The sequence below is a fragment of the Variovorax sp. Root434 genome, from assembly GCF_001426595.1.
Taxonomy (GTDB): domain Bacteria; phylum Pseudomonadota; class Gammaproteobacteria; order Burkholderiales; family Burkholderiaceae_C; genus Variovorax.
The window spans coordinates 511464-567792 of record NZ_LMEK01000025.1; the positions used below are offsets into that span (position 1 = coordinate 511464).

Below are 56329 nucleotides of genomic sequence, written 5' to 3' on the forward strand. Positions count from 1 at the left end.
GTCGGCTTCAGCGGCGCCGTCACAACCGACCTGACCGTCGCGCCCGTCAAGCTGGCCGAGGAAGGCAAGGGCCGGCTCGACTGGCAAGGCGCGCAGGCCCGCGTGGAAGTGAACGCCGCACGCACCCAGGCGCGCTACGACCTCACCGTGCCCGGCCTGGACTTCAGCGACGCGCGCAGCGGCGTCACCATGAAGATGGGCAAGCTCACCGCCAAGGCCGACATGGACAGCAGCGCCGGCTGGTTCCTTGCCACCGGCAAGAGCGAAGGCCGGCTCGACACCCTCGAATTCGCCATCAAGAAGAAGGCAGCCGCCGACGGCGCGGCCGCGGCCGAAACACCGAAGGCGCTGCCGACCGTCGTGCTCCAGGGCCTCGACCTGCTAGGCGAGGCGAGCATCAAGGAGGGCCTCTACACATCGAGCGGCACGCTCAAGGGCACCGGCAAGATCGGCGAGACGAAGATCGACAAGTTCGAGCTGACCAGCAGTGCGCGCCGCATCCATGCCGCCGGCTACAAGAAGCTGGCCGACGCCTGGATGCAGTCCGGCGCCGTCAACGGCTGCGGCAAGGGCGGCAGCAAGGCCTCCCAGGCCGCGATGCAGGCGCTGGCCGAGCAGCTCGCGCCCGACCTCAAGGCCATGGCCAAGTACGCCCCCGAGGCCGGCCTCGACAGGATGCTGGTCGAGATCGACGGCAAGCGCGCCGAACTCGGCTACACGGTCAGCATGGCCGGCGTGACGGACGAAGACCTGCAACTGCCGGGCACCGCGCTGATGATGAAGCGCGGCGCACTCAAGGCCCATGCGCGCCTGCCCATGAAGTGGCTGGAGAAGCTGGCCGAAACCGGCGCCGAGAGCGGCCAGACGCCCCCGCCCGAAATGGTGGCGGGCCTGGTCGAGCAAGGCGAGGCCATGGGCTTCGTGAAGCGCGACGGCGACGACGTGACCGGCGAGGTCGAGTTCAGCGACGGCAGCCTGAAGGTCAACGGCAAGCCGCTGGGGGCGATGGGCGGCGCGGGCAAGTAAGCCCTGATTGGTCGGGGAACACCGCGGAACGGGCTTTGCCCGGCCGCTGGTGTTGCCCCCTGCAAGGGGGTTGGCGCAGCGACACGAAGTGCGCGAAGCCTGGGGGTTAGCCTAGGTCAGACCAGGCACTGCTCCAGGCCCTGCTCGAGAATTTCGCGCGGCAGCTCGATGCCGATGAACACCATGCGGCTCTGGCGCGCCTCGTCCTTGCCCCACTCGGGCCCCAGGTCGCTGCCCATCAGCTGGTGCACTCCCTGGAAGATCACCTTGCGCTCGGTGCCCTTCATGTTCAGCACGCCCTTGTAGCGCAGCATGCGCGGGCCGTAGATATTGACGATCGCGCCCAGGAAGTCTTCCAGCTTGGCCGGGTCGAAGGCGCGGTCGGCCTTGTAGACGAAGCTCTTGACGTCGTCGTCGGTGTGGTGATGGTGGCCGTGGCCGCCTTCGTGCTTGTGCGAGGGGTGGTCGCATGCCTCGCCATGCGCGTGGTCATGGTCGTGGTGATCGTGATCGTCTTCCTTGAGGAAGTCGGGGTCGATGTCCAGCTTGGCGTTCAGGTTGAAGCCGCGCAGGTCGAAGATGTCTTTCAGCGGCACATCGCCGAAGTGCGCCTTCTGCTGCGGCGCGCGCGGGTTCATGTGCTTCAGGCGGTGGATCAGCGCATCGGTCTCCTCGACCGACACCAGCTCGCTCTTGCTGATGAAGATCTGGTCGGCAAAGCCCACCTGGCGGCGCGCTTCCTGGCGGTCGTTGAGCTGCTGCGGCGCATGCTTGGCATCGACCAGCGTGAGGATGGAGTCGAGCAGGTAGCTCTCGGCGATCTCGTCGTCCATGAAGAAGGTCTGCGCCACCGGGCCGGGATCGGCCAGGCCGGTGGTCTCGATCACCACGCGGTCGAAGTCCAGCAGGCCCTGGCGCTTCTTGGCGGCCAGCAGCTGCAGCGCCTCGCGCAGGTCTTCGCGAATGGTGCAGCAGACGCAGCCGTTGCTCATCTGCACGATCTGCTCCTTCGACTCGGTCACGAGGATGTCGCTATCGATGTTCTCTTCGCCGAACTCGTTCTCGATGACCGCGATCTTCTGGCCGTGGGCTTCGGTCAGGATGCGTTTGAGCAGCGTGGTCTTGCCCGAGCCGAGAAAGCCGGTGAGGATGGTCGCGGGAATGAGGGCCATGAAGGGAGTGCTCCGGAAGCGGAAAACAGGAAAAAGGGGGCGAAAAAGGCGTGGCCGGCAGTTTAGCCAGTGCCACTGAGTTGCGTTGTTGGCAGGGTCAAGCCGGCTTCAGGCTGGCTTTCGAACCACCACCAGGCCCTTCAGGTACTCCCCTTCCGGGAATTCGATGGTCATCGGATGGTCCGGCGCTGCGCCCAGGCGCTCGGCGATGTAGCCGTCCACGCCCGCATCGAGCCCCGCCGAGGCCACGATTTTGTGGAACAGGTCGGCGCTGATGCCGCCCGAGCACGAGAAGGTCAGCAGCACGCCGCCCGGCTCCAGCAGCTTGAGCGCCAGGCGGTTGATGTCCTTGTAGGCCCGCGCGGCGCGCTCGGCGTGCGCCACCGTGGGCGCGAATTTGGGCGGGTCGAGCACGATGGCGTCGAAGGTGCGCCCCTGGTCGATGAACTCGCGCAGCACGGTGTTCACGTTGGCGTCGAGAAACTCCGCCTGGATGCCCTGGCCTTCGAAGCCATTGAGCGCGAGATGGCCGCGTGCGCGTTCGAGCGCGGGTTGCGACGAATCGACCGACACCAGCTCCGCGCCTTCGAGCGCGCCCGCGGCCTTCAGCCCCGCCAGCGCCGCAACGGTGAACCCGCCCGTGTAGCAGAAGCAGTTCAGCACGCGCCGGAAGCGCCGGTGCTGCGCCAGCTCGGCAAAGCGCTGGCGGCTGTCGCGCTGGTCGAGGTAGAAGCCGGTCTTGTGGCCGGTGGCGATGTCGAGCGACAGCTTCCAGCCATGCTCGCGGATCGTGATTTCGGTGGCGCCCTCCCCGCGCAGCCAGCCCGTGACCGGCTTCAGGCCTTCGCGCTCGCGGCCGCTGGCGTCGGAGCGTTCGTAGAGCTTCGTCAGGCCCGTGGCCTTGAGCAGCGCATCGGCCAGCACATCCTTCCAGCGCTCGACGCCGGCCGAAAGAAATTGCGCCACCAGCGTGTCGCCGTAGCGGTCGACGATCAGCCCCGGCAGGCCATCGGCCTCGCCGTGCACCAGCCGCACACCGTCGCTCTGCAGGTCGAACAGGCCGCGCGCGGCCACGGCGCGGGCGCACACCGCGGCGAAGAACGCGGCGTCGATGCGCTGCGTTTCGACGAAGCTCCAGGCCCGCGCACGGATCTTGGACGTGGGGCTGAACGCCGCCCAGGCGAGGAAGGCGCCGTCGTGCGACTCCACGCGCACCGTTTCGCCGGAGTCGGCGCCGCCTCGTGCGATGGCGGATTCGAAGACCCAGGGATGGCGGCGCTGCATCGAGCGCTCTTTGCCGGGTTTGAGGCGAAGGGTTTTCATTGTTCGTTGCTTGCTTACTTGTCGTTCTCGGGCCTGGCCTTGGCACGCGGATGTGCCGCGTCGTAGACCTTGGCCAGGTGCTGGAAATCCAGCCGTGTATAGACCTGCGTGGTCGCGATGTTGGCGTGGCCCAGCAGCTCCTGCACCGCGCGCAGGTCGCTGCTCGACTGCAGCACATGGCTCGCGAAGGAGTGCCGCAGCATGTGCGGATGCACCGGCGCTGCAAGGCCGGCCTTGAAGCTGCGCTCGCGCAGCAGCTTCCACACCGCCTGCGACGACATCCGCAGGCCCTTGGCGCTGATGAAGAGCGCGGCCGCGGCCTGCGGGTCGCGCAGCCGGGCGGTGGCCAGCCCGGCGCAGTCGCCGCGCACCGCGAGCCAGTCGCGCACCGCCTCGGCCGCCTTGCTGCCCATCGGCACGATGCGGCGCTTGCTGCCCTTGCCGAGCACATTGGCTTCGCCCGCATCGAGATCGAGCCAGCCGCGCGCCGTGCCGCTCGCCTGCGCGTCGAGCCCCGTGAGCTCGCTCACGCGCAGGCCGCAGCCGTAGAGCACCTCGACGATGGCGCCGTCGCGCGCCTCGGTCCAGGGGTCGGCCTCGGGGTCGTACAGCTCGGCGAGGCGCACCGCGTCGTCCACGCCCAGCGCCTTGGGCAAGGGCTTGCCGGCCTTGGGCGCATGCACATCCTGCACGGGGTTGAAGCCGATCAGGCCTTCGTGGCCCAGCCAGCGGTAGAAGCTGCGCCAGCACGACAGCACCAGCGCAATGCCGCGCGGCTCGCGCCCGGCGCTGTGCAGCTGCGCCATCCAGCGGCGGACGTGGGCGGTCTGCACGCGGTCCAGCGGCAGCCTGGCCTCGGCCGCGTGGTCGCGCAGGGCCTGCAGGTGAAAGGCATAGAGCTCGACCGTGCGCGCGGCGAGCCGGCGCTCGACGCGCACGTGCTCCAGGTATTTCTCGATCCAGTCCGGCGGAGTGGATGCGACCGGCTCAGAAGAGGTAGCCATGGCCGGCATTGTTGATGATGGCCGCCGGCTCGCGCAATGCGCCCTTGGAGAACGGCCCGAGCGCCCGCCAGCATGACGTGGGCGCCGCCGCGTACTGCACGTCGAAGCTCTGGTCGAAACCGCTCATCTTCACGAGCCGCTCGACGCGCCACAGGTGATACGGCTCCGACACGATCACCACGCTGCGCACGCCGGCCGCCAGCAGCAGCGGGCGCGACAGCGAAAGATTCAACCGTGTGGACGTCGACGCCGGCTCCAGCAACATCGGCCCGGCAAAGCCCGCCGCCACGGCGTGCTCCTGCATCGCCATGGCCTCCGTGCGGCCGTCTTCTGAATCGACGCCGCCCGAAAAAACCAGCTGCCTGACCACGCCGGCATGCGCCATCGCCAATGCCGTATCGACCCGGCCGGCGAGGCACGGGTGCGGCTTTCCGTCGAGATAGGCGCGACTGCCGAGCACCAGTGCCGCGTCGGCCGGCCGCTGCGGCGGATGCGCCAGCAGCTCTTCGGCCTGCGACCAGATGAACGCTCCGATGGCCGCATACGCCAGCGCCACGGCCAGCAACGCGCCGGCCAGCGCGACCTGCCAGGGCCGCCGCAACCAGCGCGGGCGTTTCAAGGACGCAGCCGCGAAAGCCCGCCCGACGCCAGCTCGGCGATGCGCTCGAGAAAGTCGGTGCCCATCTCGGCGTTGAAGCGCTGCGCGTCGGGCGACGCCAGCACCAGCAGGCCGAAGGCCGGCGATTCGGCGTCGGGGCGCAGCGGAATCAGCGCAATCGACATCGCCGCCTGCGGCTCGGGCAGCCAGTTGGCCGCCTCGAAGCCCGAATTGAGCCCGCAGTAAGGCGAGGTCAGCGAAGTGGCCAACGCCTTCACGTCGTCGCTCACCCACTGGGCATAGGCCTCGTTGAGGTATTCGCTGCCGCAATCCCACACCTTGATGGCCGTCTGCGGCACCAGGAACAGCGACTGCAGGTCGACCGCGATGCTGTACGGCAGGCTGCGCGGGTCGCGCGTGGTCAGCAGGCCCTTGGTCCAGCGCTGCAGGCGATCGGCGATGACCACGTTCTCGGTGCCGTGGCGCACCATGTCCATCAGGCGGTGCTCCAACGCCTTTATCTTCTCGCGCAGCATCTCGGCCTGGCGCTCCTGCAGGCTCACGGCACGGTTGCCGTGCGGGCTGGTGAGCTGCACCTGCGCCAGCAACTGCGCATGGCGCTCGAAGAAGTCGGGCGTGTTCGCCAGGTAGTTCGCGATGTCGTCTTCGGTGATCGGATTCATGGCGTTTTTGGCGTCGTTGTTGTTCGTGAAATGAGTCATGGCAGCTCAGGCACCTCGATATCGCCTTCAAAGACCGTGGTGGCCGGTCCGGTCATCAGCACCGGCTGGCCTTCTCCCTGCCACTCGATCGTGAGGATGCCGCCGTGCGTCTGCACGTCGACCCGGCGCTCCAGCAGGCCGAGGCGGATGCCCGCCACCACCGCCGCGCAAGCGCCCGTGCCGCAGGCCAGCGTTTCGCCGGCGCCGCGCTCGAACACCCGCAGCTTGATGTTGGAGCGGTCGACCACCTGCATGAAGCCCGCGTTCACCCGCTGCGGAAAGCGCGGGTGGTGCTCGATCTGCGGGCCCTGCTCGGCCACAGGGGCGGTGTCGACGTTGTCGACCACCTGCACCGCGTGCGGATTGCCCATCGACAGCACCGCTACCGAAACGATAGCGCTGCCCGCACGCGTGCCGAGCGCAAGATGCCACTTCTGCCATGCACCGTCATGCTGCGGGTCGAGCCCGGCGGTGTCGAAGGGAATGCGTTCGGGCTCGAAGACGGGAGCGCCCATGTCGACCATCACGCGGCCGTCCGCGCCCATGCGCGGCTCGATGACGCCGGCCAGCGTCTGCACGCGCACCTCGGTCTTCTCGGTCAGTTTGTGTTCGCTCACGAAGCGCATGAAGCAGCGCGCGCCGTTGCCGCACTGCTCCACCTCGCCGCCGTCGGCGTTGTGAATGACGTATTGAAAATCGATGCCTTCCGCGGGCGAGGGCCGCACGGTGAGGATCTGGTCGGCGCCGACGCCGAAGTGGCGGTCGGCCAGGAAGCGGTACTGCGCGGCGCTGAGGCCCAGCGTGCCGCGCGTTTCGTCCAGCACGACGAAATCGTTGCCGGCTCCCTGCATCTTGGTAAAGCGGATTCGCATCCCCGGATTATCCGCCGCTGGCTTGGCGCAGCTTGTCCAATGCCCGATCGAGAAACGCCAGCCGGTCCTGCCCCCAGAAGCGCTCGCCGTTCAGGATGAAGGTCGGTGCGCCGAACACGCCCGCCTCCACCGCCTCCGCGCTGTTGGCACGATAGGCCGCCAGCGTCTCGGCCGCCTGCTCCAGCGCCTGCAGCGAGGCGCCGTCGTAGCCGCTTTCGTCGGCCACCGCGATGCGCACTTCCGCCTGCGAGGTGTCGCGCTCCTCGGCCCACAGCGCGCGCAGCAGCGCGTGCGACAGCGGCTGCGCGTCGAGCCCCTGCAGCTGCGCGGCAATCACCATCCAGCCCGGGTACTTGTTCCAGTTCGGGTCGCTCGGCGCGCCCTTGGGGTAGTGCGCAGGCGCCAGGTTCAGCGGCATGCCGAGGTAGTCGCTCCAGCGCGCCAGCTCGAGCGCGTGATACGTGCGGCGCGGCTCCGGCCGGGTCTTCAGCGGAATGCCGCCGGTCTGCGGCACCACGGCCTGGAAGTCGTAAGGCTTGAGTGTGAGCCGCACGTGGTGGCGGCGCACGATATCCTGCAGTTGCGGGCCGCCGAGGTAGGCCCAGGGGGAGGAGAGGCTGTAGTAGCAGTCGAGCGCGATCATGTCTGGATTATCTGCAGCGCATGGGCGGTGCCGTCGCGCGCTCTACCCTTTTCTCCTTGGGGTCGGGGCGCTTGGATGTAGTGCGCGCTGTCGCCGTGCCAGAGCCTGTGACTCCTGCCGAGCCTCGGTGCTCTGCGTGCTCTCGAACACCAGTGTGTCGCCCTCCCAGCCGAACAGGGTGGTGGCCTACGCGGAATCACCGGCTTCGGTGTACCGTAAGCGGGCAGCCTGCGCTAAGGCGCCACCGTCCCTGGACTTGAGATGACGATTGTTTAATTCATGCCTAGGGGAAAACGCAGTCTTGCAAAGGGATATAGCCAGTGCCCGATGCGAACGCAACGGTGCACGTAGCTTTGAATGCAGTACCCGATGTGAGGGCCGCCATTTTTTCTGCGGTAGCGGCATCGCGGGCAACCATACGAGCCAGTTCGTTTTCCGACCCGGCAACGCCCACTTTGAGCAAAACACCGCCATTCGCGCTATCTGACCCTCTTTTGAAGCTGTTGGTCGGGCTGCCGATCACTACGCCAGAAAATGCGACCCTCTTATTGAATTCCGGCAAATCCATGGTCGAATAACCTGCCTTTACATATCTTTGGTGTAGTTTGCCGAGATTAATTTCCCTGGATGCAGCCTCCCCAGCAAAACTGGTATTAGTTGCCAAGAGCAGTATCGTCAATATGAGTCGTTGCATTTAATTCCCTGATTTTTGATAAGTGCAGCAAGCTGAAAATTGTCGCGGCTCGAGATGCGTGGAATCTAAATATAATAATTCTTGTACCGCGAAATGCATTCAAATTAATTTGAAGATGATTTAATCCTTTGTGTTTTACTCCTAGTAGAGGCTGCGAATAAATACTCTGACCCTGAATTGATATCTTTTATTTCTGAAATCGTAGTTCTTTGGATTGCTTCTCTTTGCTTTATCCCAAAGTAATTTTCCACCACACTTCGTCGGATCGTTTCCAAACCTCCATTAACCGGCGGCTTGCTGTGAGCGAGGAATTTCCGCTAGATCTCTGGCGCTATTTAACGCTCGGCGGCGATTTCGGCATCTGGGTGTTGATGCATCGAGTTAAGAATTGAATTTATTCAACTCTCCAATAGTTCCATCCCAATTTGGCGGCGTTTTTTTTCCGCTCCTTACGTTTTTAACAAAAGTGCAGCCTATTATCCTCTGACTTTCTTCGGAGACGCAAAATCCAACCCACGCTGGCGTCCGAATTTCTTGAACATCCAAAACACTTTCCTTATCAATTTCCTCAAGTCGCTCAATTAGATCATCCAGTCCTACGGCTTGGATGTTCGCGCGCGCCGTGCTAATTTTTTTAATTGAAAATTCATTTTTCAATGAAAGGGCAGTTGCTTTGCGAGAAAAATTCGCCAGCGCATTTGAATTTTCATCAACTTCCAAGAAAATGGCATCCCACTCTTCTTTCGGTTGATTTAGAAAAAACTCTTTAAGCTCAAGCAAGTGAATCATGGTTTGTGGACTCCAAGGCCGGAACGACGGCCCTTAAGTAGGACTTCGGACTCTCCCCAGGCATCGTCAGAAAATTCCCACGACCAGCAATCCCCAGCTTTGGGGGCTCCTAGTGGGGCGCTCATTAGGACGCCGCCGGGCCCATCTTTATTTGCGTGATACCGAGCAATCTCCTTATCACGAGACCAGGAGGTGTATTGACTTTCTCCAGAATATCCACCTTCATTGTGCTGGGCAACTGATGCGCCTCCGGAAGAAAGAGCAGGAGTAGCGATACCTTTTTTTGCATCAGCCAAGGCCGGATGATTTGCAGCAACTCCGCGATACAAATGGCCGGATTTTGGACAGGGGGTGCAACATTTTTTACCCGCAGATGCACGTCTCTGTTGACGTCTTTGCGCCGAATTCCCGCTTAATCCGAGTGGATCAACCCATTCCGTTGTATTGATCGCATATGCATATACATGTGTGTTGTGACCTCCGAGCAACCCGATTGGATCGCTCGAGACGAACCGTCCGCTCTGCGGGTCGTAATACCGATACCGGTTGTAATGCAACCCAGTCTCTTCATCCCAATACTGCCCCTGGAACCGAATCGGATTCCTGAACCCTGCCTTCCTGCCCGCCTCGCTGATCGCCTGCTTGGCTTCACCCCAAGCCTTGTAGCTGGCCGACCAGGCAATGCGCCCCTCATGATCCGTCAGCTCCTGCGGCGTACCCAAGTGATCGCACTGGTAGAACGCGATCTCTTCCTTCGCGAAGGCCTCCGGCGTTCTCTGCTGCTGCCCGTTCCATAGCCGGTCCTGCTCGATGTCGTAGCGCCCGCCGTTGCCGGCCATCAGCGCCTTCACGTCCGTCGTCTCGCTCAGTTCGACAGCATGAGCCTGCCGGATCTGCTAGTCCACGCTGTCGCCTCGGTCCCGAAAGTCAGTTAAACAACCATATCAGCGCTTGAGAATGCGTATCCGAATTGCCTACGGACCTTCTTGCCATTCCTCCCATCGGATCTCCTGAGACGAACCGCCACTCTCCGAGGCGTAATACTGATTTCGGTTGTACTAGAGTCTGACATCAATGCCATTAGGGCCGATCGCATCAACCAATTGCACATCGGGGCCGAAGTCTCTGAGCGGGGGTTCATGGCCTGTTAGCTTCTTGTAGAGTTCGCGCAAGTAGCCTGGCTTGTCTTCGACCTCATCGAGTGGGACTGCGTGCGGCACTACGGCGCGCCAATACCCGTTGATATCACCCGATGACAGAATAAATTCGATTGCCTCCAGAACCCTTTGCTTGCTCTTCGGGCCATAGGTATCGAAATCGGCTTTCATTGCATTAAAAAGCTTTGTGCGACAACTCTCGTCGTTGATATAGAAATCATCGAGATCGTCGTCGCTCATAGAGAGCAGGTAGTAGTACATCTCATGGATGTAATCTAGAAAGATTTGCATAAATCAAGGCTTCCCTAGTCCTAGCTCAGGATACCCGGTGATGATTCCATTGGGTCCTTTGATCACAGTAGCTTTTTGCGTGGTGACAGGACAACCTCCGCCGGCTTTGTACCCTTCGCCAATCACCCGTCCCATGTCGACGGTCACTGCATCGCGCCCGGTAGCGTCCATCTTCTGCTTTGCTCGTTGAATCGAATCCAGTTGATCCACGTTGCTTAGAAAGCGGGTTGAGTCGGTCGGCCGCGGTCTTTTTGGGCATGGGTTATCAGGGGGAATACCGGTGATGGCCCGGTGTTCCTGCTCAGGCATCGTGGTGTGTGCTCCGTGTCGCGCGTACGTATGACCACCGCTTCGTGCATCCATGTCCTGCAAGATGTTCCCTGCGCGCCGATTAGCTCTATTGCCAGCCAAGCCAAGAGGGTCAACCCACTCTGATGGATTCGGTGCGTACTGGTGCAGATTGTTGCCCCCAGCCAGCCCGATGGGATCCTTGGAGACAAATCTGCCGCTCACCGGGTCGTAATACCGATACCGGTTGTAGTGCAGCCCCGTCTCGTCGTCAAAGTACTGCCCCTGGAATCGGATCGGATTACGGAACCCGGCCCTGCGTCCCGCCTCGCTGATCGCCTGCTTCGCCTCCCCCCACGCCTTGTAGCTCGCCGACCAGGCAATGTGCCCCTCATGGTCCGTCAATTCCTGCGGCGTGCCCAAGTGGTCGCACTGGTAGAACGCGATCTCTTCCTTCGCGAAGGCCTCCGGCGTTCTCTTCTGCTGCCCGTTCCATAGCGGGTCCTGCTCGATGTCGTAGCGCCCGCCGTTGCCGGCCATCAGCGCCTTCACGTCCGTCGTCTCGCTCAGTTCGACAGCATGAGCCTGCCGGATCTGCGCCCACTCCTGCTGCCCCTCGGTACTCTGCGTGCTCTCGAAGGCCAGCGTGTCGCCGTCCCAGCCGAACAACGTCACTGCATCGCTTGTGCGCTTGGCGATGCGCCGGCCCAGCGCGTCGTAGCTGAAGGTCGTTGTCTTGCCGTAGGTGGTCGCGCTGCGCATGCGGTTGTAGCCGTCCCACGTGAAGGCGGTCGTTTCCCCATTGCGGGCACGCTCCACCAGATTGCCGCGCTCGTCCCACGAATAGAAGGTGCCGGCGTAGCTCTTGAGCAGGTTGTCCATCAACCGCCCTGCCGTGCTGCGGCCTTGGTCGTCGAGGCGAACGGCGACGCGGGTGGTGATGCGGCCTGCTGCCTGCGCGTTGGCATCGACATCGGAAGGGTTGCCGATATTCCCCGCCGGATCGAAGGCGAAGGTCTCGCGGCCCAATCGGCTGTTGGCTTCGAGCAATCGCCCCACCGGGTCGTATCGGTAGCTCAGGTTACCGCGCCGGCTGTCGCCGATGGCCGTCAACTGTCCGGCCTTGTCGTATGCATAGCTGCGGCGAATGCCGATGGCGTCGACCGCGCCAGCCCTGGTCTGCGAGATCTGCTGTTCCAGCAGCCTGCCGGCAGGGTCGTAGTGCAGCTTCTGCGTCAGCCCGTTGCCTTGCTCGCGCCCAACCTCGCGGTGCAAGTCGTCACGCTCGAAGCCCAGGATGTCCTGTCCGTCGACCAGCAGCCCGTGCACGTGGCCCGAGCCGTAGGTGAGCCATTGGGTGATGTGGCCGTCGGGGCGGATGGTGGTCACGCGCTGGTTGAGCTCGTCGTAGCCGTGCTGCCAAACAGCCGTGTGCTTCTCGTCCAGGTAGTGCTGATGCTCGCGCACCAGGTTGCCCACACGGTCGTAGAACCATTGCAACCGGGCATCGCTGTTCGTGGCTTCGATCAGGCGTCCGTTGCCGTCGTACGCGAAGCGCTCGGACTGCTCCCCGGCCTTGCGCTCGCTCAGGCGGCCCAGCGGGTCGAACTCCAGCTCGGTGCGGTGCCCGGCTTCGACGACCTCGGCCAGCACGCCGCTGGTTTCGTCGTATCGGTACTGCGTGGACTTGCGGTCGAAGCCGGTCTCCTCGAGCAGCCTGCCGACCGGGTCGTAGCGAAAGTCGTAGCGGCTGCCGTTCTCGTTGTGCAACTCGCTCAGGCGGCCCAGCAGGTCCCAGCCGTACTTGAGCGTACGGCCCGCGGCATCGGTGCGGCCGGCAACGAGGCCCGCGCGGGTGTAGCTGTAGCTCGTGCGGCGCCCGAGCGCGTCGGTGTGCGCGAGCAGGCGGCCCTCGGCGTCGTGCACGAAGTGCTCGCTGGTGTTGTCGGGATGGACGATCTCTTCGAGTTGGCCTGGGTGGCTGGCGCTGGCCTGCGTCCCGGCCTGCGCTGCTTCGCTGTACCGGTACCGCGTCACCTGCCCGAGCGCGTCGGTGGCCTTGGTCAATCGGCTCCGGCCGTCATAGGCCCACTGGGTGGTCTTGCCCGAGCAGTCGGTGTGGCTGGCCAGTTGGCCCGCGGGCGTGTAGGCCATCGTCTTCACACCGCCCTTGGCATCGGTGACGCGCACGGGGCGCCCGGCCTTGTCGTAGGCGTATTCGGTCTTGTTCCCGAGCGGGTCGATTTCTTCGGTGAGGTGCCCTTGGTCGTCGTAGTCTCGCTTCCAGACCCCGCCCTCGGCATCGAGGATGCCCGTCACCCGGTGACGGGCGTCGTGTTCGAAGTGGATGCGACCGCCGTCGGCGCGGGTGTGGCTCTGCAGGTTGCCATGGGCGTCGTAGACGAAGCTGTCGACGCTGCCGTCCGTATGAATGTGGCGAATGATGTTCTTGTCGTCGTCGCGGAAGAACCACTCCTCCAGCTGGTCGGGATGGATGATCCGGTAGGTGTAGCCCAGGATGTCGTAGTAGTACCAGGTCTCACCGCCGAGGGCGTCGGTCACGTAGGTCAGCCGGATGCTCTTGTCCCATTCCAGCTTCAACGCGAAGCTGCCGTCGTCGCTCCACTCGCGCACGGCCTTGGCGTCGGCGCCGGTGCCGTCGTATTCGAGGTTCATGCCGCGCCCCGTGCGGTCGGTGTAGCGGGTCACGAGGTGATGGCTGTAGGTGTAGTGCCAGGCTGCGCCGTCTTCGTCCCGGGCCGAGACGAGATCGTCTTGCGCATCGTGGACATAGGCCGCGAGTTGGCGCACGACCTGGCCTTCCTTGATCTCCCACAGGCTTTCGATGAGTCCGCTTTGGGCATGGGGACGGGTGCCGACATGGGCGAGCGTGGTGTCGCCCTGCTTGCTGACGATGTCGCTCAGTACCTGCTCGCCGGTGGCTGCAATCACGTGGTCGTAACGCAGGCCGATGCCGGTTCCATCGCTTGCATGCTGCGCCACGAGGCGGAAGTGCTGCTTGCCCTGCGCCCCTGCCTTGGCGGCGACGGTGTCGACGAGTTCGTAGGCCTCGCGCCAGTCGCTCGGCGCGCCGGCCGGCATGGGCTTGCCGAAGTCCAGCGCCAGGAGCGTGTCGCTCAGCCGGGTGAGCGTCACTTCCTCGATGGGGTCGCGGTGGCTCTCCCCTACGGCGAGCAAGGGGTACGCGTGGCTGCGGCCGTCGGCGCCGTGATGGATCAGGCTCTTTTCCCCGCGGCGCTTGCCGTGCTTGGCAACGGCGATGTCCACGCGGGTGCTGTAGGGCGTGAGCCAGCGCGCGCCGAGGCTGCCTTGATCGAACGCACCGAGATTGCTGCGGTAGGTGCGCGCCCAGGTGATGGGCAGCGGCGCGGCCAGCACGAAGTCGACGTGCGTGAAAGTCTCGCAGCCCATGGCGAAGCTGATGGCGTGGGGCGTTGCCGCCGAAACAGGGCAGTTCTTGCAGCCGGGGTCGCCGCCAGGGCCGGCCTGTGCCGCGGACAACCCCACCTCGCCGCCCGCCCTGTCGCTGTCCACCCGGCCACCCGTGGACGGGTTCACGAGTCCGCCCTTCCGGTTCTTGCGCCTGAGCAGGGCCTTCTTCAGAGCCTTGAGCAGCGACTTGATGCTGTTTCTTTCGGCTTCGCTGGCCATCGCCTGCAGCTTGCTGCGGGCAACCTGCTTGATGTCGACCAGGCTGGCCATGTGCTCCCTGACCTTCGCGACCGCCCACTCGGGAATGAGGCCGGATGCCTTCTTGCTGGCGTAGTTGATTCCGGTCTTTGCGGCATTGCCTGCCGAGGTGCCCCACGAGCTCAGCGTGGCCAGCAGGCTGCCCATGGTGGTCTGGGTGTGGGGGTCGTAGGTCTTCCTCTCCATCTGTGGCGTGAGCGTCAGCAGCGGCTTCTCCCCAAGCCCGCGCTGCATGATGTCGATCAGGGCATTCACGATCGCATCCACCATGTCGGCACAGTCCTTCAGCATGCTGTCGAGGAGCGCCATCGCCTCGTCGACGAACTTGTCGATCTCTCCAGCGATGGTGTCGTTCAGGTGGCCGACTGCGACCGTGACCATGGCCTCGCCCGCGTTGGCGAAGGCGCGTCCGGCCTGGTCCTTGATCACGCGCCCGATGTTCTGCTTGATCAGCGCCAGCATGGGCCGCAAGCTCATGCGGGCGGCTGCCATGGTCGGCGGAAAGGGAATGACGCCGATCACGTTGATGACCAGCGAGACCCATTCCAGGAACTGGTTCCAGGTCTTCTTCTGGATCATGCGAACCACGTCCATGATCGCGTCGGCGAGCGCCATGATGTTGCCGACCACCGGAATGGTGCCCGCCACGGTCGACAGGCGCTCCAGCGTGATCCAGCCGTCGCTGATGCTTCGCAGCCATGCGTCCAGCTTGGCTGCGCCCTTGCCGATGTCCTCCTGCGCGATGGTGTTCAGCGGGGCGACGGCCACTTGAGGCTCGCGCTCCTCTTCGGCCAGTCGATCCTGTTGCGGCGTCTCGCCTGCCATTTTTCCTTCTCCCCGAAATTGCTTGTCTTGTTGTCGATGCGATGCTGCGTTCAGCCGGCGAAGCCCGGTGTACGGCCCGGCGTTCGATCCGATGCGCCCGGCAGCCTCTGCACGATGCCCGGGGCGGCCTGTGCGGCCTGGCCCAGGAGCGCCTTGGCACCACCCTGCCGGATCGCCTGCACCGCGCCGAGCGCCTGCCGCGCCGTGCCGGCCGCCTGGCCGATCTGCGCGGCGAGGCCGGCAGCCCCACCTGGAGCGCCCGCGGCACCGGCGGCATCGGCGCCCACCGCAGCCTTTGCAGACCACCGATCGGCCTGACCAAAGTAGCTGCCCTTCTCCCACGGGTCGCTCGGGTCCTTGCCGAAGGTCACTTTGGCCTGCCCCACAGGAAGACCGGACACCGTGGCGAAGCCATTCCTGTCGAGCTGGCCGCTGTGCGTCGCGCCCTCGGAGTCCACCACCGTGTAGTCGCCCTGCTTGACGCCCATGCGCTTGGCGCCGTCGCCCTTCACGTACTGGTGGTACAGGTCGAGCTGCCCCCGCGGCAGCTGCGTCGGCTGGGGCAACCGGGGCTGCCCGTCGCTCTTCGGCCCCACCAGCGAGTGCGACGCGGCATGCGCGCGCCACAGGCCGTTGGTGCCGCTCTCGATGCCACCGGAGTTCCAGCGCGTGTAGCTGGAGCCGCCGTTGATAAGAACCTCTTCCTTCGCCGTGATGGTGATCCGGTTGGCCTCCATCTTGACGTTGAGCTTGGCCAGCACGTTGATGCTGTCCTTCAGCGCCGTGATGTCGATGTCGGCCGCCGCGGCGGCCATGCGGATGCCGTTGTTGAAGGCGACCATGCGCACCGCGTCCTTGGCGCTCACCAGGAAGCTGTTGCCGGTGGCGAAGCTGGCATGTGCCCCGCTGGTGATGGCCGTGTGCTCGACGCTCACGATGTGCGTGGAGCCCTGTGCCGTGGCCTGGATGCCGGCCGGACTCGCCAGCGTCAGGTGCGGCTCCTGGAACTCGGGGAATTCGCCCTGGGCCGCGTTGCCGCCGCTGCCCCTGATTGCGTCGTTCTGCTCCTTGAGGCCCTTGGCGACTTCGTCCTGATCGCCCGCTTCGTGTGCCTTGGCACCCTTGGCCGCCTCCGCCAGGCTCTCGTGAAGGTCACGGCCTTGCGTCAGCCGGCCCACCGTCTCGCGTATGTCGGTGATGTGGGCCTGGGCGTTGGGCCGCGGCTCGGTCGTGACGAGCAGGCCCGCCTTTGCCCGGATGGCTCCATGCCCATCGGTGCGCAGTTCGAAGCCCTGGCCCCGATCGTCCTTGCGCCCCGCGGTGTCGTCGATGCGCCCGATGTGGCCCAGGCTCAGGCTGGAACTTTGATGGTCGCTCTTGAGCTGCGCCTGGATCTTGCCGCTCGTGTCGTCGAGCGCCAGGTGATTGCTCTGGCCGCCTTTGAGCTCTCGGCTGCGCAGGCCCGCCAGGTGCTTCTGCTCGGGCAACTGCCAGGCGGGCATCTCGTCGGCGTTGTGCACCCGGCCGACGACGATGGGGTGGTCCGGGTCGCCGTTGAGAAAATCGACAACCACCTCCTGGCCGATGCGCGGCAATGCGGCCATGCCGAAGGTCGAGCCGGCCCAGCCGAGCGACACGCGCAGCCAGCAGCTGGAGTTCTCGTTGTGCTGGCCCAGGCGGTCCCAGAAGAACTGCACCTTGATCCGCCCGTACCTGTCGGTCCAGATCTCCTCGCCGGCCGGCCCGACGACCACGGCGGTCTGAGGCCCCCGCGTGCGCGGCTTGACGGTGCTGCGCTTCGGCCGCCAGGCGTAGGTGGTGGGCTGCACGTCGAAGGCAAAGCGCTGGACGGAGCCCTCGGAGGCGCTCGCACCTTCGCTGGCCTGGAGGTTTTCCTGCAGGTCGTAGTCCACGCCGAGCAGCAGGTACTGCTGGTTCTGGTCGGCGCGGGGATGGCTGGCCAGGCGCATGGTGAAGCCCGGCGCCAGGTCGCGCCGGTTGGAGCGCCCGCTCGCACGGCTGCGCTCGCTCAATTGCTCTTCATTGCGCACGCGCGCATAGGTTTCGCCATCGCCGAGCTCGGTGTGGTTGCCGGGCCATTCGTACTGCTCGAAACCGTCGTGGTCGTGGCCGGGCGGCATCTGCCGCTGGGTGGTCAGGTCGGCCTTGGGCTTCTCGAAGTCATAGTGGCGGCGCTGGTGCCGGCCGGGGCGCACGCTCTCGTGCTGCATCCATTCGGTGACGCGTTCGGCAGGCTCCAGGCCACCGGTCATGCCGGCCTTTTCGTCGGGGTGGTAGCGAAGCTCTTCGCCGCCGGGCAACGGGCCATGGGAACTGGCGATATCGTCGGCGAAGACCAGCGTGTGCTGCCCGGCCTCGTGGCGGAAGAAGTAGTAGATGCCCTCGTGCTCGCACAGGCGCGAGACGAACTCGAAGTCCGTTTCCCCGCCGGTCGGCCCTCCGTACTGCACACAGTAGTCCCAGGCGCGGTAGCTGCGGCTGAGCTTCTGCTCCATGGGATAGCCGTAGCGCCCGAGCACGGCCGTCACGATGTCGGGAACCGTTTGGTCTTGAAAGATGCGGTAGTCGCTTCTGCGCGTTGCCAGCCACAGCCAGGGACGCAGCCGCATCTTGTAGAAAGACTGCCGGCTGTCTTCTTGAGACAGCCCGAAGCTGGTCACGATGCCGCCGAGATGGCGCGTGTCGCCGTGTTCCGTCTCGATGGCGACGGAGGCACTTTTCCCGAGCAGCGCCTTGGGATCGATGGCGTTGTGGCTGCCCAGCAGATCGACGTCGAAGGTGTACGGCTGGCTCAGTGCTTCGCGACCGGCCAGACGATGGAACTGAAGCGCATCGCCTGCCGGCGTAGCAATGGTGACGCGCCGCGTCATGGCGACAAGGCCGTGCGTGCGCACGCGCCGTCGTGGATGGACATGGGATCTCCCTGCAGATGACCGCCGCTGTGGACCAGGGCGAGCTTTGTTCGATTATGTAAGGCGCTGAAGCCTTCGCGTAAGCACCCGAAAGTAGCACCGCGCCTCGTCTTCGTGAAAAACGACCGGTCGTTTAACGATAGACGACAGTGATTTCCATCTCGGCCACGTACACCTCCCCGGTCATCAACTCGGGGTGTGCCGAATGGATCGAAAAATTCTCGTGGTCGGCGATCCGCCGGCCCCTGGCGGCAGAGTGCTGCCGTATGACGGTCCGATGCTCGATATGCACGGCCATCAGGTCGCGTTGATCGGCGGCAGGGCCTATTGCGAGGGCTGCAACAGCGTCGGCATCATCGCCAAGGCAGGAGGACCACGGCGCCCGCAATTCATATCGGAGGCTGCGCTGGAGGGAGACGTGGTGGTGTGTCATTGCCCGGTGCCGCAGCCCATACTTTCCGTGCTCCAGCAATCGGCGATATACGACGATGGGGACTGGCATGCGGCGGGTGTCATACCGAGCATCACCGCGTTGGCCATGACGCCGACCGCGGGCTCCGCGCTTGAAATGGTCGCCTTCAAGAAAACCGTGGACGACAACGTCACACATCCCCCAGAGGCCGAGCAGACCGAGAACATCTGCCCGAACATGACGAACAAGGAGTTCGCTACTTTGGCGATGAAACTGCGCGATATGGCTGTCGACTACATCACGAAAAAGCGGCTCCCCGAATTGGAGCGCTGGGACAAGGGGGCTCAGGCCCGCGCAAAGATGTGGTTTGGCATTGCCGACCAAAGCACGCGTGAGTATCTGCAGAAAGGCTTGGCCGCATGCGTGCGCGTGCTGAACAGTTTGGAGGCCAAGAACTTCGTCCGCTTCACAGAAGGTGGCAAGCTGGCGACATGCGTAATGGGTAGCGCTTCAGGTACCGCTGCAGCGGTATGCAAGCCAGATACCGCCACTCACACCATCGCGATTGGGCTCGACTTTTGCACCTTGACGTGGGACAACAAGGCCCATTTCGAAACGAGTGAAGTTCTAGACGGAGACTCCCGGCTGCTCACACTGATTCACGAAATCACTCACTTCGAAGACACCTTCAGCTCCAACGACGAGTGGTACGGAACAATGATCTCGAGACTGAATGTCAAAGACGCAAGAAACCGAGCCAAGGCAAGAGTGAACGCAGACAGCATCGCTGCATACATCTTGGGCATCAATCGCGAGACAGCCGAATGAAATATCTCCACGCCATCATCCCTCTCGCCTTCGCCCTCGCTCCTGCATGGACCGCCGCCTGCTCTTTCGGCGGACTCGAACGCGAAGTACGGTTCCCCTCGGCAAGCACGCACCTCGGGTCGGAGCAGATCATCTCCCTGACAAACTGGTTCATCGAACAGAAGGACACGAGCAGAGCGACGCACGGCATTTACCGCGCCGACATCTTTGCCGTCGCCGTCAAAGGCGATGCCGATTCAACAAGAAAAGCACATCGCCGGCTTGCCGAGATCACCGGTCTTCTGAAGACCCTGAGCGCCGGGACTTCTTTCGATGTGGAAACCCATGTCAATGAAATCGAGACCCGACCGACAAAGCGCCCTGAGCGCCTGGACGTCTTGCAAGCGACGGTTCAACCGACATGCGCCAAGACACGCTCGTGCTGCAAGGGGATTGAAGGCCCCTCGGCATCGCCCAGACAGCAATAGTTCGATGCGCCGACGAACCGTCTGGACCTCGACTGCAATCCTTGGCCAACTCGAAGGCGACCTGCTCAAGACGGAGAATCGACCGCTTCCGCAGGCAATGCTTTCTGCCCGCACCCCTGCGTGATCGGCATTTCGCAAAGGCCCAATGACCCCAACGATTCGAGACATCCGGCGCGCCAGTCCTCTCGCGTTCCCTCGAGCACTGGCGATTGCCTCCGCGCTTTCATTGGCCCTGCTTTGCTCGGCCGCCACAGCTGCCGCGCCCAAGGCCCGGCCAAAGTTCATCGACTACCCGACCACCGCGCGCGATCAGCCCCTTGCAGGCCCACACCCACCACTGCGGCTGACCACCCGAACGGCCCGGCGCTACACCACCGTCATCCACCACGCCTACAACGAGCCGCCCAACTTCGCCGGCCATCTGCGGGTGGCAGCCTGGGGATGCGGCACCGATTGCCGCAACTTCGCGGTGCTCGACCAGAACACGGGCCAGGCCTACACCCTTCCCACCGTCGATGCGATCGTGGGCGCCATGGGCAACGGCGATGAGCGGGTGGATTTCCGGCTCGACAGCCGGCTGCTGATCATCTCCGGCAGCTTCAATGAGAAGCCTCCGGAAGGCCGGTTCTACTATCTGTGGACCGGCCAGCGCCTCGAGCGGATCTTCACTGAGCCATTGCCAATAGAGATGATCGACACGTCTCCCGTGGAAACCAAACACCCGCGCGCTGAGACAGACGAGCATCAAAGCTCGTTGCAATAGCAGCTGACAGGCTCTCCGGCCAGCTCGGCCGCCATCGCGTCCCATGCCCCCGACGCCACGACGCCCGCGATATGAGCCTGATGCTGGCTGCGTGACTCCCACGACTCGACCATCGTGAACACGCAGTCGTTGTCGGCGCGCCCGAACAACTGCACGCCTCGGCATCCATCCGCCGATGGCAGCGACTGCTTGACCTGTTGCATGAGTTCGGCGAACGCCGATGCGCGCTCTGGCTTGGCTTCGAAAGTGATGATGACGTTGATCGGATTCATGGAAATTTCTTTGTCGCTGGCTTGAAGAAAAAGGAAGAACGCAGGTTAGCCAGCGCCCTCTCCCGCGCCAAGGCGCGAAGCTGCGAAGAAATTGACCATGGCTGCGAAGGATGCGACCGACCATCCCCCCATCAGCCCATCAGCCCTTCAGCCCATCAACCCGCCTGCACGCGCCGCACGTACTCGGCGGGCGTCGTCTCGAAGCGCCTGCGAAACGCGCGGTTGAAATGCGCCGCGCTCTCGAACCCCACCTTCGCGGCCGCATCGCCGGGCCGCAGCCCCGTGCCCAGCATCAGCGTGCGTGCCTCTTCCAGGCGCAGGTCGCGGATACAGCGCATCGGCGTGACCCCGGCCACCTCGCGAAAACTGTGCGCGAAGTGCGAAGGGCTCATGTGCACGTGGCTCGCAATCTCGGCCACCGACAGCGGCCGGCCCAGATGGCGGCGCATGAAGGCGATGGCCGTCTGAATGCGTGCGCCGGCCTTGGTCACGGCGCCCGCGCTGCGGATGGCGGCCGCAGCCTCGGAGCGCAGCAGCCGCAGCACGATTTCTTCGACCGCCAGCGGCGCGAGCGTGCGGCGGTCCACCGGGTCGTCGGCCGCCAGCAGCAGCCGGGCGAAGGCCTCGACCACCTCCTGCCCTACCGGGGCCGTGAAGTTCTCGGTCACGCGGGCGGGCTCGGCCAAGGTGCCGCTTTCCGCCAGCGCGACGACAGACTTGACCAGCACCTCGGGCGGCAAGTCGAGATGAATCGCAAGATACGGATGCCCGGCGCTCGCTCCGACCACCGTGCCGAGGCACGCGACCTCGGCCCCGAGCACCAAGCACTGCATCGCGCCGTAGTCGAGCGAACGACGGTCACCGAGGTGGGCGGTCTTGCGGCCCTGTAAGACCACCACCACGCCCGGCGTGAGGCGCTGGGTTTTTTCGTAGCGGATCGGGCGTGAGAAGCGGTAGCAGCGCAGGCCTGGATACGGGGCATCGGTGCGGCCGTCTGTGGGGGTTCGGGCCGCGACCATGTCGCGCAGTTGGGCCCAGGCGGCGGTGGGGATGGCCTCGGGCTTGTTGTCGGCAACGGGCGGAGTTGGCATCGGTTTGTTGTGGGGGAAGAAAAGCGAGATGCGCAGCGTACGTAGCCGGTTGGTGCGTGCCCGTTCTCAAGGCGCGCGCTGGTGCTATTGGGCGCTGCCGGTGTTTTGTCGCAGCGCTTCGCGCACTGCGCTGGTGGCGCCATTGACGGTATCGATGCGGGCCAGCAGCGCGCCATTGAGCAGGCCCAGCAAAGCGCTCAGTTCGGTGCGGCTGGGGGTGAGCGCCTCGCTGTCGTTCAGGGCGCTGGTGTCGACGAGCTTTTCCAGCGCGGTGTAGGCGCGTAGCACTTCGTTGAGGGTGTCGGCGTCGTCGCAGGCTTGGAGGGCGAGGTCGTCGAGAGTGGAAGATGCGAAGGGATCGTGAGATTGCGCGCAGGCGCAAGCGGATTCAGCCATTAGATGGTCTCCAAGTTTTGCCAAAGAGTTTCATCAGGCTTCCAAACCCGGCCGCACCACCTAGCGCGACGGCGCCAGTATATAAGCGCGAATCTCTTCAAGGCGCCGAATTCCCCCCACGAATGGCAAACGAACCACGCAAACTTCAATCAAGACGAATGTGACGTCAGTTCACAAATTAAAAACGAAATTATTTTGCGCAAGCTCAGCCTTCCGCAACCTCTCCGTTCCCTCGCATCAATTCTTTGAATATCTGCTCGCCAAGCATATTATTAATCGAAGCAACGAACTCCGCATCAATTGACATTGCGAATGCGATCAATCCACGGAGTTTCCCCACCTCCTCAGGACTTAACACACCCTGCGCAAAATGATGCGCCGTCGCTCTTATTTTTCGCTTTTTTTCTCGACCCAATGATGCACGACCGTCATTTGACAAAATCAAACCCGTCAACTGGCGCTGATGCTTCTTTGAAGTAAATACCGTTTTTCCCTCATTCAATCGAAGGCGAGGGTATTCCAAAGTTCGACAAATTTCGACGACTCGCGTCTTAACTGCCTCAAGAATATGTGGAACATTGGTTGAAAATGCCAAATCATCGGCATATCTCGAGTAACGAACACCAGCTTGCTCGCAATATTCTTTGACCGCTAAGTCAAAAGAATACATTACCGTATTTGATACTGCAGGCGAACTCGGCGCTCCAATAGAAAGAATCAGTCGCTTGGCATCTACATCTGCCCTAAAAAGCAAACGAACCATTGCAGTTTGATCGGGCAGCGTCACATCCGAAAATCGCGCAACATGCTGTCGAAAATCCTCGCCTCGAATCGATGGAAAAAAATCTTCAAAATCCAATTTAAGAAGATATTTACCCGAAGCATGAAGTTGTGCGTGGTCTTTGATACCCAAGCTTGGTCGATAAGCAGTGGCAGCACTATGAACGGGCAGTGACTGCAAATAATTAGAAACCAACCATCTCTGAACCAATTTGAGTTCAGCCGTGGGCTGCGCGATCATGCGCAAACCGCGGCCATTTCGCTTTTCAATACTATGGATTTTGTATCGGCGTGGAGCAGTATGAATCAGCAACTCCACCTCTCTTCGCGAGAATGGAAAGGCGATTTGCAATCGCTCAATTAGATTCATTTTGCACCTTCCCGTGAATCTGCTCGTATGCCTTTCTTCGGATGGACTCTTTTTTCAACTGCTCAAACGCGAGCGTCTTAAATCTGGTTCTATCAAATCTATTTTCCGAACTCACCCCATCGTAGTCCATGTAGGACTCTCGATTTTCAAGGGGCGCAACATAATATTTTTGCGCATATTGATGTGCCTCATCGACAAGCTTGAACAATTTAAGCTGGCCAACCATTCTTCGGAAATTATTTCGATCAAGCTCAATCCCCAAAAAACTTAGAAGCCCGATAATCTCGGTCTCGGTTGCAGCACCAAATAATTCGACCAAATCCACAATTAAGAGAAGTTGATCTCTGATTCTTTCCGAGCGAATCAACTCTTTACGAGGATTGTTGTTCACCTTGGCTTGAAGGGCGTCAGCAACGTCTGAGGCCTCAGCGTAAAAATCTCGCGGCTCATTTGCCTCCACTACACAAATGGAGGCCTCAGAATGATCGCCCTCAAGTTTTTTTAACGGGCCATGAACAAGAAATGAATCTTCATCGAAATGCGCACGACTAATTACTACGAGGAGACGCTCAGAGAGAACTTCATCCATGCAAAATACACCTAACTCTGCAAGCGCGCCGCTGCCTTCCGAGAAAAGCAAAATCGCTCCCGATAGCGCACCCGCCTCTCGTTCAAAATCTACGAGATTTTGGTAGCCCTGAAATCTATTCCACTCAGGATAGTCTTCAGGCAAATGAAATTGATCTCTAAGTGGACTCTCATTTTCATGGGCCCAATTGAGGAAAACGTTTCGAAATGAAGAGTTTCTATTTTCTTCCTCAACTCCAATAGGGCCGCTTCCAAAAACCAGGATGATTTTTGGAAGACGGCGCAAACGAGTCCTCTGAGGATCGACGCTTACTTTGAATTGTTCTATAGCGTCCACAAATATGTTCAATTACCTAAATTAGGCACGAAAGCGGCATGCGCCGAATCGGGACCTACCGGACACGGATTCGGCGCATGCCGATTTCGTGCCGTTGTTGTAGTCCACTGCATTTCAGTCTGGCGAAGCGCCCGACATTGATAGCTAGCTCCTGCTACCGATACGCGTAATTGAGCGGCCATTCTTGCAGACGCTACAGCAGTTTGCAAGGCAAAAAACATCCCAATCTCCCTTACCCAAAACATCGGCGTTAACCCAAAAGCCTTGGGCTAACTATTGACTGGAGCACAACTATCTTCTGCCCCACCCCCCATTTATCCGCAACGGTAACCGCAAGACACTCCTCCCCATCCAAGAAGGAGTGCCCTCATGCCCATCGCCCTACTAGCGCTAACCCTCAGCGCTTTCGCCATCGGAACGACCGAGTTCGTCATCGTTGGCCTCATCCCCACAGTCGCTGCCGACCTCAACATCGGCCTCCCCTCCGCTGGCCTGCTGGTCAGCCTCTACGCACTGGGTGTCGCCATCGGCGCGCCGGTGCTCACCGCGCTCACGGGCAAGCTGCCGCGCAAGGCGCTGCTGCTCGGGCTGATGGCGCTGTTCACGCTCGGCAATCTGCTGGCGTGGCAGGCGCCGAGTTATGAATCGCTGATTGCCGCCCGCGTGCTCACGGGGCTGGCGCACGGGGTGTTCTTCTCCATCGGCTCGACGATCGCCACCGGCCTGGTGCCGAAGGAAAAGGCGGCGAGCGCCATCGCGATCATGTTCACGGGCCTCACGGTGGCGCTGGTCACGGGCGTGCCGCTGGGCACGTTCATCGGGCAGCACTTCGGCTGGCGCGAGACTTTCCTGGCCGTGTCTGCGCTGGGCGTTATCGCCTTCATCGGCAGCTGGGTCTTCGTGCCCGGCAACATCCGCCACACGCCGCCGGCCTCGCTGGCGCAACAGGCCAAGGTGCTGGCCGAGCCGCGCCTGCTGCTGGTGTATGCCAAGACGGCCATCGGCTATGGCGGCTCGTTCATTCCGTTCACGTTCCTTGCGCCGATCCTTACCGACGTGTCTGGCTTCAGCGCGGGCGCAGTGGGCTGGGTGATGCTGGTGTACGGCGTGTCGGTGGCGGTGGGCAACATCTGGGGCGGCAAGCTGGCCGACCGCATGGGGCCGATTCCGGCGCTGAGGATCATCTTCGCGCTGCTGGCCGCGGTGCTGCTGGTGTTCAACTTCGCGGCGCCGCACAAGTGGCTGGCGCTGGTGGCGGTGCTGATGTGGGGCGCAGTCGCCTTCGGCAACGTGCCGGGCCTGCAGGTGTACGTGGTGAAGCAGGCCGAGCGCTTCACGCCGCAGGCGGTGGACGTGGCCTCGGGCCTGAACATCGCGGCCTTCAACCTGGGCATTGCGGGCGCGGCCTGGGTCGGTGGGCTGATCGTGACGCACCTCGGGCTGATGCACACGCCGTGGATCGGTGCGCTGGTGGTTCTGCTCTCGCTGGCTCTCACGCAGTGGAGCGGCACGCTCGACCGCCGCGCGGGCATTCCGGTTCGCGCTTCGGGGCCGGTGCCTGTCGGTCACTGAGCTTCGCTTTCTTCCCCTCGTTTCAAACGCACAGAAACACACCATGAACACGAACACCAGCAACCTCATTCCCGCCTTCGGCCTCGGCACCTTCCGCCTGAAGGGCCAGGTGGTCATCGACTCGGTGAAGAACGGCCTCGACGTGGGCTACCGCGCGATCGACACGGCGCAGATCTACGGCAACGAGGCCGAGGTGGGCCAGGCGATTGCCGAAAGCGGCGTGGCCCGCAGCAGCCTCTTCATCACCACCAAGATCTGGACCGACAACTACGCGAAAGACAAGCTGGTGCCCAGCCTGAAAGACAGCCTTGCCAAGCTGCGCACGGACCACGTCGATCTGACGCTGATCCACTGGCCCTCGCCCGGCAATGCGGTGCCGGTGGCGGAGTTCATGGGCGCGCTGGCCGAGGCCAAGGCGCAGGGGCTCACGAAGCACATCGGCGTGTCGAACTTCAACATCGCGCTGATGAAGGAAGCCATCGCGGCCGTGGGCGCGCAACAGATCGCCACCAACCAGATCGAGCTGCACCCTTATCTGCAGAACCGCAAGGTGGCGGAGTTCGCGAAGAGCGTGGGCATCCACATCACGTCGTACATGACGCTGGCCTACGGCAAGGTGCTGAACGATCCGGCGGTCGAGGCGCTTGCGAAGGCGCGCAACGCCACTGCCGCGCAGGTGGTGCTGGCGTGGGCGATGCAGCTGGGCTACGCGGTGATTCCGTCGTCCACCAGGCGCGCGAACCTCGAAGGCAACCTGAAGGCACAGCAGCTGCGCTTGACGGATGCGGAGATGGCGCAGATTGCGGCGCTCGACCGCGGCGAACGGCTGACCGACCCGGCCGGTCTGTCGCCAGCCTGGGACTGATCGTCAGCGCCTCCTGCCATGCGTGCAGGCGCGGCATCACTCGCTGATGGCCGCCTGCGCCCGCCGGCACTCTGAGTTGCACTTTGCGATTTGCCCCTCAGGCACTCCGGTGCTTCAATGTCGGCTCCTGCCATGACCAAGGAGACTTCCATGGCCTACGAAGCGCGATATGTCCTGCGACCCAACCCCGGAGCCGATCTCGGCGCCGTCATCGAAGCCCTGAAGGTGGGCGCGGCGCTCTGGAAGAAGCACGGTGCGCCCGACCCGCAGCTATGGAGCGTGGCCGCTGGCGAACTGGGCAACTATGTTCTGACCGTGCAGTTCGAGAACGCGGCCGCATACGCGAAGGTCACGGACCCGCTGTCGGCCGACCCCGAGTTCCGCCGCTGGCAAGCGGACAACGTGAAGTCCGGCGCGTTCACGTGGGTGCGCAGCAACCTGATGCGCGAGCTCCCCCTGCCCTGAAGCCACCGCCGCGCCCAATCAATGGGAGCGTCGTTGTCCACGCTCCTTCGCGGCGTGTACCTCCTTCGAGATGGACGAGACCACGGCGGCCCATTCCTCCGCCGTGAGCAGCAGTGCCGTCTGCGAGTGAAGGAGCGTGTCTTCCTTGTCCAGGTGCACGGACATGAACTGCCGGTGCCGCTGCAACAGGGCCTCGGCCTCCGCGGCTGCTCTCGCGTCGCCGGTCTCGGCGCGCTTCAAGTTGGTCTTTGCCTGCGAGAGAAGGCCGTTGCAGCATTCGCTCTCCGAGTCGAGTTCATCGAGAAGCTCGTCGGCTTCGCTCGACCTCCCGCGCAGCATGTTCAACATGACGACGCCCTTGGGGCGGTGCGTCGTTTCTTCGAAGTCCTGGAGACGTTCGATGACTTCGATGGCTGACGCCGCGCGTTGTCCGGTGCGCGTGCCGTCGCCTGTCTTCATCGCCGTATCGAGTCGAGCCAACAACTCCCGGGTGCGGGCGTGCTCGGCGCGCAGGATGGCCCATGCGCATTCGGCTGCCAACATGCTTCACCTCCTTTGTGGAGCAGCGAACTGCTCCGGAATTGCCTGTGAGCCTTAGCCTTTAACGCCATGGTTCTACATCGTTGCAGCCGGTGCCGCAAGCCTCGTCTCGAAGGCCGGCTTGTCGCCTGCCCCGGGGATTGATACGACTGTTTCAGGGTCTCGTCTACCCAGGCCCGGGCCGCGATCGCGGCGGCCCGTGGCATTCTGAAGAAAGGCGAATCTTCAAACTACACAGGCGATCGAGGAAATCCGATGCGGCATGAACGATGGCTGCGCGCGTTCGCATGGGCCGGAAGCTGCGCGCTTCTGGTTGCGTTCAGCATGTGGAGCGGTGGCGCCGCCATTCCCAATGCGCCGGCCGCACCGCCCGCGGCGAGCAGTCGCGTCGTCTCCAGCACCATCGCTTCGGCCAAGACCGGCGCGACCTATCCGCTCGAAATCTACCTGCCCGCCTCCTACGACGGCGGCTCGGCGGCGTATCCGGTCATCTATGCGCTGGATGGCGATGCGGTCTTCAATCCGCCCGGTACGCGGTTCGCGAATTTCAGGGCCATTCTCGAGGCGCGCCGCACGCAGGCGATCCTCGTGGGCATCGGCGGTTCGGCTCGGCGCGGAAGGGACTACCTGCTGCCCGGGGCCCTTGCGTACCACGACTTCCTCGCGCTCGAGCTCGTGCCCTTCATCGAAGCGCGATACCGCGCCGATGCGCGGAGGCGCATGCTGACGGGCCTGTCGCTGAGCGGCAGCATGGCCGGCATCGCATTGTTTCTGGAGGGCGCGGCGGACCAGCTGACGTTCTCGCACTTCCTGTCGTTCGAGGGCTCGTTCGGCGTTCAGGCGGACCGGCACCGGGCGCTCGAAGAAAAGATGCACGACGCGCTCGGCGGCAAGCCCTTGCCTGCAACGCTCTTTCTCACGCGCTGCGGCAACCCCGCGGAGTGCAACTTCGAGCCCGTGGACGGGATGTACAAGCGGCTCCTGGCCCGCTCGTACCGGGGTCTGGTGACCACGGAAACGACGTATTCGACGACGCACATCGGCACGGATGTTCCGTCGTTCACCGACGCGATCGCGAAGCTGTTGCCGTAGTTCGCCTGGCCGGCGGAGGCAACGTCGCGGAGCAAAAGCTGCTGCGAAGGCAATCGTCTTCATGCCGCGGGTTCGCAGATCGAATCGAGCGCGTACCTGAGTTCGCGCTCCTCTTGCGAGGTCATCGCGAGTGCGAGGGTGCGGAACTCGGCCTTGTAGCAAGGCAGCATCAGTGCCGCGGTGAGCGAGTGAACGCCACTGCCGCGCGCGATGTGCTCGTGGCATGCGACAACGCTGCGATGGATTTCGAGTGCGCGTGCGACGCGGGCCGAGGCTTGCCCTTTCGCGCCCTCGTCGCTTCTCATGAAGATCATTGCCGACTCCTTGCTGCAGCGCGCTTTGCGTGGCGCCGTGAGTGCACTCTATTCAGAGGAGCGCGCAGCGGGGAGTAACAACATCGTCGTGAAACGCCGCGCAGTCGAAGCGATCCGCTCCACACGCCGCAGATTCCCGCTGACCGGGCAGCGGTCAGCCGGGGCTCATGAACCCCGGCGCGTCGCGGCCCAATCGGAAAGGATCTGGACGGCCTCGCGGTCCATCTTCTGCTCGGCGGGCAAGCTGCGCTGCCCAAGCGCAGCACCAGCCTCGGTACGCAGGACTTCCACGTCAATGGGATGCCGCGCCGCCACGGTCACGCTCTCGAAAGCCTCGCCCGACTGCGCAAGCGAAGCCGCGTAGTAAAGCTTCGCGATGCCCGCGATGTGCATCGCCGCCACGCACATCGCGCAGGGCTCGCACGAGGTGTAAAGCTCGCAGCACGACAGGTTCACGGTGCCGAGCTTGCGGCATGCATCGCGGATGGCTTCGACCTCGCCGTGCGAGGTGGGGTCGTGGTGGGCGACGGAATGGTTGAAGCCTTCGCCGACGATCACGCCGTCTTTCACGACGACGGCACCGAAGGGCTCGGTGCCGGGCTCCTGCAGGGCTCGGGCAGAAAGGGCCAACGCCCTTTGCATGAAGTGTTCCTGGTACATGGTGCTCAGACCTTTCTGGTGGCCGCGCCTTCGAGCGCGGAGAGAGATGGTGCATCAGTCTGCAGCGCGCGCGAATCGAACAGGCCTGCCGTGGCAGCTGCATAGCGGCGCGGGTCGAAGCGCAGCATGAGCGGCAGCAGCGCCACCACGACGGCGGCAAGGTAGGCCCACGCGAGCGTGAAGCCGCCGGTGTGCTCGCGCACCCAGCCGGTGACGAAGGGCGCGAGCGCCGCGATCATGAAGCCCACGCCCTGCATGAAGCCGGCGAGCGCGCCGGCCTGTGCGGGGTCGGGCAGATGATCGAGCGCAAGCACCATACACAGCGAGAACGCGCCGCCGAGGCCGAAGCCCAGCACGACGGCGACCGCCACGGCCGGCACGGGCAGCGCGAAACTCAGCGCGCAGAAGCCCGCGAGCTGCGCGGTGAGCATGAGCACCAGCCACGGCCGCAGGTCGCGCCCACGACTGCGCGCAATGGCGGGCATGGCGAGCGCGGAGACCACCTGCGCGGCGGTCATCAGCGCGAGCACCGAGCCGCCCTGCTGCGCGGTCCAGCCCTGCTGCGCGTAGAAGTGCGGCAGCCAGGCGACGAGGCTGGTGTAGCCGCCGTTGATGAGGCCGAAGCACGCAGCCAGCAGCCATGCGCGGCGGCTGGCGAAGCAGCGCAGCCACGAGAGGCTTTGCCTTGGCGCATCGGCAGTGAATTCCATTCGCCGCATGTTGAGCCAGTACAGCAGCGCGAAGACGGCAAGCAGCGCCCAGATCGACAGGCCCGCGTGCCAGTCGGGCTGCGCGCCGCCGAATGCATGCGCGACCCACGGGCTGGCCATGGCGCCGAGGCCGCCGCCGCCCATGATGGCGGCGGAGTACAGCCCCGTCATCACGCCGATGCGTGTCGGATAAGCCTGCTTCACCACGCCGGGCATCAGCGCCTGCACCAGGCCGACACCGGCACCGGCGAGCGCGGCGCTCCACAGCAGCGCAGCCGCACCGCCGGCGATGTAGCGGCTCGCACAGGCAAGGGCGATGGCCCCGAGCCCGAGCGCGACACTGCCGCGCGCACCAACGCGCTGGCCGACAGCCGCGCCGAACAGCGAGGTCGCACCCATCGCGAACATCGGCAGCACCGTGAGCAGCGCCACCGCATGAAAGCCGATGCCGGTGGCAAGGCGGATGGGTTCGAGCAGTGGGCTGCTCGACGTGAGAAAGGCGCGCAGGTTCAGCGCGACCAGCACGATGACGATCGCGAAGGCGATGCCTCCGTCGCGCCTGTTCTGCTTTGCTTCCTCAGCCTTCACAGGAACGCCAGGTCGGCCCGCAGCACGCCGTTGCGCGCCACGATGCAGCCGCCCGCCACCACCAGCTTGCGCACGGGCCGCGAGACCACGGCGTGCGCGACAGTCTGCGCATCAACCAGCACCAGATCGGCGCGGCAACCCGCCTCGAGCCCGTAGGCCTCGAAGCCGCAGCCCCGCGCGCCCGAGTGGGTGACGGTGTCGAGCGCCACTGCGATCTCGTCGTCGCGGCGCAGGTTGTAGCGCAGGCCGATGATCATGGCGCGCTCCAGCATGTCGGGGTTGCCGTAAGGCGACCAGGTGTCGCGAATGCCGTCGTTGCCGCCGAGCACGGTCACGCCGGCCTGCCTGCAGGCCATGAGCGGCGGCACGTTGCGCGAAGGCGGCGCGCTGGTGATGAGCACCACGCCGAGCTTCGCCATGCGCGCCAGCAATGCATCGCGCTCGCGTTCGCTCACGTCACCCAGGCAGAAGCCATGACTGATGGCCACCTTGCCCTGCATGCCCAGCGCCTCTGTGCGCTGCAGGATCAGGTCGAGCGAGAACGCGCCCATGGCGCCGGGCTCGTGCAGGTGGATGTCGACCGGGCGCTGGTGCTTGTCGGCAATGCCGAAGAGCACATCGAGCGACTTCACCGGGTCACCGTCGATGGCGCAGGGGTCGAGGCCACCGAGCACGTCGGCACCCAGCGCCAGCGACTGGTCGAGCAGCTCGGCCGTGCCCGGCCGGCCGAGCAGGCCCGACTGCGGGAACGCGACGATCTGGATCTGCTGCTGCCCGCGCAGCGCCTCGCGCGTGCGGATGGTGCCTTCGAGATGGCGCAGGCCAGCCTGGGTGTCGACGTCGACGTGCGTGCGCAGCCGCGTGGTGCCGAGCGCCAGAAAGGCCTTGGCCAGCACCAGCGACTGCGCGGCCGCGTCGTGCCCGCTGGCGTGGCGGAAGGCGCGCTCGTTCTCGATCTTGTCGATGAGGTTCGTGCCGACTTCGTTGCGATACCAGTCCATGCCCCACATGGTCTTGTCGAGGTGGGTGTGGCCTTCGACGAGACCGGGCAGCAGCAAGGCGCCGTGGCCTTGCTCGACGGTGACGCCGGCCGGCGCGGCAAGCTCCGCGCCGATCGCGGCGATGCGGTCGTCCTGCACCAGCACGTCGACGGGGGAGGCACCCATGGGGCGCACGTTGCGGATCAGGAGCGATGGCATGTGGGGCGGTCCGTTTCTCTATCTTGCAGGCATCAAGCCGGTTGGGCGACGATGACGCGGCGGGTCGTGTTCGGGGTGAGCAGCGCCACCACGACGAACACCAGCGCATTCGTCGCCAGCGCCACGAGCCCGGTGTTGAGCGACTTGAACACCACCGGCGCGGCCGGGAACAGCGTACCCAGGTTGGAGCCGGTGGTCATCATGAAGCCCAGCACCGCGCCGCCCGCCAGGATGCCTGCGAAGGCCGCGTGCCTGTTGCCGAAGGGCTTCTTCATGAGGCTGAAGAGCAGCGAGGGCAGCAGCTGCGTGAGCAGGCTCGACGCGAAGATGGCCACCGACACGATGGTGGTGCCGCCGCGCAGCACGAAGTACACCGCCACCAGCGCGAACACCGGCAGCACGCCGCGCGCCACGCGCGACACCTGCCTGTCGGTGGCGTTGGGCGCGAAGCCTTCCTTGTAGACGTTCTTGCCGATCACCGTCGAAGCCGTGAGCAGGATCATCGAGCCCGGCACCAGCGCCGTGAGCACGCCCGTGCCGCCGATCACGCCGACGAACCAGGGGTCGAAGGTGTGCTTCACGAGGCCGAAGAGGGCCAGGTCGACGTCGGAGCCCTTGAGCCCCGGCACCTGCAGGATGGCCGCGAAGCCGACCAGGAACAGGAAGGCGATGACCACCTGGTACAGCGGCATGAGGATGGTGTTGCGCCGCACGGCGCTCGCGCTCCTGGCGGCATACACCGAGGTGAGGTTGAACGGGTACAGGTAGTAGCCCAGCGCCGTGAGCAGGATGGTCGAGTTGTACCAGGTGAGGTTCAGGCCCTCTTTCGGGAACTCGAAGAAGCCGGGGTTGGCGGCGTGGATGGCGCTGAACATCGGCGCGACGCCGCCGTAGTAGTGCCACGGCAGGTAGATGCCGAGGAACACGGCGAGCGCGAGGATGAGGATGTCCTTCACGATGGCGATGCTGGCCGAGCCATGGATGCCCGAGAACAGGATGTAGCTGACCATGACCAGCGTGCCGATCCAGATCGCCACCTGCGGCGCGAAGGAGCCGTACGAGGCCTCCGACACGATGATGCCGAGCCCGCGCAGCTGGATGGTGAGCAGCGCAACCATGCCCATGAGCGCCACGATGGACACCAGCACGCCCAGCGCGCGGCTGTCGTACTTGTGCGCGAAGAAGTCGGAGAACGACACCAGCTTGTGCGCGGTGGCGTAGCGCCAGATGGCCGGAAGCATCCAGAAGGCCATGAGGTAGGCCAGGCCGCCGTAGGCCAGGATGTAGAAGGCCGGCGTGCCCTTGCTGTAAGACCAGCCGCTGGCGCCCAGGAAGGTGAAGGTGGAGAACGACTCGCCCGCCATCAGCAGGAACACCATGATGGCGCCCAGCCCGCGCCCGCCGATCGCCCATTGCTCCAGGCTCATGGTGCGCCCGCGCCGCGCGAGCACGGCGAGGCCCAGCGCGCCGATGACGAACAGGGCGATGACGCCGAGTGTCGCGTTCATCGCGCGCCTCCGGTGGAGGAAGAAGGCGCATCGATGTCGCCTTCGGCGCGGTCGATGACCACCATGATCAGCGAGGTCAGCACCAGCCAGCTGACGTTCCACACCATCAGGAAGGGCATGCCGAGCACGAAGGTGGGAGCGACGGAGGACAGCCATCCCCCGCTGAAGAAGGCGGCGACCGGCAGCGCGGCAAGCCATTTGGCGGATCTCATGGGAGCCTCGATTCTTGTCTCGGGTTGGGATATTCTGGAATTTTGGTTAACCATACAGTTTTATTTGGTTAACCAAACGGAGTCGGATGGTACGGAGCGCAAGGGTCCGAGTCAATCCGGGGGCTTTCCCTGAGGGTGCGGTACGCAGGCAATAATCCGGTTGCCTATGCCCTCCGCCGCCCGCAAATCCCCAGCGACCGCCCCCTCCCCCGAGCCCACCGAAGCCGACGATCCGAACGTGGACGAACGCGTCTACGGCGCGGTCTCCAAGGCCTTGCTGAGCGGCAAGCTGCGCCCCGGCACGCCCTTGCGCGAGCGCGCGCTGGCCGAAGCGCTGGGCTGCACGCGCGGCGCGGTGCGCAAGGCGCTGGCGCGGCTGGGCTCGGAAAAGCGGCTGGTGCTGGAGCACAACCGTGGCGCCTTCGTGCCCAACCCCTCCATCGACGACATGCGCGGCATCTACCGCGCGCGCCGCATCGTGGAGGCGGGGCTGGTGACCACGCTCTTCGGCAATCTCTCGCGCGAGCAGGTGGCCACGCTGCGCAAGCACGTGCAGGCGGAGCAGAAGGCCTTCAAGGAAGGCCGGCGCGAGGACGCGGTCCGGCTGGCGGGCGACTTCCACCTGCTGCTGGCGCAGATGGCGCACAGCGAGGAACTGCTGTCGTACATCCGGCGGCTGATTTCGAACACCGAGCTCTACAAGGCGCTCTACGACTCCGCCGAGGCCGCGAGCTGCGCGCCGCGCGAGCATGAGCAGATCATCGAGGCGCTGGCCACGGGCAAGTCGCTCGACAAGGCGCTGGCGGTGGCGCTGGAGCATCTGGACGAACTGGAGCAGCGCGTGATCGCGGGCGCTGCGGCCGAGCAGGAAGTGGACCTGGCGACGCTGCTGAACGGCGGCGGCACCAGCAGCGGCAACAAGAGCAGCAAGCCGCACGCGCACGACCACTGAGGCATCCACGCTTCGCTCGCGGCCGAAGTGTGGCCGCGCCGGTCGGGGAATGATCGGCGCACCATGCACGCATCCACACCCTCCTCCATCGACAAGCCCCGCGTCAACCTGGCCTTCGAATGGGCGCTGCTCGCGGTGCTCGCCACCTGCTGGGGCGCCTCGTACACCTTCATCAAGATCGGCGTGGCGACGATCCCGCCCGTCACGCTGATTGCGGCGCGCACGCTGATCGCCGGCCTGCCGCTGCTCGCCGTGCTGCGCATGCGCGGCGTGAAGCTGCCGACGGAGCCTGCGATGTGGCGGCGCTTCGTGCTGCAGGCCTGCCTGAACAGCGTGCTGCCCTTCACGCTCATCGCCTGGGCGGAGCGCAGCGTCGATGCCGGCCTGGCGACCATCCTCAACTCGACCTCGCCGATCTTCATCTTCCTGCTGGGGCTGACCCTCGGCGGCTCCGACAAGCCCACGCTGCGCCGCTTGTTCGGCGTGGGCGCGGGGCTGGCGGGCATCTGCCTGATCGTGGGCTTCGAGGCGCTGAACGGGCTCGGGCATTCGCTGCTCGCGCAGCTCGCGCTGGTGGCGGCCGCCGTCTGCTATGGCTGCGCAGCGATGTTCGGCCGCGTGTTCAAGGGGCTGGACCCGATGGTGCCGGCCGCCGGTTCGCTGCTGAGCGGCGCGGCGATGCTGCTGCCGGTGAGCCTCGTCGTCGATCGGCCGTGGACACTGGCGCCATCGGCACCCTCGATGGCGGCAGTGCTCGCGCTCGCGGTGCTGTCCACGGCGCTGGCCTTCACTATCTACTTCCGGCTCATCAAGACGCTAGGGCCGATGTCCACCGCAGCGCAGGCCTATCTGCGCGTGCCCATCGGCGTGCTGATCGGTGTGATGTTCCTGGGCGAGCGGCTGGCGCCGACTGCTTGGATCGGACTGGCCTGCGTGGTGACGGGCGTGGTCGCGATGACGCTGCCCGAAACGAGACTTTTGCGCCGCGGACTGCATTTTTTACGCGGCGTTTAGATGCCCGCTCATACGCTGCTGGCTCCTCCATCCGTCAGCGAATTCTTCGATGAAAAACCTTCTCCGCGTCGCATTGCCGATGCTCGTTCTTCCCACCCTCTGCGCCCTGCCGATGCTTGCGAGCGCGCAACTCACGGGCAACGTGGCGCTCACCACCAACTACAAGTTCCGCGGGCAGGACCAGGACATGCTCGGCAAGAACGACTACGCCAAGACCAAGGCCTTCAAGCCCGCCATCCAGGGCGGCCTGGACTACGCCTTCGGCGACAGCGGCTTCTACGTCGGCAACTGGAACTCGAGCGTCAACTGGCTCAAGGGCAACAGCATCGAAATGGACGTGTACGGCGGCTACAAGTTCAAGGCCGGCCCGCTGGACATGGACGTCGGTGCGCTCACCTACATCTACCCGGGCAACTCCTCGGGCAACACCACCGAGCTGTACGTCGCGGGCACCTACGCCAATGAAAACCTCGGCTCCTTCACTGCCAAGTACTCGCACACCGTGTCGAAGGACTACTTCGGCTACGCAGGCAACAAGGCCGGCTCGGGCCTGAAGGGCACCAACACCGGCTACCTGAACCTGTCGTACAGCAAGGAGATCTNTGTCGAAGGACTACTTCGGCTACGCAGGCAACAAGGCCGGCTCGGGCCTGAAGGGCACCAACACCGGCTACCTGAACCTGTCGTACAGCAAGGAGATCTTTCCCAAGGTCACGCTGAAGGCTGCCGTGGGCTACACGAACATGTCCAGCGACATTCGCAGCCTGGGCTACAAGAGCTACGTCGACTACAACGTCGGCGCGAGCTACGACTTCGGCAACGGCCTGTCGCTGACCGGTTCGGTGCAGGGCGCCAACAAGAAGAGCTCGTACCTTGCCGTGAGCAACCCAGGTGTCGACCTGGGCTTCGGCGCCTTCGGCAGGCAGACCTACTCGCCGAACAAGGCGCGCTTCATCCTCACGCTGACGAAGACGCTGTAAGCCACGTTGTCGCTGTGATTCAGGGCGCATGAACCGCCGGCACAAGCAGAGTGCCCATGTGCGCAGGGCATCGGGTGCTCCCCGCAGCGAAATAAAGGAGGAGCCCGAAGGGCGGGGGACATTCGCGGAGGGGAGTACCCGGTGTCCTGTGCACACGCCCTGAACGCAGCGTTCAATCGATGCTGATGTTGGCGGCCTTCGCAACCTCAGCCCATTTCACCCGGTTGTCGTGCACGGTCTTCTTGAACTGCGCCGGCGACTCGATGCGCACGGTATTGCCCTGGCTCTCGAAGCGCTCGCGGATCTCAGGGGTTTCAAGTACCGCCTTCACGGCCGCGTTGAGCTTGTCGACGATCTGCGGGTCGGTGCCCTTGGGCGCGAAGATGCCGAACCAGATCGAGCTGTCGAAGCCCTTGGTGCCCGGCAGGCCGCTCGAGGCGATGGTGGGCACTTCTTTCACGGCCGGCACCGCGGCGGCGGTGGTCACGCCCAGCAGGCGCACCTTGCCGGCCTTGTAGTGCGGCAGCACGGTCTGCACCTGGTTCATGATGCAGCAGGTCTCGCCGCGCACCACCGACGTGATCGCCTCGGGGCCGCCCTTGTAGGGCACGTGCACCATGTTCAGGCCGAGGCGCGCATTGAATTCGGCAAAGGCCATGTGCGTGCCCGCGCCGTTGCCTGTAGACGCATAGTTGTACTTGCCGGGATTTGCCTTGACCAGCTCGACGAATTCCTTCAAGGTCCGCACGTTGATCACGTCGGGATTGATGGTGAGCACGTTCGAAACGTCGAGCACCGGCGCCACCGGCACGAAGTCGGCCTCCACGTCGAAGGGCAGCTTCTTGTAGAGCGCGGCGTTGCTGCCGTGCGTGGCTGCGGTGCCGAAGGAAAGCGTGTAGCCATCGGGCCTGGCGTGGGCCACGTATTCGCTGGCGATGTTGCCGGCGGCGCCCGACTTGTAGTCGATGACGACGGGCTTGCCGAGCTGCTTCGACAGCGGCTCCTGGATGACGCGGGCCACCACGTCGACGCCCGAGCCGGCCGGAAAGCCCATGATCAGCGTGACGGGCTGCTGCGGCCAGTCCTGCTGGGAAAAGGCGGCGGGCGCAACGAGAGAGGCAGCGGCCAGCAGCAGTGCGCGGCGGGCAATTCGAGAGAAGGGAGAATGAAACATGACTGTCTTTCTGCGAGGCAAGCGGTGCAAGCGCGCATTGTGGCGCGCCGCTGATGCCCGATTCCATATGAGCTTATGCGCGGCATGCACGCCGCGTGCCTGCTCTCCATAATCGCCCCATGGTCCGTTCCACCCAACAACTACACATCCCACGCGAGCCCGCGCCCCCGCGCGCGGCCGCCACCGTGCTGCTGCTGCGCGACAGCGCCGCCGGCATCGAAGTGCTCATGACCCGCCGCTCGGCCAGCGCCAGTTTCGCGCCCGGCGCCTACGTATTTCCCGGCGGCCAGATCGACGCCGCCGACGAAGCAGCCCAGCGCATCGCCGCGCATCGACCCACGCAAAGCGGCCTGCAGCGCACGCAGGCCATCGCGGCCATTCGCGAGGCTTTCGAGGAGCTGGGCGTGCTGCTCGCGCACCATGCCGACGGGCGGCCCGCCAACGCCGAAGACATCGCCGCCATGGACCGCGGCAACACGGCGGGCACGGCCTTTGCAGATCAATGCGCGGCACGCGGGCTGATGCTCGATGCAGACCGCGTGTTCACCTTCGCGCACTGGATCACCGACCGCGACCTGCCCAGGCGCTTCGACGTGCCCTTCCTGGTGGCGCGCATGCCCGAAGGCCAGGAGCCCGCGGCCGACGAGAGCGAACAGTTCGAGCCCTGCTGGGTGCGCCCCGCCGATGCACTCGCGCGCCATGCGGCAGGCAGCTTCTTCATGATCTTCCCGACCGTGCGCACGCTGCAGCGCATGGCCGCGTATGCCACCGTGGACGCCCTGCTCGCAGCCTGCGCCGGCGAGACCCCGCTGTGGACCAGCTGCCCGCGCGCCGGCCTGCTCAAGGGCGAGGACGCGCGCTACATGGAGCACGAATCGCCATTCGGCGAGCTCGCGCTGGTGTGCCCCGACGGACAGGTCGTGCATGCGCTCGACTGGCAGAGCGAACGCCCGGTGCCGCTGCTGAAGAACGTGATGCGCTTCACCGCGCCCAACCCGGGCGCGATGACCGGCCCGGGCACCAACAGCTATATCGTGGGCGACGCGGCCACGGGCTATATCGTGATCGACCCGGGTCCGGACGACGCCGGCCACATCGGCCGGCTGTGGGGCGCCACGCAGGGCGACATCCGCATGATCGTCTGCACGCACTCGCATGCCGACCACTCGCCGGGCGCGGCGCCGCTGCAGGCGCTGTGCAAGAACGGCAAGCCGCCGATCCTCGGCCTGGCCTCGAAGCCTACAGCTCGCGCCAGCGCGCGCTTCACGCCGGAGCGCGAACTGGCCGATGGCGAGCGGCTCGTGCTGTCGGGCACCACGGCCGAAGGCGAGCCCATCGCCCACACGTTGCGCGTGATCCACACGCCCGGCCATGCGGCCAACCACCTGTGCCTGGTGCTGGAAGAAGACGGGCTGCTGTTCTCCGGCGACCACGTCCTCAACGGCAGCACCACAGTGGTCGATCCGCCCGATGGCGACATGACGGCATACCTCGATTCGCTCGACACGCTCGATGCGGCCTGCGCGGCCGGCGGCATCGATTTCATCCTGCCCGCGCATGGCTACGTGATCGGCTTTGCCCGCACCGCCATCGGCATGCTGAAGGCGCACCGGCTCAAGCGCGAGGCCAGGATCGCAGCCGCCATGCAGAAGCTGCCCGAAGGCACGCCCGAGCAATGGCTGCCGCTGGCCTACGACGACGTGCCCGAACGCATGTGGCCGGTGGCGGCCCGCTCGCTGGCCGCGCACGTGGCGCGCATCCGGCAACTGGCGGTGGCTCGATGAACAGCAACAGGAACTCTCCGGGTGAAGACCAGGGCATCCGCCTCGCCAAGCGCGTGGCGGCGCTGGCCGGCGTGTCGCGGCGCGAGGCCGAGCTGCTGATCGAAAACGGCGCGGTACGCGTGGACGGCGTGCCGCAGATGCTGCCGCAGTCGCGCGTGCTGCCGCACCAGCAGGTCGAGATCGAGGCCGGCGCGAAGCCCGAGCCCGTGTTGCCCGTCACATTGCTGCTGTACAAGCCTGCAGGCATGGTCACCGACATCGCGCACCGCCTGCTGGTGGCTGCGAACCATCACGAGCCCGAGCGCGCGGGACTGCGTTTTCTGCCGGCGCATGCAAAGGCGCAGCGCTGCATGACGCCGCTCGAGACCGGCGCCAGCGGGCTGGTCGCTTACACGCAGGAATTCCGCATCGAACGCAAGCTGCAGGAAGACGCGGGCATCCTCGAGCACGAGGTGATGGTGGACGTGGCCGGCCCGGTGAGCCCCGAGGTGCTGGCGCGGCTGGAGCGCTCGCCCGCGCGCGTGAGCATCGGCCGCCAGAGCGACGAGCAAACGGGCCTGCGCTTCGCGCTCAAGGGCGCGCGGCCGGGGCAGATCGCCAACATCTGCGACGGCGTCGGCCTGCGCATTCTTGCGATGCGGCGCATCCGCATCGGCCGCGTGCCGCTGGCGGGGCTGCAGCCCGGCCAGTGGCGCTATCTCGCGCCCCACGAACGCTTCTGAACAACGATGCACCGCATGTTCGCGGCCCGCAATTTTCAGCCGTGGCCCCGATGGGCCGCCGACAGGGAGACTGAGCCAATGAAGTTCGGAACACCGAGCACCGCCCTGGCCTGCACCGTGCCGCTGGCACTGGTGGCGGGCTGCACGCTTCTCACACCGTCACCGCCGTCCGCGCCTCCAGCGCCGCCGCCGGCCGTTGTCTCGAAGGACGGCCTCGCGCCCATCACCGAGGAGCAGGTCGAGCGCATCCGCGACGCCATCGGCGTCAAGCCCCCCAGCCCGGCTGTGGGAAAGGTGGTGCGCAGCGCCTCGCCGACCATCGAGTCCTTCGTGCGGACCGAAGGCTGCATCACCGCGCGCAACGGCGCGGTGCTCAACCCCTTCGCCGCGCCCGGCCGCCTGTTCGACGCCACGGGCTTCCAGGGCGGCCCGATGTCGGAGATGCAGTACCACGACAAGACCGCCTGCGTGACGGTCAAGCGCATCCAGAACTGGAAGATGGTCACACCGAAGCTGCTGCGCTTCGAGGTGGTCTACGTGGGCGACGACGGTGAGGAACGCGCCGTCAAGCGCCACGAGCTGGTGCGCCAGCCCAAGGGCGGCTGGCTGTTCGCACGCTGAGGGCCGCGATCACTGCTTCGCGGTGATCGGCGCGCCACCCTGCGCAAGGTGCGCGTCGTCGGGTTCCCAGCCGCCGCCGAGCGCCATGAACAGCACGACCTGATCGTCGGCCAGCTGCGCCTCGCTGGCCGCGAGGGCGGCTTCGCTGGCGGCCAGCGAGCGTTCGGCGTCGAGCGAATCGAGGTAGCCGGTGCGGCCGTTCTGGTAGAGCTGGCGCGCCTGCGCGGCAACCTTCGCGCTTTCGTCGCGCGAGGCTTGCAGCGCGGCGTGGCGATCGAGTTCGCGCGCATAAGTGCCAAGCGCGGTTTCGGTTTCGCGCAGCGCGGTGAGCACCGTGCCGTCGAACTTGGCGAGCGCGGCGCGCGTGCCGGCCTCGGCCTGGGCGATGCGGGACTGTGCCACGCCTGTATTGGGAATGGTCCACGAGATCAGCGGGCCGAGGCTCCACGCGAAGGTGTCCTTGCGGCCGAAGTCGTCGGCATGGCCGGCGGAGGAGCCTGAAAGGCCCAGCGTGACTTTGGGATAGAGCTCGGCCGTGGCCACGCCGATGCGCGCGGTCGATGCCGCAAGGCTGCGCTCGGCCTGGCGGATGTCGGGGCGGCGGCGCAGCAGCGCGGCACCGTCGCCGACCGGCAGCGTGCCAGCCACGCGCGGCGGCACGGTGCAGTCGGCCACTTCGCGCGGGAAGTCCTGCGGCACTGCGCCAGTCAGCGTGGCAAGGCGATAGAGCGCGCCCTGGCGTTCGGCCTTCAGCGGGGGCAGTGCGGCGTTGAGCTGCTGCAGTTGCGCACGCGCGCGGCCTGCGTCGATGGCACCGGCGCGGCCTGCACGTTGCAGGCGGTCGGTGACGTTCACGGCGTCCTGCTGCAAGGCGACAGACTTCTCTGCGATCTGCAGGCGAAGGCCGGTAGCGCAGGCTTCGGCGTAGGCACGCGCGGTGCCGGCCGCAACGTTCACGCGCACGAGGTCGAGCGCGGCTTCGGCGGCTTGGGTGTTGGCCTGCGAGGCCTCGATGCCGCGGCGGATCTGGCCGAACAGGTCGACCTGGTACGACAGCGAAGCGCCCGCGCTGTAGTTGAAGGTGCTCGGCGGCTCGTAGCCCTTCTGCAGCAGCGACAGCCCCGACACATGGCCGAACGAAGGGCCGCCGTTCACGCCGATGGTCGGGTACTTGGCGCCGGCCACTTCGTCTTCGATGGCGCGTTCGCGTTCGAGGTTGGCGACGGCCTGGCGCAGGTCGGTGTTGTGCGCGAGGGCCTGTTCGACCAGCCTGTCGAGCAACGGGTCGTGGTACAGGCGCCACCAGTGGGCGGGCAGCGGCGCGGCGTTGGAGGACGCCTCGGCAAAGGGCCGCGCGGCGGCGCCCTGGCTGGCCAGCGCCTCGGGCGGCTGACGGTAGTCGGGACCGACCGCCGCGCAGGCCGCGAGCCCGGCGGCGACGGCCAGCGATGCAAGGCGAAATGCGAAGCGGCTCATGGCGTTCATCCCTTCTGCGGCGCGGCTGCCGGTGCCACGGCGCTGTGCGCCGGCTTGTTCCCCAGCACCTGCACCGTGACCGTCTGGCCCGCGACGAGGCGTGCGCCCTGCGGCAGCGGATCGAGCTTGATGCGCACCGGAATGCGTTGCGCGAGCCGCACCCAGTTGAAGGTCGGGTTCACGCTGGGCAGCAGGTTGGCGCTGGTGGAGCGGTCGCGGTCGGCAATGCCGGCGGCCACGCTGTCGACCGCGCCCTCGAGCACCGCGCCGCCGCCCATCGGGGTGACGCGCACGCGGTCGCCGAGATGGATGCGCGGCAGCTTGGTTTCCTCGAAATAGCCTTCGACGTAGAACGACTGCGCATCGACCAGCGCGAGCACCGGGCGGCCCGCCGCGGCGTAGCTGCCCTGGCGCAGGTCGAGGTTGGTGACGAGGCCGTCGGCCGGCGCACGCACCTGGGCGCGCTGCAGGTTGAGGCGGGCCGAGTCGAGCGCCACCTCGGCCTGCGCGACGGCGGCCTGCATCTGCTCGACACGCGAACGGGTCTGCTCGCGCGACTCCTTCGACACCAGGTCGTCGAGGCCCGCGTTGCGCGCGTTCTCGCGCTGCACCTGGGCGCTCATCGCGCGCTGCGCGGCGAGCGCTGCCTGGGCCTGGCGCACGGCGAGGTCGTAGCGGGCGCGGTCCACTTCGAACAGCAGCGTGCCGGCGGCGACCGGCTGGTTGTCGCGGATCGGTACTGCCGTGACGAGGCCCGACACGTCGGGTGCGATCTGCACGACGTTGGCGCGCACGCGGCCGTCGCGCGTCCACGGCGCGAGTTCGTAGTGGTCCCACAGGCGCAGGCCGGCCCACACGGCGGCGGCCACCACGGCCACGGTGAGAAGAACGCGCCCGAGGCGCCGGGCCCATGGGTTGTCTGCGGAGGAACGGGGGGCTGTCATCGGAATCTCGTTGTCATTGAAGGTAGGAAGTGAGGCGGCTCAGTGCGTAGAGCAGCAACAGGTACAGCGCCATGTCGAACAGCGCGGGGTGCCACACCCAGCGGTAGGCGCCGGCGGCCGCAAGCAGTCGGCGCACGCCCCACAGCGCGAGCAGCGCGCCGAGGGCCAGCACCATGATCCAGGGCACGTAGAGTCCGTAGAAACTGGCTTCACCGATCATGCGGAAGCTCCTTGGGTGAGCGCTGCGCCCGCCAGCCTGGGCGGCGCATCGGGAAAGAGATTGCGGCGCAGGCCGACCAGTGCGGTGACGGCCGAGCGCGATGCGGCGGAAGAAGCGGTGCCGCGCGCGGCAAGCACGGCACCGAGTGCCTCGTCGATCTGCGGCAGCAGGTCGAGCGGGCGCGGGTTCGTGCGGCCTTCGGCGCGCTGGCGGAAGAAGCGCGAGATGCCGCCCAGCAGCGCGGCCGAGGTGGCCAACGGCAGCTGGGCGCGCACTCGCTGCAGCACGGCGATGTCAGCGCCCATGCGCAGGTCGCGCAGCGCGTCGTTGGCGGCCACGCCTTCGACGGTGCCGCCCGCCTGCGCGATGCGCGGCGCGAGCAGGCCGATGCGGTCGAGCATGCGCACGGCGTACGCATCGCTCTGCGCGTACTGCGGCTGCGGCGAAGCGGCCATGTCGCCGAGCTCGCGCCAGGTGGCGCGCTGGATGCGGCGCGCGCTCCAGTCGGCACCGACCGAACGCACGAGCCGCGTGACGCGCGCCGCGACCAGCACGCCGACGATCTGGCCGATCATGCTGTTGATGAAGCTCACGAGGTCGGAGCTGGCGGTGTCGTGCAGCGCGAGCGTGCCGGCCACGCCGAAGATCAGCGCCATCGCGGGCATGAAGTGCGTCGGACGCGGCAGGTAGAAGCCCAGCAGCAGGAAGAGCGGCGCGCAAATGACGACCAACATGCCGAAGTCCTGCACCGTGGGCATGAGCACCAGCACATAGAGCGCCGAGATCGGGATGGACCACAGCGTCCACTTGAGAAAGCCGTGGATCGCCGGCACGGGGTCGTCCATGGTGGCGAAGAAGCAGCAGAAGACGGCAGCCATCATGGTGGCGGCCGAGCCCATGGGCCAGCCGGTGACGATCCAGAACGCGCCGCACAGGCAGATGGCGATGACGGCCGCGAGCGCCGACAGCAGCGCCATGCCGTAGTCGCGGTGCAGCACGCGGCTGCCGAGCGCTGCCGTGCGGCGCAGCGGCGCGGCGCCCTTGAGGCCTTCGTCGATGTCCAGGCGCAGCCGGGCGCAGGCGGTCCAGCCGTCGACGAGTTCTTCGAGGCGCCCGGCGAGGCCGATGCGCAGGGCGCGGCCCCATGGCGTGGGCTGCTGCGCGTTGGCAGGAGCTGCGCTCAATGCGTCGATGGCACGGCGCAGGGCTTGCAGGCGCTCGGCACTGTGGGCGGAGGCAGGTTCGGCCTCCTCGCGCAGCCACTGCGCGGCCTGCGCGAGCACCGCGGCCACGTCGGGTGCGAGTTGCCCTTCGGCCTGCTCCAGCGCCTGCAGGCGGTCTTCGACGGCCGAGAGCGCGGGCGTGAGCGCGGCAACGCGGTCCTGCATCGCGCGGATCGCGCCGGCGGTCCAGCGCAGGTGCGTGGTGTCGAAGGGCACATGGGTGGAGAGCAGGCGCAGTTGCGTGATGTCGCCTGCGAGGCGGCGGCGGTCGTCGTCGAGACGCTTCGGTTCAGCGCCACTGCTGCGGCCGGCGGGCTGCAGCAGGTCGCCCAGCCACTTGCGCGCGTCGAGCAGCGTGCGGTCGAGCAGGCCCAGCACGGTCGGCGCAAGCCCTGCAGGGAGCACGAGACTGTGGACCAGCGTGGCGCAGAAGATGCCGAGGCCGATTTCTTCCACGCGCGCCACGGCGGTGTCGAACAACGCGAGCGGCGTCTGCACCGACGGAAAGCCGATCAGCGCGGCCGTGTAGCCCGCGAGCATGAACACGTAGGAGCGCGGCGTGCGGTCGAACAGCGAGATGCACAGGCACAGCCCCACCCACAGCGCGAGCACCAGCGTCAGCAGTTCCGGCGCGTTGGACAGCGCGGGCACCATCAGCACGGTCGCGGTGCAGCCGATGAGCGTGCCGCAGAAGCGGTACAGCGCCTTCGAGCGAACGGCGCCGGCCAGCGGATGGGCGACGACGTAAGTGGTCATGAGCGCCCAGAACGGGCGCGGCAGGCCGGCGCGACTGGCGAGGTACATCGCCAGCATGGCAGCAGCGAAGCTCTTGCCGGAAAAGAGAAGCTCCGCACGGCTGAAGCGCGGAAGACGGAGCGCGGGCATTTCTTACCTGCGCCCTTCCTGCGGCGATTGCTGCGACTGCGGCGCCGGGGCCGAGCGCCCCAGGCGCTCCTCGAGCACGCCGAACACGCGCAGGCAGGCGGCGATGTCGTCGTCGGACACGCCTTCGAACAGCTCGCTGCGCATCAGGCTCAGCGCCGCCTCGATGGGCGCGCAGGCGGCCTTGCCCGCGGGCGTGAGGTGCAAGGTCTTGGCGCGGCGGTCGGCCGGGTCTTCGCGGCGCTCGACGAAACCGGCCTCCACCAACTGGTCGAGCGAGCGCACCAGCGACGGGCCCTCGATGCCCAGTGCATCGGCCAGCACGCCCTGGCGCACTTCGCCGTTCATGCGCCCGAGCATCACGATCGGCCAGGCCAGCGTTTGCGACACGCCGACGTGCGCCACCGCCCTGTCCGCCGACGCGCGGTAGCCGCGCTGCAGCACCGAGAGCGCCATGCCGAGCCGCATCAGCGCGTTTTCGCGCTTCGGGGAGGAGTTGCTCGATTTGCTCAAGATAGCCGACTACTAATTAGCATGCTATCGATTATACGGGTAACTACCAATCCATGCTGGCGGCAAGGCTGCCGCCCGCCTTCAGCAGTCGAAGGCGCGAAAAAGAAAAAGGGAAGAAAAGTGTGAAGCCCGCCGATAAGCCGGATTCTGTGCATCGAGAGCCTCTTGCGAAGCCCTCGACGTGACCGCCATTACTCTGGGCCGTTTGTCGCCAAACGGCTCGATGCCACCTACCCGCCAGCTCAGCGGAACCACCTCGATACTGGCCTACTTGGTGTTGCTGCGCGCAGAGATTGCCCGTTTCACCCGAACTCAATCGGCTCGTCTCTGTTGCTCTGATCCTCACCTCACGGTGGAGAGTCGTTAACTCCTGCGCTGTCCTGTGCAGTCCGGACGTTCCTCCAGTGCGGTCTTTCGACGCGGCACCCGAAGGTGTCGCCCCTTTCGGGCTTGCACCAGCGGCGGTCTGGCGTGCTTCACGGGGTGGATTATCGCCCCTGCCCGGGCGCACGGGCAGGCAGGTCCCACAATGCGCGCTGTCCGTCCGTCAAACGCATCGACCCAAGGAGATTCCATGAAGGCCCAGAACATCCTCCAGACCATCGGCAACACGCCGCACATCCGCATCAACCGCCTGTTCGGCAATGCGAAACAGCAGGTCTGGGTCAAATCCGAGCGCGCCAATCCCGGCGGCTCCATCAAGGACCGCATCGCGCTGTCGATGGTGGAAGACGCCGAGAAGAGCGGCGCGCTCAAACCCGGCGGCACCATCGTCGAGCCGACCTCGGGCAACACCGGCATCGGCCTTGCGATGGTCGCGGCCGTGAAGGGCTACAAGCTGATCCTGGTGATGCCCGACAGCATGTCGGTCGAGCGCCGCCGCCTGATGCTGGCCTACGGCGCCACCTTCGACCTGACGCCGCGCGCCGGCGGCATGAAAGCCTCCATCGCACGTGCCGAGGAAATCGTGGCCGGCACGCCCGGCGCGTGGATGCCGCAGCAGTTCAACAACCCCGCGAATGTCGACGTGCACGTGCGCACCACGGCCGAGGAGATCGCGGCGGACTTCCCCGACGGCATCGACGTGCTGATCACCGGCGTGGGCACGGGCGGCCACATCACGGGCGTGGCGAAGGTGCTGAAGAAGAAGTGGCCCAAGCTGCAGGTGTTCGCGGTCGAGCCGGTGGCCTCGCCCGTGATTTCCGGCGGCGCGCCGGCGCCGCACCCCATTCAAGGCATTGGCGCGGGGTTCATCCCGAAGAACCTCGACACCTCGCTGCTCGACGGCGTGCTGCAGGTCGACGCCGAACCGGCGCGCGAAATGGCGCGCCGCTGCGCGGTCGAGGAAGGCATGCTGGTCGGCATCTCGTCGGGCGCCACGCTCGCGGCCATCGCGCAGAAGCTGCCCTCGCTGGCGCCCGATGCGGTGGTGCTGGGCTTCAACTACGACACTGGCGAGCGGTACTTGTCGGTAGAAGGCTTCCTGCCTGCGTGATTTGGCTCGCCCCCAGGCTGCGCGCACTTCGTGTCGCTACGCCTTCCCCCTACCGGGGGCAACACCTGCGGCCCGGCAAAGCCGGTTCCGCGGTGTTCCACGACGACGAAGCTAAAATGGCCGGCTGCTTGATAACCACAAGCCCCACGCCATGCTGAGAATCTCCGAACTCAAACTCCCGCTCGACCACGCGCCCGACGCGCTGGCCGCACTGATCGCCAGGACGCTCGACGTCCCCCTCGAAGCGATCGCCTCCCACGCGGTCTACAAGCGCAGCTTCGACGCGCGCAAGATCGAACTGCTCACGGTCTACATCTGCGACGTGCAGCTGAAGGACGCGAAGCTCGAAGCCGCACTGCTCGCGAAGCACGCCGGCCATCCGCACATCCAGAACGCCCCCGACATGCGCTACACGCCGCCGGCCAATGCGGCCGAAGGCACGGCGCGGCCGGTGGTGGTCGGCTTCGGGCCCTGCGGCATCTTCGCGGCGCTGATGCTCGCGAAGATGGGCTTCAAACCCATCGTGCTCGAACGCGGCAGGACCGTGCGCCAGCGCACCCGCGACACCTGGGGCCTGTGGCGCAAGAGCGTGCTCAACCCCGAGTCGAACGTGCAGTTCGGCGAAGGCGGTGCCGGCACCTTCTCGGACGGCAAGCTCTACAGCCAGATCAAGGACCCGCGCTTCCTCGGCCGCAAGGTGATGGAAGAGTTCGTGAAGGCCGGCGCGCCGCCCGAGATTCTTTACGTCGCGCATCCGCACATCGGCACCTTCAAGCTGGTGAAAGTGGTGGAGAACATCCGCGAGCAGATCGTGGCGCTGGGCGGCGAGATCCGCTTCGAGCAGCGCGTGACCGATGTGCACATCGAAGACGGCCACCTGCGCGGCCTCACCGTGCTCGACCAGACCACGGGCACGAGCAGCGAACTGCGCGCCGACCACGTCGTGATGGCGCTCGGCCACAGCTCGCGCGACACCTTCGAGATGCTGCATGCGCGCGGCGTGCACATCGAGGCCAAGCCCTTCTCCATCGGCTTCCGCGTCGAGCACCCGCAGGGCCTGATCGACCGCGCTCGCTGGGGCCGCCATGCAGGCCACCCGCTGCTCGGCGCGGCCGACTACAAGCTGGTGCACCACGCGAGCAACGGCCGCTCGGTCTACAGCTTCTGCATGTGCCCCGGCGGCACCGTGGTGGCGGCCACCAGCGAGCCGGGCCGCGTGGTCACCAATGGCATGAGCCAGTACTCGCGCAACGAGCGCAACGCCAACGCGGGCATCGTGGTGGGCATCGACCCGAAAGACTTTCCCGGCGACGCGCTCGCGGGCATCGCGTTGCAGCGCGAACTCGAAAGCAACGCCTTCGTGCTCGGCGGCGGCAACTACCGCGCGCCGGGCCAGCTGGTGGGCGACTTCATCGCCGGCCGGCCCTCGACCGCGCTCGGCAGCGTGATTCCGTCGTACAAGCCCGGCGTGACACCGACCGACCTGCACAAGGCGCTGCCGGCCTACGCCATCGAGGCCATGCGCGAGGCTTTCCCCGCCTTCGGCCGCAAGATCAAGGGCTTCGACACGCATGACGCGGTGCTCACCGGCGTCGAAACGCGCACCTCGTCGCCGATCCGTATCACGCGCGGCGACGATTTCCAGAGCCTCAACGTGCGCGGCCTCTACCCGGCCGGCGAAGGCGCGAGCTACGCGGGCGGCATCCTGTCGGCCGGCGTGGACGGCATCAAGGTGGCCGAGGCCGTGGCGCACGGCGTGCTGGCCGAAGCCTCGGCCCCGAGCCACTGAGCCACCACCCGACATCGAGACCTGCATGGCCAGCGACGACTTCCATTTCTACGAACCCGCCAAGGGCCACGGCCTGCCGCACGACCCGTTCAACGCGATGGTCGGGCCGCGCCCCATCGGCTGGATCTCGTCGCAGGACGCGAACGGCGTGCTCAACCTCGCGCCCTACAGCTTCTTCAACGCCTTCAACTACACGCCGCCGCTCGTCGGCTTCGCCAGCATCGGCGCCAAGGACAGCCTGCACAACATCCGCCAGACGCGGGAGTTCGGCTGGAACCTGGCAACCCGGCCGCTGGCCGAGCAGATGAACCGCTCCTGCGCGGCCGTGCCGCCCGAGGTGAACGAGTTCGAGCTCGCCGGCCTCGCCACGGCCGCCTCGCGGACCATCGCGGTGCCGCGCGTGGCCGAAAGCCCCGTGTCCTTCGAGTGCAAGCTCACGCAGATCCTGCAGCTCGAAGGCGTGGACGGCGTGCCGGTGCAGACCTGGCTCGTGCTCGGCGAAGTGGTGGGCGTGCACATTGCGCGCCACCTGCTGAAGGACGGCATCTACGACACCGCCGCGGCGCAGCTCATCCTGCGCGGCGGCGGCCCGGGCGACTACTTCGAAGTCAGCCCCGACAATCTCTTCAGGATGTTCCGGCCGCGCTGAACGCGCTCGGCCGGCCTTCTTTTTTCCAATCCTTTCCACAGCGCCCCCGCATGACCGACGCTTCCACCGCCACCCCCAAGACGAACGCCCGCCCGCCCCGGCGCCAGCAACTGGACATGGCCGACCAGCTGAAGCAGCTGCAGGCCGGTGCAGGAACAGACGCGGGCGCAGATGCGCCGGCGCAGCAACAACAACAGCAACCCCAGCAGGCCTCCCGCCCGCCGCGGCAGAAGAACACCGGCCGCGGCCCGCGTGCGCAGCAGCCCCAGCAACAGAAGGCGCAGGCGCAACAGCAGCAACCGCAGCGCGCGCCGCGCAAGGTCAACCCGGTGCTGGAGCGCCTGTTCGAGCTGTACCCGCAGCTCTTCGGCGCGCGCTTCGTGCCGTTGAAGCTCGGCGTGTACGAGGAACTGCTTGCGCGCCACCCCGAGGACTTCAAGGCCGAAGACCTGAAGATCGCCATGGGCCAGCACGCGCGCTCCACGCGCTACCTCGAGGCCGTGGCCGCCGGCCTGGCGCGCCACGACCTCGACGGCAACGCACTGGACCCGGTCGCGCCCGAGCACGTGCACCACGCCATCCTCGAGCTGCACCGCCGCCGCATGCTGCGCAACAACGGCAACGCCGAAGAACTGCGCCCGCAGCTGGTGGCGCGCATCGCCAAGGCGGTCGAGGCTTCGGGCCTCGACCGCGAGGCCTATGCGGTGCTCGTGCGCTCGCGTGACGCAAACGCCAACGCCGTGGTCGACGAAGCCCTGGCCGAACTCGCCGAGCAGGCCGCCAAGCGCGAGGCGCTGCTGCGCGCCTTCGAGGCCAGCGGCCGAAGCGAGCAGGAGTTCGCCGACATGTACGGCATGAAGCCCGGCGACGTGGCGCGCACGCTGCAGCGGGTGCGCGACGACAAGAAGCGGGCAGAGGCCGCGGCGGCAGCAGCCGCTGTGGCAGCAACGGACGTGCAGGCAGCGCCCGAAGCAGAAGCCGCCCCGGCCGCCCTCGACGTGCCCGAGGCGCCCGCCGCCGACTGAAGCACGGCGCACCAGCCCCAATGCAAAAAGCCGCCACATCGCTGTGGCGGCTTTTTTCATGGGCGACGCGAAATTTGCCGCGCCCCCGCAGCTTGCTCAGCGCGCGTTCTGCAGCGCCGCAATGCGCTCCTCGATCGGCGGGTGCGTGGCGAACAGCTTGCCGATGCTGCCGGTGATGCCCATGGCTTCGACCGCCTTCGGCAGTTCGCCGGCCGGCAGGCCGCCCAGGCGCGCGAGCGCGTTCATCATCGGCTGGCGGTTGCCCATGAGCGCGGCCGAGCCGGCGTCGGCGCGGAACTCGCGGTGGCGCGAGAACCAGGCCACCACCATCGCGCCGGCAAAGCCCAGCACGATGTCGAGCACGATGGTGCTCACGTAGTAGCCGATGCCGGGGCCCGACGAGCGGTCGTCGCCGCGGCGCAGGAAGCTGTCGACCGCATAGCCGATCACGCGCGACAGGAACACGACGAAGGTGTTCATCACGCCCTGGATCAGCGTCATGGTGACCATGTCGCCGTTGGCGATGTGCGCCACCTCGTGGCCGATGACGGCCTCGACCTCTTCGCGCGTCATGTTCTGCAGCAGGCCGGTGGACACCGCCACCAGCGACGAGTTCTTGAACGCGCCGGTCGCGAAGGCATTGGGCTCGCCTTCGAAGATCGCAACTTCGGGCATGCCGATGCCGGCCTTGTCGGCGAACTTGCGCACCGTGCCGACGATCCAGGCCTCGTCGGGCGACTGGGGGTTGTCGATCATGCGCAGCCCGGCCGTCCACTTGGCCATGGGCTTGCTGATGAGCAGCGAGATGATCGCGCCGCCGAAGCCCATCACCAGCGCGAAGCCGAGCAGTGCCGTCAGGTTGAGCCCGTTGGCCGTGAGGAAGCGGTTGACGCCGAGCAGGCTGGCGACGACGCCGAGCACCGCGACGACCATCACATTGGTCAGGACGAACAGAAGGATACGTTTCAAGTTGAATTCTCCGTGGGGAAATCTGCCACCCAGATGAGGGCCTCACGGCCCTCTTCAAGCCGTGCGCGGCATGGAGGTCCTGGGTGTTGTTGTGCGTTGTGGGGCGCTCCGGCCGGCGGCAGCCGGTAGAAACATGATAGGAGCAAAAGTTCCAACGCCCGGGTATTCCCCGGCCGCGCAAAGGCCTGTCGGTGAACTCAGAAGAGGCCTGTCGTTCCCGGTGCCGGGCGCGTGGCGATGTCGGCGTGCAGGCGGGCGCTGCGGCGCATGCCCTGCGTCAGGCGCACCGCGAACAGCATGCCGTTGACCAGCACCAGCAGCGCCGCGAACAGCGCCCACAGCGTGTACGCACCGGCGCTGGCCGTGCGCGCGGCGTCCAGGTTCGGGTCGATGCGCACCAGCGTCGTGCCCTTGGCGTCCTCGCCGACGGCGGTTACCAACCCCTCGAGCACGAAGGGATGCAGGCCGTCGGTGGTGGCATTGCGCCGCAGGCGTTCCCAGCGTTCGAGCAGGGAACCGCGGGGCGCGTCATCGGCCGGGGCATCGGCGCCGTCTTCGCCCGGCTCGGCGTCGGACTCACCCGACTTGCCCTGCGCATCGCCGATGCGGGAAGCGGACGCCAGCAGCACGCCGCCCTTGGCCGGCACGATGGCCGGGCGCGCGGCCGCGATCTTCGCGGCGACCACGCCGTCGACGGCCTGCCGCAGCACGCGCTGCACGGTCGCGAGCTGGCTGCGAGACAGCACGAGGTCGGCGTTCTCCGCGCCCGTCTTCGCGCTGGCGGCCAACGCCGCCCAGGTGGTGACCGGCGTGTCGGCGCCGTCCTTCTCGACGGTGGCGTCGATCGCGCGCACGAGCTCGCGCTGCAGGTGGGTGCAGGCTTCGGGCGAGAGTCCGCCGCTGTCGTGGCAGGCGGCCTCGATCATGGCCACCGAACGGTCGAAGCCGCGCACGATCATGGGCTCGTTCTCGCGCGCGCGGTAGGCCGCGAGCGGGTCGGGCGCCTGACCCAACTGCATGCGCAGCATCGCCATCAGGGCGGCCGACATGCCGTTCTCCGACGCGCGTATGAAGTCCGCCCGGGCGAGCGCCAGCACGCTCTGCGGAATGTCCAGCGCGGGCACGACGGGATCGGAGCCGGCCCAGCGCACGGTGGTGCAGTCGATGACCGGCACGGCGTGCGAGTCTTCGCTGCGGCCGTTCATGTCCATCTCGCAGCGGGCTTCGCCTTCCATGTTCGCGAAGCTGGCCCACTTCGGCGGGTTCTCGCCCACTTGCGCGGGGTTGGCGTAGCCAGGGCTCTTTGCATGCGAGATCCAATGCGCGATCACCGCGGCCTCGCCGCGCAGGTCGGGCGCCGCCAGCGCCAGCGCGCCGAGGGCCATCAGCCCGACCAGCAACAGCAGCAGGTGGCGCCCCCAATACACGGGCCGGAAGCGCCGCCATTCGTCGGCCACGGACCACTTGTCGCCGAAGCTCACCGCGCTGTAGTCGCTGGTGCGCAGCTCGGCCTCGATCACCTCGCCGTACGGCACCGACGCGGGGTTGCTCCAATGCGAAGGCAGCACCAGGCTCAGCTTGTCGCCGATGAACATGCCGACCTTCCTGACCGCCACGTTGCGCACGTCGGCCACGGCAATCTGGTTGAGCATGCCGCGCACGCGGTTGACGGGTTGCGGCTGGCGCGCCGCCGCCGTGGCCGACGGCCGGCGCACGAAAAGCCATGCGGCCCACAGCGCCGCGAGCAGGCCCGCGCCCAGCAGGTAGGCCTGCGCGCCGCGCGTGGCGTCCCAGGTGGCGATCCACAGCAGCACGAAGGCGGCCAGCCATGCGAAGGAGGACGCCCAGCCGCCGCGGCCCATGCGGCTCGCGACTTCCTCGGGGGTCTCGGTGCGCTGGCCGAGGATGTCGACCTCGCCGCGTTCGTAGCGGGCGAGCGGGTTCGCGTCCTGGGCAACTTCGTCGAGGCTCGGCAGCGCGCCGGCTTCGCCGCGCTTCCATTGCTTGTCCTGCGCCTGTTGGCGCTGCGCGCGCTGGCGGCCTTCGAGCAGGTCGAAGCCGTTCACGCGGATCACCACCGCGCATTTCTTGCTCAGCACGACCAGCGCCTCGTTGTGCGGCTCGATGTACTCGATGGCGTCGTAGGGCAACAGCACGTCGACGTCGCCGATGGTGTCGTGCTCGGTCGACGAGCCCTGCGTCTGCAGGCCGTGGCGCAGGAAGGCGCCGCGGAGTTCGCGCACCTCGTCGTCGACCGTGAGGCCCTGCCCCATCAGAAAAGGCTGCAGCGCGGATTTCTCTTCGTCGGTGATCCGGCGCAGCACGGGCGTGTTGCGAAAGCCCTTCAGCGCATCGCGGTTGCCGGAACGGCGCGAGGCGTAGACGATGAAGCTGTAGATCGCGTAAAGAATCAGCCCGACCTTGAGCAGAAGAATGACGGTGTCCATGTTGTTGTCTGAGCCCCTCTGAAATGGAAAGCAGTCCGCGTGCGGCGCACGCGCTGCGGCGGGCCTCCCGAGCCCGCGAAAACTACACCTGCAAGGTGTTCGGCAAGGGCCGGAAGACCCCCGCGTCGACGTAGAAGGATGCCGCTGTATTTTCAGCGCACCAGCCGGGCACGCCGAGCACCGGAAGGGGTACGAAAGGCTTCGTTTGGAGCCAGTCCGCATCGAAATTCTTCGCAATCGCTGCGTCGTCGAGGGCCGGCGGTGCGTCCATGTCGCGAGGCAGCAGCACGTGCGCCGTGATCGGCTTGCGCGGCGTCACCAGCTTTTCGAGCAGCGCGTGCCCGAACAGCAGCAGGCGCGCTTCGCTCCACAGGCCGCGCTGCGTGACGAACAGCGCATGCCAGTCGCGCGCGACCAGCGCGCGCCACAGCGCGGGTGGCGCATCGAGCAGCGCGCCGTTCTCGTCGAACAGCGTGAGCGCGTCGCGCAGCGGACCGCGCACGGCCGCGACGCCGCTGCGCGCGATCTCGCCCGCCTGCAGTTCGTTGAGGCGGCGCTTGGTGTGCGGAAACGCGAGCCACACGAGCCCGTTGAAGAAGTCGTGCAGGTTGTCGCGCGTGGGCACGCTGCGGGTCTGGAAGATGTGCGCCTCGTAGGCCTGGCCTGGAGGCAATGCGTCCTGGTGCACGAAGTCGGGAATTGGCGCGGGCACAGGCGCAGGTTTGGTGCCCTGCAGCGCGGCGGCGACTCCGCCATGCCGCGCGGCCTGCGCCACCGCTTCGCCGCTCGAACGATAGGGCGCCAGCCAGGGCTGCGCCCAGTCGACCGCCGGCAGGGTCAAGGCGCGGGCGCGCCCGTCCAGCGGATGCGGTCGGGGTGCTGCATCACCGCGAACTCCGCGGTGAGCTTGTCGAACAGCTTGAGCGAGCTGCCGTGCTTGCCGAGCAGGCCGGCGGTGCGCAGGGCTTTCGCCACGTCGTTGAGCGGTACGTCCTTGCCGCTGCGCAATGCGGGCGCGGCCTGCAGGATGAACTCGGCGGCTTCGGACGGAGGTTGCGGCTGCGGCGCGGTGGGCGCCTTGGCGGCCGTCTTGCGGGCCGTCTTCTTCGCCGCGGCCTTCTTCGCTGCAGGTGCGGGTGCGGCTGCGGTCGTCGTGCCAGAGCTCTTCGCGCGCGAGGTCTTGCCGGTCGCCGACTTGGCCGTGGCCGCCTTCTTCGCAGGCGTGGTGCGCACCGCTGGCGCGGCGTAGCCCGCGCCGTGGTGCGCGAGATCCATGAAGGTGTCGTAGATGCCGACCGTCTCTTCGCCCGTCTTGCCCTGCTGGCCGATGCCGCAGACGCGGCAGCCCTTCTCGCGCAGGCGGATCACCAGCG

52 protein-coding genes, 1 other RNA gene and 2 pseudogenes (2 of these 55 only partly in view) are annotated in these 56329 nt (G+C 65.9%); 19 read left to right on the plus strand and 36 right to left on the minus strand.

All coding sequences use genetic code 11. The annotated features are described in order from the left end of the window. Nucleotides 1-1026, plus strand: partial view of a YdgA family protein gene (locus tag ASD05_RS23120; RefSeq protein ID WP_235508069.1) — the 3' portion only. It extends 471 nt beyond the left edge of the window; 1026 of the gene's 1497 nt are visible here — the last part of the coding sequence; its start codon lies beyond the left edge, outside the window; its stop codon occupies nucleotides 1024-1026. 116 nt (nucleotides 1027-1142) lie between these two features. Here ASD05_RS23120 and ASD05_RS23125 read toward each other — a convergent pair whose 3' ends face one another. The 13 genes and pseudogenes from ASD05_RS23125 to ASD05_RS23175 form a co-directional block, all read right to left on the minus strand. Then, a complete protein-coding gene (locus ASD05_RS23125; RefSeq protein WP_056597489.1) occupies nucleotides 1143-2198 on the minus strand; it encodes a CobW family GTP-binding protein in 1056 nt (351 codons plus the stop codon). A 108-nt stretch (nucleotides 2199-2306) separates the two neighbouring features. Beyond that, nucleotides 2307-3521 (minus strand): class I SAM-dependent rRNA methyltransferase, encoded by a 1215-nt coding sequence (locus ASD05_RS23130; RefSeq protein ID WP_056597491.1) that lies wholly within the window; start codon nucleotides 3519-3521, stop codon nucleotides 2307-2309. 14 nt (nucleotides 3522-3535) lie between these two features. Continuing rightward, complete coding sequence (locus tag ASD05_RS23135; RefSeq protein ID WP_056597955.1) at nucleotides 3536-4525, minus strand: tyrosine recombinase XerC; 990 nt, start codon at nucleotides 4523-4525, stop codon at nucleotides 3536-3538. Continuing rightward, on the minus strand, nucleotides 4509-5144 hold the full coding sequence (locus ASD05_RS23140; RefSeq protein WP_056597493.1) for a YdcF family protein: 636 nt from the start codon (nucleotides 5142-5144) through the stop codon (nucleotides 4509-4511). The genes ASD05_RS23135 and ASD05_RS23140 overlap by 17 nt, the downstream gene beginning before the upstream one ends. Beyond that, a complete protein-coding gene (locus ASD05_RS23145) occupies nucleotides 5141-5845 on the minus strand; it encodes a DUF484 family protein (protein WP_007838428.1) in 705 nt (234 codons plus the stop codon). Before ASD05_RS23145 ends, ASD05_RS23140 begins: the two co-directional genes overlap by 4 nt. Next, entirely contained in the window at nucleotides 5842-6717 is an 876-nt protein-coding gene (gene dapF, locus ASD05_RS23150; RefSeq protein WP_056597495.1) for a diaminopimelate epimerase, read from the minus strand. Before dapF ends, ASD05_RS23145 begins: the two co-directional genes overlap by 4 nt. A 7-nt stretch (nucleotides 6718-6724) precedes the next feature. Continuing rightward, on the minus strand, nucleotides 6725-7360 hold the full coding sequence (locus ASD05_RS23155) for a 2-hydroxychromene-2-carboxylate isomerase (protein WP_056597496.1): 636 nt from the start codon (nucleotides 7358-7360) through the stop codon (nucleotides 6725-6727). 283 nt (nucleotides 7361-7643) lie between these two features. Further along, nucleotides 7644-8054, minus strand: coding sequence for a hypothetical protein (locus ASD05_RS30245; RefSeq protein WP_157610234.1), 411 nt, complete (start codon nucleotides 8052-8054; stop codon nucleotides 7644-7646). Between the two features lie 381 nt (nucleotides 8055-8435). After that, on the minus strand, nucleotides 8436-8843 hold the full coding sequence (locus ASD05_RS30250) for a hypothetical protein (protein ID WP_157610236.1): 408 nt from the start codon (nucleotides 8841-8843) through the stop codon (nucleotides 8436-8438). A gap of 410 nt (nucleotides 8844-9253) precedes the next feature. Next, nucleotides 9254-9739 (minus strand): annotated as a pseudogene (locus ASD05_RS31095) (RHS repeat-associated core domain-containing protein); the annotation flags it as partial. A gap of 162 nt (nucleotides 9740-9901) precedes the next feature. Then, entirely contained in the window at nucleotides 9902-10261 is a 360-nt protein-coding gene (locus tag ASD05_RS23165) for a hypothetical protein (RefSeq protein ID WP_235508070.1), read from the minus strand. Nucleotides 10262-10294: 33 nt separating this feature from the next. After that, nucleotides 10295-15115, minus strand: a complete 4821-nt coding sequence (locus ASD05_RS23170) for an RHS repeat-associated core domain-containing protein (protein ID WP_082572257.1) — start codon at nucleotides 15113-15115, stop codon at nucleotides 10295-10297. 50 nt (nucleotides 15116-15165) lie between these two features. Further along, nucleotides 15166-18006 carry a type VI secretion system Vgr family protein gene (locus ASD05_RS23175; RefSeq protein WP_056597957.1) on the minus strand — a complete coding sequence of 947 codons (2841 nt, stop codon included), beginning with the start codon at nucleotides 18004-18006 and terminating at the stop codon, nucleotides 15166-15168. 247 nt (nucleotides 18007-18253) lie between these two features. Here ASD05_RS23175 and ASD05_RS23180 point away from each other — a divergent pair, with 247 nt between their 5' ends. The 3 genes from ASD05_RS23180 (at nucleotide 18254) to ASD05_RS23190 (ending at nucleotide 20518) form a co-directional block, all read left to right on the plus strand. After that, entirely contained in the window at nucleotides 18254-19288 is a 1035-nt protein-coding gene (locus ASD05_RS23180) for a M35 family metallo-endopeptidase (protein ID WP_056597502.1), read from the plus strand. Next, the gene (locus tag ASD05_RS23185; RefSeq protein ID WP_056597504.1) at nucleotides 19285-19755 is read left to right on the plus strand and encodes a hypothetical protein; all 471 of its coding nucleotides are present in this window, start codon (nucleotides 19285-19287) and stop codon (nucleotides 19753-19755) included. The genes ASD05_RS23180 and ASD05_RS23185 overlap by 4 nt, the downstream gene beginning before the upstream one ends. A gap of 145 nt (nucleotides 19756-19900) precedes the next feature. After that, nucleotides 19901-20518 (plus strand): hypothetical protein, encoded by a 618-nt coding sequence (locus ASD05_RS23190; RefSeq protein ID WP_200955474.1) that lies wholly within the window; start codon nucleotides 19901-19903, stop codon nucleotides 20516-20518. On the opposite strand, the gene ASD05_RS23195 is transcribed toward ASD05_RS23190, so the two are convergent. The 5 genes from ASD05_RS23195 to ASD05_RS30255 all read right to left on the minus strand — a co-directional run bounded on the left by ASD05_RS23195 (nucleotide 20500) and on the right by ASD05_RS30255 (nucleotide 24301). Next, nucleotides 20500-20790, minus strand: a complete 291-nt coding sequence (locus ASD05_RS23195; protein ID WP_056597506.1) for a putative quinol monooxygenase — start codon at nucleotides 20788-20790, stop codon at nucleotides 20500-20502. The two genes, ASD05_RS23190 and ASD05_RS23195, sit on opposite strands and share 19 nt — an antisense overlap. Nucleotides 20791-20945: 155 nt before the next feature. Then, the gene (locus ASD05_RS23200) at nucleotides 20946-21881 is read right to left on the minus strand and encodes an AraC family transcriptional regulator (protein WP_056597508.1); all 936 of its coding nucleotides are present in this window, start codon (nucleotides 21879-21881) and stop codon (nucleotides 20946-20948) included. 84 nt (nucleotides 21882-21965) lie between these two features. Beyond that, nucleotides 21966-22277: a hypothetical protein gene (locus tag ASD05_RS23205; protein ID WP_056597510.1), complete on the minus strand. Its 312-nt coding sequence runs from the start codon at nucleotides 22275-22277 to the stop codon at nucleotides 21966-21968. Nucleotides 22278-22482: 205 nt separating this feature from the next. Then, nucleotides 22483-23427 (minus strand): retron St85 family RNA-directed DNA polymerase, encoded by a 945-nt coding sequence (locus ASD05_RS29700; protein WP_082572259.1) that lies wholly within the window; start codon nucleotides 23425-23427, stop codon nucleotides 22483-22485. Further along, nucleotides 23414-24301 carry a retron St85 family effector protein gene (locus tag ASD05_RS30255; RefSeq protein ID WP_157610238.1) on the minus strand — a complete coding sequence of 296 codons (888 nt, stop codon included), beginning with the start codon at nucleotides 24299-24301 and terminating at the stop codon, nucleotides 23414-23416. Before ASD05_RS30255 ends, ASD05_RS29700 begins: the two co-directional genes overlap by 14 nt. Before the next feature lie 420 nt (nucleotides 24302-24721). Between ASD05_RS30255 and ASD05_RS23210 the strand changes: the two genes are divergently transcribed. The 3 genes from ASD05_RS23210 (at nucleotide 24722) to ASD05_RS23220 (ending at nucleotide 27254) form a co-directional block, all read left to right on the plus strand. Beyond that, nucleotides 24722-25924 carry an MFS transporter gene (locus ASD05_RS23210; protein ID WP_056597511.1) on the plus strand — a complete coding sequence of 401 codons (1203 nt, stop codon included), beginning with the start codon at nucleotides 24722-24724 and terminating at the stop codon, nucleotides 25922-25924. A gap of 43 nt (nucleotides 25925-25967) precedes the next feature. Beyond that, nucleotides 25968-26789: a 2,5-didehydrogluconate reductase DkgB gene (gene dkgB / locus ASD05_RS23215; protein WP_056597513.1), complete on the plus strand. Its 822-nt coding sequence runs from the start codon at nucleotides 25968-25970 to the stop codon at nucleotides 26787-26789. Between the two features lie 150 nt (nucleotides 26790-26939). Then, complete coding sequence (locus ASD05_RS23220) at nucleotides 26940-27254, plus strand: NIPSNAP family protein (RefSeq protein WP_056597959.1); 315 nt, start codon at nucleotides 26940-26942, stop codon at nucleotides 27252-27254. An 18-nt stretch (nucleotides 27255-27272) separates the two neighbouring features. Here the strand turns inward: ASD05_RS23220 and ASD05_RS23225 are convergent, their stop codons facing one another. Beyond that, nucleotides 27273-27797, minus strand: coding sequence for a hemerythrin domain-containing protein (locus tag ASD05_RS23225; protein ID WP_056597515.1), 525 nt, complete (start codon nucleotides 27795-27797; stop codon nucleotides 27273-27275). Nucleotides 27798-28049: 252 nt separating this feature from the next. Between ASD05_RS23225 and ASD05_RS23230 the strand changes: the two genes are divergently transcribed. Then, nucleotides 28050-28886, plus strand: coding sequence for an alpha/beta hydrolase-fold protein (locus tag ASD05_RS23230; RefSeq protein ID WP_056597517.1), 837 nt, complete (start codon nucleotides 28050-28052; stop codon nucleotides 28884-28886). 59 nt (nucleotides 28887-28945) lie between these two features. Here ASD05_RS23230 and ASD05_RS23235 read toward each other — a convergent pair whose 3' ends face one another. From ASD05_RS23235 to ASD05_RS23260, 6 genes are all read right to left on the minus strand, one after another. Next, entirely contained in the window at nucleotides 28946-29200 is a 255-nt protein-coding gene (locus ASD05_RS23235; RefSeq protein ID WP_056597519.1) for a hypothetical protein, read from the minus strand. Between the two features lie 165 nt (nucleotides 29201-29365). Continuing rightward, a complete protein-coding gene (locus ASD05_RS23240) occupies nucleotides 29366-29842 on the minus strand; it encodes a nucleoside deaminase (RefSeq protein WP_235508071.1) in 477 nt (158 codons plus the stop codon). 23 nt (nucleotides 29843-29865) lie between these two features. Next, the gene (locus ASD05_RS23245) at nucleotides 29866-31158 is read right to left on the minus strand and encodes a cyanate transporter (protein ID WP_056597524.1); all 1293 of its coding nucleotides are present in this window, start codon (nucleotides 31156-31158) and stop codon (nucleotides 29866-29868) included. After that, nucleotides 31155-32357, minus strand: a complete 1203-nt coding sequence (locus tag ASD05_RS23250; protein ID WP_056597526.1) for an amidohydrolase family protein — start codon at nucleotides 32355-32357, stop codon at nucleotides 31155-31157. Before ASD05_RS23250 ends, ASD05_RS23245 begins: the two co-directional genes overlap by 4 nt. 32 nt (nucleotides 32358-32389) lie before the next feature. Continuing rightward, nucleotides 32390-33865 carry a sodium:solute symporter family protein gene (locus tag ASD05_RS23255; protein ID WP_056597527.1) on the minus strand — a complete coding sequence of 492 codons (1476 nt, stop codon included), beginning with the start codon at nucleotides 33863-33865 and terminating at the stop codon, nucleotides 32390-32392. Further along, the gene (locus tag ASD05_RS23260; protein ID WP_056597528.1) at nucleotides 33862-34077 is read right to left on the minus strand and encodes a DUF3311 domain-containing protein; all 216 of its coding nucleotides are present in this window, start codon (nucleotides 34075-34077) and stop codon (nucleotides 33862-33864) included. The genes ASD05_RS23255 and ASD05_RS23260 overlap by 4 nt, the downstream gene beginning before the upstream one ends. A gap of 166 nt (nucleotides 34078-34243) precedes the next feature. Between ASD05_RS23260 and ASD05_RS23265 the strand changes: the two genes are divergently transcribed. From ASD05_RS23265 to ASD05_RS30265, 4 genes and pseudogenes are all read left to right on the plus strand, one after another. Next, nucleotides 34244-35029: a GntR family transcriptional regulator gene (locus tag ASD05_RS23265; RefSeq protein WP_056597529.1), complete on the plus strand. Its 786-nt coding sequence runs from the start codon at nucleotides 34244-34246 to the stop codon at nucleotides 35027-35029. Between the two features lie 63 nt (nucleotides 35030-35092). After that, nucleotides 35093-36043, plus strand: a complete 951-nt coding sequence (locus ASD05_RS23270; protein WP_056597530.1) for a DMT family transporter — start codon at nucleotides 35093-35095, stop codon at nucleotides 36041-36043. Between the two features lie 49 nt (nucleotides 36044-36092). After that, on the plus strand, nucleotides 36093-36645 hold a 553-nt coding region (locus ASD05_RS30260; RefSeq protein WP_414930059.1), incomplete at its 3' end, for a TorF family putative porin. 1 nt (nucleotide 36646) lies between these two features. Next, a pseudogene (locus ASD05_RS30265) lies at nucleotides 36647-37023 on the plus strand (TorF family putative porin); the annotation flags it as partial. Nucleotides 37024-37195: 172 nt separating this feature from the next. Here the strand turns inward: ASD05_RS30265 and ASD05_RS23280 are convergent. Next, nucleotides 37196-38197: a Bug family tripartite tricarboxylate transporter substrate binding protein gene (locus ASD05_RS23280; RefSeq protein WP_056597531.1), complete on the minus strand. Its 1002-nt coding sequence runs from the start codon at nucleotides 38195-38197 to the stop codon at nucleotides 37196-37198. Between the two features lie 119 nt (nucleotides 38198-38316). Between ASD05_RS23280 and ASD05_RS23285 the strand changes: the two genes are divergently transcribed. The 3 genes from ASD05_RS23285 (at nucleotide 38317) to ASD05_RS23295 (ending at nucleotide 41324) form a co-directional block, all read left to right on the plus strand. Next, entirely contained in the window at nucleotides 38317-39981 is a 1665-nt protein-coding gene (locus ASD05_RS23285; protein ID WP_056597532.1) for an MBL fold metallo-hydrolase, read from the plus strand. Next, nucleotides 39978-40703 (plus strand): RNA pseudouridine synthase, encoded by a 726-nt coding sequence (locus tag ASD05_RS23290; protein WP_056597533.1) that lies wholly within the window; start codon nucleotides 39978-39980, stop codon nucleotides 40701-40703. The genes ASD05_RS23285 and ASD05_RS23290 overlap by 4 nt, the downstream gene beginning before the upstream one ends. 78 nt (nucleotides 40704-40781) lie before the next feature. Continuing rightward, a complete protein-coding gene (locus ASD05_RS23295) occupies nucleotides 40782-41324 on the plus strand; it encodes a hypothetical protein (RefSeq protein ID WP_056597534.1) in 543 nt (180 codons plus the stop codon). Nucleotides 41325-41333: 9 nt separating this feature from the next. Here ASD05_RS23295 and ASD05_RS23300 read toward each other — a convergent pair whose 3' ends face one another. The 6 genes from ASD05_RS23300 to rnpB all read right to left on the minus strand — a co-directional run bounded on the left by ASD05_RS23300 (nucleotide 41334) and on the right by rnpB (nucleotide 47060). Continuing rightward, nucleotides 41334-42809 (minus strand): efflux transporter outer membrane subunit, encoded by a 1476-nt coding sequence (locus ASD05_RS23300; RefSeq protein ID WP_056597535.1) that lies wholly within the window; start codon nucleotides 42807-42809, stop codon nucleotides 41334-41336. Then, a complete protein-coding gene (locus tag ASD05_RS23305; protein WP_056597536.1) occupies nucleotides 42806-43744 on the minus strand; it encodes an HlyD family secretion protein in 939 nt (312 codons plus the stop codon). Before ASD05_RS23305 ends, ASD05_RS23300 begins: the two co-directional genes overlap by 4 nt. A 13-nt stretch (nucleotides 43745-43757) precedes the next feature. Continuing rightward, a complete protein-coding gene (locus ASD05_RS23310; RefSeq protein ID WP_056597537.1) occupies nucleotides 43758-43964 on the minus strand; it encodes a DUF1656 domain-containing protein in 207 nt (68 codons plus the stop codon). After that, entirely contained in the window at nucleotides 43961-46072 is a 2112-nt protein-coding gene (locus ASD05_RS23315; protein WP_056597538.1) for an FUSC family protein, read from the minus strand. Before ASD05_RS23315 ends, ASD05_RS23310 begins: the two co-directional genes overlap by 4 nt. A 3-nt stretch (nucleotides 46073-46075) precedes the next feature. Beyond that, nucleotides 46076-46537 carry a MarR family winged helix-turn-helix transcriptional regulator gene (locus tag ASD05_RS23320; RefSeq protein ID WP_056597961.1) on the minus strand — a complete coding sequence of 154 codons (462 nt, stop codon included), beginning with the start codon at nucleotides 46535-46537 and terminating at the stop codon, nucleotides 46076-46078. A 165-nt stretch (nucleotides 46538-46702) separates the two neighbouring features. Then, nucleotides 46703-47060, minus strand: an RNA gene (rnpB, locus tag ASD05_RS24760) — RNase P RNA component class A. Between the two features lie 96 nt (nucleotides 47061-47156). On the opposite strand from rnpB, the gene cysK reads away from it, so the two are divergent. The 4 genes from cysK to ASD05_RS23340 all read left to right on the plus strand — a co-directional run bounded on the left by cysK (nucleotide 47157) and on the right by ASD05_RS23340 (nucleotide 51540). Further along, nucleotides 47157-48077, plus strand: coding sequence for a cysteine synthase A (gene cysK / locus ASD05_RS23325; RefSeq protein WP_056597539.1), 921 nt, complete (start codon nucleotides 47157-47159; stop codon nucleotides 48075-48077). 151 nt (nucleotides 48078-48228) lie between these two features. Further along, the gene (locus ASD05_RS23330) at nucleotides 48229-49866 is read left to right on the plus strand and encodes an NAD(P)/FAD-dependent oxidoreductase (protein WP_056597540.1); all 1638 of its coding nucleotides are present in this window, start codon (nucleotides 48229-48231) and stop codon (nucleotides 49864-49866) included. 25 nt (nucleotides 49867-49891) lie between these two features. After that, nucleotides 49892-50515: a flavin reductase family protein gene (locus ASD05_RS23335; protein WP_056597541.1), complete on the plus strand. Its 624-nt coding sequence runs from the start codon at nucleotides 49892-49894 to the stop codon at nucleotides 50513-50515. Nucleotides 50516-50565: 50 nt separating this feature from the next. After that, entirely contained in the window at nucleotides 50566-51540 is a 975-nt protein-coding gene (locus tag ASD05_RS23340; protein ID WP_056597542.1) for a ProQ/FinO family protein, read from the plus strand. Between the two features lie 96 nt (nucleotides 51541-51636). On the opposite strand, the gene htpX is transcribed toward ASD05_RS23340, so the two are convergent. The 4 genes from htpX to ASD05_RS23360 all read right to left on the minus strand — a co-directional run. Further along, nucleotides 51637-52509, minus strand: coding sequence for a protease HtpX (gene htpX, locus ASD05_RS23345; protein ID WP_056597543.1), 873 nt, complete (start codon nucleotides 52507-52509; stop codon nucleotides 51637-51639). Nucleotides 52510-52706: 197 nt separating this feature from the next. After that, nucleotides 52707-54956: an IgaA/UmoB family intracellular growth attenuator gene (locus ASD05_RS23350; RefSeq protein WP_056597544.1), complete on the minus strand. Its 2250-nt coding sequence runs from the start codon at nucleotides 54954-54956 to the stop codon at nucleotides 52707-52709. 82 nt (nucleotides 54957-55038) lie between these two features. Then, entirely contained in the window at nucleotides 55039-55797 is a 759-nt protein-coding gene (locus ASD05_RS23355) for a DUF3025 domain-containing protein (protein WP_056597545.1), read from the minus strand. Next, on the minus strand, nucleotides 55794-56329 hold the 3' portion of the coding sequence (locus tag ASD05_RS23360) for an NYN domain-containing protein (protein ID WP_056597546.1). It continues 298 nt past the right edge of the window; only the last 536 of its 834 coding nucleotides appear in the window; the start codon falls outside the window, past its right edge; it ends in the stop codon at nucleotides 55794-55796. The genes ASD05_RS23355 and ASD05_RS23360 overlap by 4 nt, the downstream gene beginning before the upstream one ends.

Coding starts and splice junctions, on each gene's coding strand:
- ASD05_RS23125 (WP_056597489.1), bottom strand. CDS start 2,198: ATGGCCCTCATTCCCGCGACCATCCTCACCGGCTTTCTCGGCTCGGGC.
- ASD05_RS23130 (WP_056597491.1), bottom strand. CDS start 3,521: ATGAAAACCCTTCGCCTCAAACCCGGCAAAGAGCGCTCGATGCAGCGC.
- ASD05_RS23135 (WP_056597955.1), bottom strand. CDS start 4,525: ATGGCTACCTCTTCTGAGCCGGTCGCATCCACTCCGCCGGACTGGATC.
- ASD05_RS23145 (WP_007838428.1), bottom strand. CDS start 5,845: ATGACTCATTTCACGAACAACAACGACGCCAAAAACGCCATGAATCCG.
- dapF (WP_056597495.1), bottom strand. CDS start 6,717: ATGCGAATCCGCTTTACCAAGATGCAGGGAGCCGGCAACGATTTCGTC.
- ASD05_RS23155 (WP_056597496.1), bottom strand. CDS start 7,360: ATGATCGCGCTCGACTGCTACTACAGCCTCTCCTCCCCCTGGGCCTAC.
- ASD05_RS30245 (WP_157610234.1), bottom strand. CDS start 8,054: ATGCAACGACTCATATTGACGATACTGCTCTTGGCAACTAATACCAGT.
- ASD05_RS30250 (WP_157610236.1), bottom strand. CDS start 8,843: ATGATTCACTTGCTTGAGCTTAAAGAGTTTTTTCTAAATCAACCGAAA.
- ASD05_RS23165 (WP_235508070.1), bottom strand. CDS start 10,261: ATGTACTACTACCTGCTCTCTATGAGCGACGACGATCTCGATGATTTC.
- ASD05_RS23170 (WP_082572257.1), bottom strand. CDS start 15,115: ATGGCAGGCGAGACGCCGCAACAGGATCGACTGGCCGAAGAGGAGCGC.
- ASD05_RS23175 (WP_056597957.1), bottom strand. CDS start 18,006: ATGACGCGGCGCGTCACCATTGCTACGCCGGCAGGCGATGCGCTTCAG.
- ASD05_RS23180 (WP_056597502.1), top strand. CDS start 18,254: ATGGATCGAAAAATTCTCGTGGTCGGCGATCCGCCGGCCCCTGGCGGC.
- ASD05_RS23185 (WP_056597504.1), top strand. CDS start 19,285: ATGAAATATCTCCACGCCATCATCCCTCTCGCCTTCGCCCTCGCTCCT.
- ASD05_RS23190 (WP_200955474.1), top strand. CDS start 19,901: ATGACCCCAACGATTCGAGACATCCGGCGCGCCAGTCCTCTCGCGTTC.
- ASD05_RS23195 (WP_056597506.1), bottom strand. CDS start 20,790: ATGAATCCGATCAACGTCATCATCACTTTCGAAGCCAAGCCAGAGCGC.
- ASD05_RS23200 (WP_056597508.1), bottom strand. CDS start 21,881: ATGCCAACTCCGCCCGTTGCCGACAACAAGCCCGAGGCCATCCCCACC.
- ASD05_RS23205 (WP_056597510.1), bottom strand. CDS start 22,277: ATGGCTGAATCCGCTTGCGCCTGCGCGCAATCTCACGATCCCTTCGCA.
- ASD05_RS29700 (WP_082572259.1), bottom strand. CDS start 23,427: ATGAATCTAATTGAGCGATTGCAAATCGCCTTTCCATTCTCGCGAAGA.
- ASD05_RS23210 (WP_056597511.1), top strand. CDS start 24,722: ATGCCCATCGCCCTACTAGCGCTAACCCTCAGCGCTTTCGCCATCGGA.
- dkgB (WP_056597513.1), top strand. CDS start 25,968: ATGAACACGAACACCAGCAACCTCATTCCCGCCTTCGGCCTCGGCACC.
- ASD05_RS23220 (WP_056597959.1), top strand. CDS start 26,940: ATGGCCTACGAAGCGCGATATGTCCTGCGACCCAACCCCGGAGCCGAT.
- ASD05_RS23225 (WP_056597515.1), bottom strand. CDS start 27,797: ATGTTGGCAGCCGAATGCGCATGGGCCATCCTGCGCGCCGAGCACGCC.
- ASD05_RS23230 (WP_056597517.1), top strand. CDS start 28,050: ATGCGGCATGAACGATGGCTGCGCGCGTTCGCATGGGCCGGAAGCTGC.
- ASD05_RS23235 (WP_056597519.1), bottom strand. CDS start 29,200: ATGATCTTCATGAGAAGCGACGAGGGCGCGAAAGGGCAAGCCTCGGCC.
- ASD05_RS23240 (WP_235508071.1), bottom strand. CDS start 29,842: ATGCAAAGGGCGTTGGCCCTTTCTGCCCGAGCCCTGCAGGAGCCCGGC.
- ASD05_RS23250 (WP_056597526.1), bottom strand. CDS start 32,357: ATGCCATCGCTCCTGATCCGCAACGTGCGCCCCATGGGTGCCTCCCCC.
- ASD05_RS23255 (WP_056597527.1), bottom strand. CDS start 33,865: ATGAACGCGACACTCGGCGTCATCGCCCTGTTCGTCATCGGCGCGCTG.
- ASD05_RS23260 (WP_056597528.1), bottom strand. CDS start 34,077: ATGAGATCCGCCAAATGGCTTGCCGCGCTGCCGGTCGCCGCCTTCTTC.
- ASD05_RS23265 (WP_056597529.1), top strand. CDS start 34,244: ATGCCCTCCGCCGCCCGCAAATCCCCAGCGACCGCCCCCTCCCCCGAG.
- ASD05_RS23270 (WP_056597530.1), top strand. CDS start 35,093: ATGCACGCATCCACACCCTCCTCCATCGACAAGCCCCGCGTCAACCTG.
- ASD05_RS23280 (WP_056597531.1), bottom strand. CDS start 38,197: ATGTTTCATTCTCCCTTCTCTCGAATTGCCCGCCGCGCACTGCTGCTG.
- ASD05_RS23285 (WP_056597532.1), top strand. CDS start 38,317: ATGGTCCGTTCCACCCAACAACTACACATCCCACGCGAGCCCGCGCCC.
- ASD05_RS23290 (WP_056597533.1), top strand. CDS start 39,978: ATGAACAGCAACAGGAACTCTCCGGGTGAAGACCAGGGCATCCGCCTC.
- ASD05_RS23295 (WP_056597534.1), top strand. CDS start 40,782: ATGAAGTTCGGAACACCGAGCACCGCCCTGGCCTGCACCGTGCCGCTG.
- ASD05_RS23300 (WP_056597535.1), bottom strand. CDS start 42,809: ATGAACGCCATGAGCCGCTTCGCATTTCGCCTTGCATCGCTGGCCGTC.
- ASD05_RS23305 (WP_056597536.1), bottom strand. CDS start 43,744: ATGACAGCCCCCCGTTCCTCCGCAGACAACCCATGGGCCCGGCGCCTC.
- ASD05_RS23310 (WP_056597537.1), bottom strand. CDS start 43,964: ATGATCGGTGAAGCCAGTTTCTACGGACTCTACGTGCCCTGGATCATG.
- ASD05_RS23315 (WP_056597538.1), bottom strand. CDS start 46,072: ATGCCCGCGCTCCGTCTTCCGCGCTTCAGCCGTGCGGAGCTTCTCTTT.
- ASD05_RS23320 (WP_056597961.1), bottom strand. CDS start 46,537: ATGCGGCTCGGCATGGCGCTCTCGGTGCTGCAGCGCGGCTACCGCGCG.
- cysK (WP_056597539.1), top strand. CDS start 47,157: ATGAAGGCCCAGAACATCCTCCAGACCATCGGCAACACGCCGCACATC.
- ASD05_RS23330 (WP_056597540.1), top strand. CDS start 48,229: ATGCTGAGAATCTCCGAACTCAAACTCCCGCTCGACCACGCGCCCGAC.
- ASD05_RS23335 (WP_056597541.1), top strand. CDS start 49,892: ATGGCCAGCGACGACTTCCATTTCTACGAACCCGCCAAGGGCCACGGC.
- ASD05_RS23340 (WP_056597542.1), top strand. CDS start 50,566: ATGACCGACGCTTCCACCGCCACCCCCAAGACGAACGCCCGCCCGCCC.
- ASD05_RS23350 (WP_056597544.1), bottom strand. CDS start 54,956: ATGGACACCGTCATTCTTCTGCTCAAGGTCGGGCTGATTCTTTACGCG.